The following is a 57,671-nucleotide window of genomic DNA, read 5'->3' as shown; positions in this document are numbered from 1 at the left end:
TTTTACTTGTTCTTTGGTGATGGCGACGGGAAAGACTTTTTCTCGCCAGTTGGCTTTTTCTATTCCGATAGGGGAGATTAAGACCTTACGGCTTGATAGCCAGCTGCCGGTTTCAACGACGAAATAACGTACAACCCATTCCTCGTCATCAAACAAGAAATCTGTCACTTCGCCTATATTGCCATCGGTGGCGGCAATGGTGTATCTCTCTAAGTCGTGCATGCTGCGTAACATAATTGATTGTCCTTTTGTCTTGTCTGACGGATTTGTCTTCCTATTAAACTAACCTTCCTGCCTTATGGTGTCAGTTCGCTGGCGTACAGACGCTAGATCGCTTGTTTTATTAAGATGAAAAGACGCTTGATTGCGCCATTCATCAGATGATTTTAAGGCGATTATGTTAAACACTTTTTCTTCTCTACTTGGACGACGATTTTCTCACTCGCTTTGGGACAGCACGATTCCTGTTCGAGAGGAGTTGTTTGGTTTAGAACGGCTTGAAGAACACGCAGAAAGTTTGGCCAAGGCTCAACAAGCATTTGGTTCTGAACCTTCTGTATTGCCTTTGCAGACGCGACTTGATGAAAACGCCACGGCCTTATTAGCGTCTTATCGTGAAAGTGCTGTTGAGTTGGAGCGAGGTGGAAGTGTGGTTCCCGCCGCGGAATGGCTGCTGGATAACTATCATTTAGTGGAAGAGCAAATTCGCGAGATCAGAGATGATTTGCCGGACAGTTATTATCGACAATTACCTAAGCTAGCCGATGGGCCTTTTGCAGGCTATCCGCGGGTATTTGGTTTAACCTGGGCGTTTGTAGCGCACACCGATAGCCATATAGATCCTGATGTTCTGGTGCGATTTATTCATGCTTATCAAAAAGTTCAACCGCTCACGATTGGCGAATTGTGGGCGGTGGCGATTACGCTGCGCATTGTATTAATTGAAAACTTGCGACGTTTGGCTGATCAAATTGCCGTCGGACGCGACGCTCGCCACGACGCCGATCATTTCACCGAGCGGCTTTTGGTGGCAGGTTGTGCTCATTCAGCGTTACAAGAAGACATCGCCTCCCGCTCACCGGAACCGCTATCAGAAGTGTTTGCTGCGCAATTGGCGAAGCGATTGCGTGACCAAGATCCGAAAACTACACCAGCATTAGATTGGCTAGAGCAGCGCCTACAACTGCAAGGTCTTTCGGTTGAAGAAGTGGTGCAACATGCCCAGCAACGCCAAGGCGCATCGAACGTCACTATTCGAAATGTAATCACCAGTATGCGGTTGATTTCTGACATTGATTGGTCGGAATTGTTTGAAAAAGTCAGTCTCGTCGATCAAGAGTTCTATCGATACAACTTGTTTGCCCAAATGGATTTCCCAACACGTAACTTGTATCGCAGCGCCGTGGAAGAACTGGCGCGAGGTTGTGATTATTCGGAAATAGACATTGCCCAGCGCGCCGTAGAAATGGCAAAAGACAGCTTAGCTTTATTAGAGTTGAAGAGTGTTGAATCAACACATGCAGAAGCGACAGAAACGTTAATGGAAGAAGCTAAGGTAGAGATAAACCGCTTCGGTGACCCAGGTTATTATTTGATTGAACAGGGCCGTTTAGCTTTCGAAAAATCCATCGCCTATAAACCCACCATGCGATTAAGAGTCCGGCGTTTTCATGTGCGCCTAGGCGTCGCGGGTTACAGTGGCACGATTGCCATTGTCGCCTTGGCTTTTCTTACCATGAGTATTTTCTTCGCGGGATTCATGGCGTTTCCTGCACAATCTTGGTTGCTATGGGCAGTAGTGGCCTTTATTCCCGCCACAGAAGTGGCGTTTGCCATCGTTAATCGTTTAGTGACCTGGCGCTTTGGTGCGGTGATGTTGCCGGGACTTGAACTAAAAGCGGGCGTGCCGACCTCGTTACGAACCTTAATCGCCGTGCCGACTTTGCTCACCTCAGAAGCGGATTTATTAGAACAAATTGAACGTCTAGAAGTGCATTATCTGAGCGGTATCGACGGTGATGTGAGTTTTGCTTTGTTAACTGACGGCAAAGATGCCGATCTAGAAGAATTAGAAAGCGACGCCTTATTGTTAGAAAGGGCGGCGTTGGAAATTGATCGGTTAAACCAGCGTTACGAAGAAGGTCCATCCGGCCCGCGTTTTATCTTGTTGCATCGCCGTAGATTATTTAATCCAAGCGAAAATGTGTGGATGGGCTGGGAGCGTAAACGCGGCAAGTTGCATGAGCTGAACCGATTATTACGCGGCGCGACGGACACCACGTTTATGGCCATTCAGGGCAAAGCGCCCAGTGTGCCGAGTGATGTTCGCTACGTGATTACTCTTGACGCCGACACTCGTTTACCACGAGAAGCGGCGTTGCGATTAATCGGTAAAATGGCGCATCCATTGAATCGTCCACGTTTGGATAAAGTCAAACAGCGAGTTGTTGCAGGCTACGGAATTCTTCAGCCTCGCGTCACACCGTCTTTGTCGGTGGGCACGGAAGGTTCTTTGTTCCAGCGTATATTTTCTGCCCCCGGCGGAATGGACCCTTATGCTGCGGCGATTTCCGATGTCTATCAAGATCTTTTCGGCGAAGGTTCTTTCACTGGCAAAGGCATTTACGATGTCGATATGTTCGAAGCCGCGCTGGCGGATCGTGTGCCGAATGACACCATGCTGAGCCACGATTTGTTCGAAGGCATTTTTGCGCGCGCAGGTTTGGTGTCGGACGTGGAAGTAGTGGAAGAGTTTCCAGCACGATACGATGCCGCTGCGAAACGTCAGCATCGTTGGATGCGAGGCGATTGGCAGTTGTTGCCGTGGATTATGAGCAAACCAACAGAGCAGGGCGTTTCCAGTTTGGGGCGTTGGAAGCTGCTCGACAATTTAAGGCGTTCGCTGGTGGCACCAACAACCTTGTTAGCCTTGGCGTTAAGTTGGTTGTTGTTTCCGTCGTCGGCGTTATTTTTTAGCGCTGTATTATTGGCTGTCATGGCTATACCGCCGTTGTTGCCGTGTCTTTTTTCAATGATTCCTCGTCGTTCTGGCGTGGATACCAGCAACCATTTTAGACTTTGGTTAGGGGATTTACGTCTTGCTTTGAGTCAAACTTTTTTGTCAATCGCCTTACTGCCTGATCAAAGCTGGCGCTCATTGGATGCGATCACACGCACCTTGTTGCGTTTGGGTGTGACCCATCGGCGTTGTTTGGAATGGGCAACCGCGGCGCAGAGTAACGCTAGTCCACGACTCAAGGTGGTGGGTTTTTATCAAAACATGGCCTGTGGCACCTTGCTTGCCTTAGCGGTTTGCTTGTTTGTCATCGTGGTGAATCCGGCAGTGTGGCAGCTGGTGTTGCCGTTTGCTTTGCTTTGGTCTCTTGCGCCTTTGGTGGCCGTGTTTGTTAGTCGATCACCGGAAGTCTTGCGACCTGATGAACTTGATGTCGGTGCAGTCACTTTACGCCTTACTGCACGCAAAACGTGGCGCTATTTTGAAACCTTTGTCACAGAAGAAGATAACTTTTTGCCTCCGGATAATTTCCAAGAAGACCCAGAACCTGTGGTGGCGCATCGAACTTCGCCGACCAATATTGGTTTGTATTTGTTGTCGTCTGTGGCAGCGCGGGACTTTGGTTGGACTGGGTTAATTGAAACGATTGAACGGCTTGAAAACACCTTTATCACTTTGCTTAAGCTGCCTAAATACAAAGGGCATTTGTTTAATTGGTATGGCACGCAAACTTTGCATACTTTATTACCTGAGTACATTTCTTCGGTAGACAGCGGCAATCTTGCTGGGCATTTGATTGCGCTGGCAAACAGTTGTGAGCAATGGCGCGAGGAATCTGTAGTTGGGCAATCTAATGGACAATCTCAAGACACTTTAATCGCTAAGCCAAACTTCACAGTGCGCTCGGGTTTTATGGACAACATTACGTTGGCTAGACAATCCTTAGTGGCTGAATCAAAACAAGCAATCCATTCTGTTAGTCCAGATTTGAGTGTTACTGCAACGGACAGCGAACATCCATTGTTGGCAACCTTGGATAATATCGAGAGTAGATTAAACAGCCGACAGACTATTGAGGCGTTAACGCCGATTTTAATTCGATTGACCGATAAAGCCGCGAAATTGGCTCGTGAGCGAACATTGGGTTCGGGCGAAGAGATTGCACAAGGGCGCCATGCTGATTTCATTTATTGGATTGAAGCCGCCAATAAAGTGATGGTTGAACAGCAGCGCGATACGCTTGAGCAGCGCAATTCTCCCGATTCTTTGCTGGCTAGATTAAATGCTCTGGCGAGCACAGCACGAAATATGGCACTAGATATGGACTTTGCATTTCTCATTGATCCTGAGCGCAAACTTTTGTCGATTGGTTATTCTCTTGCCGAAAACAGCCTCGATCCAAGTTGTTACGATTTATTGGCTTCGGAAGCACGATTGGCAAGTTTGTTTGCTATTGCCAAAGGCGATGTGGCAACCAAGCATTGGTTCCGTCTTGGTCGAGCGGCAACGCCCATGGGCAATGGCTCGGCGCTGATTTCTTGGTCGGGTTCCATGTTCGAATATTTGATGCCGTCGCTGATTATGCGAGCGCCAACGGGCAGTCTGCTTGAACAGACCAATCGGCTGATCGTTGAGCGTCAGCAGGAATACGGCAAACAGCTTGGCATTCCTTGGGGCGTGTCGGAATCTTCTTATAATGCCCGTGATATCGAGTTTACTTATCAATATTCCAACTTTGGTGTGCCGGGACTTGGTCTAAAACGCGGCTTAGCGGAAAATAGAGTCATCGCGCCTTACGCTACAGGGCTTGCAACCATGATTGATCCTCAGGCGGCGGTTGATAATTATGAGCGCTTAAACAGCATGGGCGCTTGTGGGCGTTATGGTTTTTACGAGGCGCTGGACTTTACGCCGACGCGTTTACCCGTTGAAAGCCATGTCGCCATTGTACGCAGTTTTATGGCCCATCATCAGGGCATGACCATTGTGGCCATCGCCAATACCTTGCTGGAAGGCGCATTTAGACAACGTTTTCATCAAGAACCGATGATTCAAGCGTGCGAACTCTTATTGCAAGAACGCATGCCAAGGGATGTTTGCATTAGTCATCCACGGGCAGAAGAAGTGAAAACCTTCGCGTCCACTTTAACGGTAATTGCGCCGATCGTTCGACGCCTAAGCCCAACAGCTGCAGGCTCGCCCATTACGCATTTGTTATCGAACGGTCGCTATGTGGTGATGTTGACCGCCACTGGCGCAGGCTACAGTCGTTGGCGCGACATTGCGGTGACCCGATGGCAGGAAGATACCACATGCGATCATTACGGCAGTTTCATTTTCTTACGTGATAAAAATACAGGTCAGCTTTGGTCGAGTTCTGCTCAGCCTTTGCAAGACGAAGGTCATTATCCGGCAGGTGTGTTTGAAGAAGATCATGCGGAATTTGTGCGTCATGATGGTGAGCTAACCACGACAATGGATGTGTTGGTTTCCGGTGAAGACGATGGCGAAGTACGTCGTATTTCCTTGAGTAACAATGGTCGAGCGGCTTATGACATTGAACTGACGTCCTATCTTGAATTGGTGCTAACGACGCCAGCAACAGACAACGCTCATCCGGCCTTTGCCAAGATGTTTGTGCAAACGGAATATGTCCCTGAATACAATGCGCTAATCGCGACTCGCCGTAAACGTGCTGCGCAGGAACCTTCTGTTTGGGCGGCGCATTTTGCCATTGTAGAAGGGGAAGTAACGGCCGATCCTCAATATGAAACCAACCGTGCCTTGTTTATTGGACGAGGTAATTCCATTGCCACCGCCGCGGCGTTTGATTGTGACGATTCGTCGGTTGAAAGTGTCGATCTGAACAATTCAATTGGGACCGTGCTAGATCCTATTTTCTCGTTACGCTATGCCGTTCATGTGCCAGCAGGCAGTGTGGTGAAAGTGGCGTTTTGGACAGTTGTGGCGTCTTCTCGTGAAGAATTAATGGATCTTATTGATCGACATCATGACCGCAGTGCTTATGACAGAGCGAAAACCTTGGCTTGGACGCAGGCGCAAGTGCAATTGCGTCATTTGGATATTAGCCCAACCGAGGCAGGCGATTTCCAACGACTTGCTGCGCCGATTATTTACGCCGATCCGCGTTTTCGTGTTTCAGCCGACTCCATTCATCGCGGCATGGCGGGTCAGTCTGTGCTTTGGCCGCATTCGATTAGTGGTGATTTGCCCATTGTGCTGTTGCGCATTGATGACGTCGAAGACATTGATCAAGTGAAGCAATTATTGCGCGCCCATGAATACTGGCGCATGAAGCGTCTGGCAGTGGATCTGGTGATCATCAATGAGCACGCGTGTTCTTATTTACAAGACTTGCAAATTGCCATTGAAACCGCAGTACGAAGTAGCCAATCACGGCCTCGACTAATCGATAAGTCTAACGGTGATCATGTGCAAGGCGCTGTGTATGTTTTGCGTGCAGACTTGGTGGATGTGCAGGTTCGTGATTTGCTGAAATCGGTTGCTCGGGTGGTGCTTATTGCTCGTCGAGGATCTATTGGTAAACATATTCATCGCTTGCCGCCAGCGTCGACTTGGCCGCCGAAGATTCGTTCGATGAATGAATCGACTGGTGGTAATGTCATTCCATTCAAGGCAAAGAATTCAACAGCCAGGGACAAGTTAGCAGCCCTGAAACAAGGGCTAGAGTTCTTCAATGGCTTGGGTGGTTTTGGTTTAGATGGTCGGGAATATACGGTGATTCTTGAAAACGGCGCCTCGACGCCTGCGCCTTGGATCAATGTCATTGCCAATGCGAGTTTTGACTTTCATGTGTCGGTCGAAGGCAGTGGTTATACGTGGGCGGAAAACAGCCGCGAGAACCAGCTAACGCCTTGGTGTAATGATCCCGTTTCTAATCCGTCTGGTGAAGCGATTTACGTGCGCGATGAAGACAGCTTGGAATTGTTTGGCGCCACGGCTCAGCCGCTTCGTTCTTTTAATCAAGCGAACAACAAAGCCAATCAAAGTGCATTTGTTGCTCATCATGGTCGTGGTTATAGCTGTTTTGAACATCAAGCGGATGGTTTGGCGCTGACCTTATTGCAATACGTACCTTTGGCAGATCCGATTAAAATTTCACGCTTAACTCTGCATAACCAAACGGGGCGACGTCGTCGATTCTCTGTTACGTCTTACGCCGAATGGGTGTTAGGCACAGCTCGAGGAACGTCTGCGCCATTTATTACCACGGATTTGGATTCTGCTGGTTCAAACGCCTTATTCGTTTGTAATCGCTGGAATGTGGCGTTTCCGGGGCGTGTTGCTTTTGCCGATATGGGCGGGATGCAGTCGACCTGGACGACAGATCGCACCGAGTTTCTGGGACGCAATGGTCGCATGAATGCACCAGCGGCTTTGCTTAGGGATTCGTCTTTGTCTGGCAGCATTGGCGCAGGACAGGATCCTTGTACTGCACAGCAATCTATCGTTGAGCTTGAACCGGATGAATCGGTGGAAGTGGTGATCTTGCTGGGGCAATGTGCTTCGGTCGGCAAAGCCCGCGATTTGATCGAGAAATATCGCCATGCGGATTTGGATCAAGTGCTGGCTGACGTGACACAGCATTGGGATACCTTGTTAGGCGCAGTTCAGGTGAAAACGCCTGATCGAGCGATGGATATCATGCTCAATGGTTGGCTGCTTTATCAGACGGTGGCGTGTCGAATGTGGGCGCGTTCAGCGTTTTATCAAGCCAGCGGCGCGTATGGTTTTCGAGATCAATTACAGGACGGTATGTCGATGACATTCCGCCGACCGGATATGACCAGAGCGCATATTTTGCGTGCGGCGAGTCGTCAGTTTGTCGAGGGCGATGTACAGCATTGGTGGTTGCCTCATACCGGGCAGGGTGTGCGTACGCATATTTCTGATGATAGAGTCTGGCTGGCGTATGCCACGGCGACCTACATTGAAACCTCGGGTGATGTGTCTATTTTGGAAGAAAAAGTCGCCTTTATCGAAGGGCCGCCTTTGCCTGCGGATCAGCATGATGCGTATTTTTATCCTACGGAATCGGATGAGTCTGCAACCTTGTTTGAGCATTGTGCTCGCGGTTTGGATCAATGTCTTGAACTGACGGGCGGAAATGGCCTGCCATTAATGGGCACGGGCGATTGGAACGATGGTATGAACCGTGTCGGGGAAGGCGGCCAAGGGGAAAGTGTTTGGTTAGGTTGGTTGCTGATTCGTACCATCAATTTATTCTCGCCCATGGCGCAAATTCGTGATGAAGACGAACGAGTACAAAACTGGGTAACTCATGCCAGTAAAGTAAGAGAAGCCATTGAAGAAAAAGCTTGGGACGGTGACTGGTATCGTCGGGCGAACTTCGATGACGGCAGTTGGTTAGGTTCTAAAGACAACGACGAATGCCAAATTGATTCTATTGTGCAATCTTGGGCGATATTGTCTGAAGCGGGCGAACCAGAACGCGCCGCGAAAGCCATGGAGTCAGTCGAGCAATATCTGATTCAACCCGAGTCAAAACTGGCGTTATTGTTTACGCCGCCATTTGATAAAACCAGCCATGATCCGGGTTATATCAAAGGCTATCCACCGGGCTTACGGGAAAACGGCGGTCAATACAGTCATGCCGCTATGTGGGCGATTTTAGCCTACGCTAAATTGGGGGATGGTAACAAAGCCAGCGACTTGTTTAATTTGCTCAACCCGATCAATCACGCACTGAATGCGGAAGACACCGAGCGTTATAAAGTCGAACCTTATGTGGTCGCGGCGGATGTATATTCGGTTGCGCCTCACACAGGCCGCGGCGGTTGGACTTGGTACACAGGCTCAGCGGGTTGGATGTATCGTGCAGGAATGGAAGGCATACTTGGTATTCATCGAGAAGGCAAGGAACTGACGATTCAGCCTTGTATTCCGTTAGGTTGGCCGGGATTTGAAGCCACCGTAAAAGTCGACGATACGGAATACTTTATAACCGTCGAGCAATCGGCTGATCGCGCTCATTTTTCAAAAACTGAAGACCCTATAGAAGACTCTTTAGTACGAAGTGGAATCCGAGCTGTGGTGGATGGCATGGATATTCAAATCACCAACAACATTGTGCGCGTACCACTGGATGGTGGAACACATAAGTTGAATATTTCATATTTGTAATTTTAATAAATAGAGCAGGTGGTTATATTTTCAGCCTTACAAAAAGGGAAGTCTTGCGTCGACTTCCCTTTTATTTTTGTTAGCAAATTCTAGTGTCGCTTTTTTAATACTCTGTGCTTTATGACTCTATGTTAGTAGAGCACTCAGCTGAATATTCTAAGGCTTTTTGATAAATATTTTCTGCCTTTTTAGACTGATTTTTCATATCACTAATATAAGATGCAATGACTTTTTTGGTAATTGGTCCCCATACCGGATTGGTATTAACATTGCTAATTATTTCAATAGTATGGCCAGCTTCAATAGCTTCTTTTCGGCCTGCAGCGTCTAGATTGTCTAGTGCTTTCCCCATGACTCGTGACCAATGTTCGCCACTATGTTTATCCATAATTTTCTTAAGATTATCAGGCAGGTTATTGTAGGCACGCTTATTCATTGTGGTTATAAATGAAAGAGTGTAAAGACCTATTTCTGTATGATGTGTTAACAGTTCATTTAGGCGGAAATCTTTCATTGCTTGCCATGGAAAGGCGACGCCTTGGATAACCCCCCGTTGTGCGGACTGGTAGGTATCAGGGGCTGGCATACCAACTGGATTTGCGTTCATTGAACTGAGTAAGTCTGCTACAACAGTTGTTGCTCTGCGTATGCGCATTCCTTCTAAGTCACTTGGTTCGAGAATTTGCTTTTCACTGGTGTGAAGATGTCCAGGCCCATGAACAAATAGGAATAAAGGATGGGTATCCGTGTATTCACTTGAAATAAGTTTATTGTCATAAAGCTTTTGAATAGCGCAGCTTGAGTTTTCAGCAGTGGTAATCAAGCCTGGCAGTTCGACCACTTGTGTAAGTGGAAATCTTCCAGCCATGTAGCCTTGAGCGGTAACTGTGATATCTGCTATACCATTTACTGTTGATGCATAGCTTTGTGCTGCTTTAGCAAGAGTTTGACTTGGGTATATTTCAATTTTTAACTGTTTATCTGAGTCATTTTCGATTGAGTCAGCCCAGTCTTGTATTACATTGCCAACACTTGAGTTAGCTGGCCAGAAGTGAGCTAGACGTAATGTGTAGGTTTGTGAAAATGCTAAAGTTGTCCACAGACTGCTTAAGCAAAGAGTCGAAATTATTAGTTTGTTTTTCATGTTTATTACCTCTTTATTATTGTTTTAGTGGTCTTACATTTTTCTAATTACAAAGACTAAGCAGCACTCTTAGTCTTTTTTAATGTGTTGGGCATTCATAGCAGTGCCACTATGAATTAGCTTAAAGCGAAATGGTTTAAGTCAGCTGTGATTCGATAATACGGCGAGCTCGATTCGGGGCAACGTCAACATGTATGTCTAACATCGTCCTATTTTTAAAGTTCTGCATATTTTTGTATTGCGCTTCAATGACCACTTTGTCTTCATCAAAAGTCAGTCTTGTTTGTTCAATGACTTTTTTCGCAGTCTCTTCTGGATCATGTTTTGGGTTGGTCGACATAGTCCATAGATAGTGACAAGTTGTCTCTGTTTCAGGCGTGATCCCATGGAAACCTTTCATGTGGAAGCCATCGCGGTTTGGGTTATCTAGAGAGTCTGAGCCCGCATCTACTGCCCCCGTCCAAATTTCTAAATGAGATATTTTGAAGAGAATTTCTTGCCAGCGATCGATTTTTCCTTTGAACGGATAGGCTGCGGTGTAAGTTGGAGGTGGAACTGAATCGGGCATATGACGGACAACACGAACCATTTTTTCGTCACTTTCAACTTTGGTTTCTGCAGTCATGTGCAATTTTGCATTACCGCCGATGGTATAGAGGTGAACATATCCCAGATGGCTAAGATCTAACAGGTTGTCGTGTATTAGCTGATAAGGTGCTTCGTAGTGATAGACATCGCCATCAAATAGATATTCTGGGTTGTTATGAACTGGATATTCTGGTGGTGTACAGGTTGGTTCTTGCGTATTTTCATCCCCAAACCAGATCCAAATAAGATGGTTTTGTTCGCAAATCGAATAAGTCGATACTAAGGCTTTGCGTGGAACTTTGTCTTGGCCCGGAACCTCAACGCACTTACCGTCGCCATTAAATAGCAACCCGTGGTAGCCACAACGAATGCCGTTATTTTCAATTGTGCCAAGTGACAAAGGCAAAGCGCGGTGACAGCATCTATCCTCAAGCGCAGAGACCTCTCCATCTGAAGTACGGAAAAAAACAATTTGATGATTGAGGATTGTGCGAGCTAAGGGCTTATCTTTCAATTCAGAACTCAAAGCAGCCACGTACCACATATTGAGTGGAAATAAGGACTTTGTTTCGACGTCAGTATTGATTAGTTCAGCTGCGCTCATATGTTGAACACTCATAAAACTCTCCTTCTTATATTTGTTTTGACTTGCTTTGATGTGGCACTAAAGATCGAGCACCAGAGTTTTGGTTAGTGACCTTGAACAACAAGGGGTAAATTTATCGTTCTTAGCGTGTTCTTCGCTGGATAAAAATTGATCCCTATGGTCAGGTGTGCCTGATATGACTCTTGTTAGGCAGGAGCCACATATGCCTTGTTCGCAGGACACATTAATTTCGATACCAGCGTCGTCTAACACTTCAAAAACTGAGTTATTCTCAGGAATGTGAAAGCGTGCGCCAGAACTCGCAATCTCAACTTCAAACGCTTGATTTGCTGCGTTTTCAGTTGGTACCGCAGTGAAATGTTCTTTATGTAATCTTGCTTCTAACCAACCCGTTTCTTTAGCAGCAGAAAAAACAAAATCCATAAAACCATTTGGTCCACATACATAGAGGTGAGTTTGGTTATTGGCATCGAGTAGCGCTTGGCGAAAAGATTTCGTTTCATCTCCATCGAAATAAAACGTGCTCTTATCTGCAAAGTCGCCTGAAATTATTTGTTGATAAAAAGCGGTTCTATCGCGGCTGCGAGTGAAATAATGTAAAGAAAAAGAACGATTTTGAAACTGTAAGTCTTCCGCCATGGATAGAATTGGAGTGATTCCAATTCCTCCTGCAACTAAAATATAAGATGGAGCGTCGTAATTTAGCTCGAAAAGGTTTCTAGGTTCCGAAATGCTAATCACATCTCCTTCCTTTATGTTTTCGTGTAAAGCTTTTGAGCCACCACGGGAGTTTGGATCTTTTAAAACCGCGATTTTATAGCTATTTGTTTTTTTTGAATCATTGTAGATGGAGTATTGTCGAGTGATGTCGCGACTAACTAGCACGTCTATATGAGCACCAGGAGCGGCTTCAGGAAGTTTTTTATCGTCTACATTCGTAAGTTCAAAACTAACGATACCGTTAGCCTCAATATTTTTTTTCTTAATAAGAACGTCAATCATTTCAAGCTGCCTTAGTTATTTTTAGTTGGCTCTTGCTATGTTTATAACGGCAATATAGTTGTGATGTCAACTAAATAAAGTTGCTATAGCAACCTTTTTTGGCCGGGTTTTATCATGAAATAATGAGTGGATTGTTATAGATTTATTTTTTTAGACGGCAGACGTTATCTAAATCATTCATCTATAACGTCTTTAATAAGTTGAGTTTGGGTGAAGTGAGGGGAGTATTGAGGCGATTATTTTGGGATGTTAGGGCGGAAATTATTTACTGTATTAACGCTATCATTTAAGCGGTTTAGGAACTTTACTAAGGTATCAATCTCTTTTTTTGTAAAGCCTTGTAGTAAGAGTTTTTCACGAGCAATGGCAACTTCGAAAACTTTATCGTGCAGAGCTCTTCCTTTGCTGGTCATCCAGATGATAAGTCGACGAGCGTCTTCGGGGTCAAGGCTAGAGTAAACGTATTGTTCTTGTTCTAGAAGTTTTAGAGATCGACTCACGCCAGACTTGTCTAAACCAATAACTTGGCACATACGATTAGCTGATATGCCATTCTCAACAGCAAGTAATGCAAGTAATCTCCATTCTACAATGCCTATACCAAAAAATTCCCGATAAATAGAAGATGCACCGCTTGATAGTTTATTTGCCAAAAAAGTAACAAGGGCAGGAACATAGTATTCTAAATTAAGGGCGGGGGTATCTTCGTGCTGGTCGTTAGACATACCTATAAGTACTCATTAGATGGATGAAATCATAGTTCATGGTTGTGATGAATAAATAATATAAAATTATCAGTCAACTCAATGTATTAGCTTATGGTATTAACGATTTGCTGCTTTGACAATAGATCATGGTTTTTAACTCTCGATCTCGTGTCTTTACTGTTACTGCAAGAGCGACTGGTTTGTTAGTTAGTATTGTTTATCTCAAGAGAATCTTGAGCAATTTAATATGCAATAAGATTAGGGGATATTGCCCCTAATCTTTATTTATTTTTCTCTGCTAGAAGCTACACAACAGGGCGTTCTTCGTATTGCGGGATATCATCGCAGATTTCATGCCATTCGGCTTTTGAACCAACAAAGATATGTGAAGACGGTTTGCCTTCTATTTTTGTGTCGAGTGTGCCAATGCGAAGACGAAGTAGCTCTGGCATGTGTGGGCGTCGGCTATAAAGTGGTGATGCGCATTGTTTGCAAAAGACACGGAAAACACCAGGTGTAGATTCGTATTCAGCCAGTAGTTCTTTGCCTTTTAACAAGGCGAAGGCGGTTGTTGGAATAGCTGCATTGGTAGCAAAAGCAGAGCCGTTGGCTTTACGACATTTTTGACAATGACACTGCATGATGTCGCCCAATTCACCTTTTATTTCGTATTGCACGCCATTACATAAACAGCTTCCCGATAACATGTTTTTCTCCTTAATTGAGGTTGGCCTTACCAGTTTTCAGTTAAACGCTTTGCTTTGGGCAGACGACTTTTGTGGCTTTTAGGTGATACATAGTTACTTCTGGGTGGCTAAAGAAACCCATTTCCCAAGGATTTTTCTGGATAAAGAGTTCTTGAATTTGTTGGAAAACTGGGTTGCTTTTGGGGATTTCATAAACATCACTTTTGATGATGCTGTAATTCCATTCGATAGCTTCTTCAAAAGTAAAGGTAGCACGACCATCGATAGCAAAGTAACACTGATTGTTGCGACTTAACAGCTTAGCCTTAAATGTGCTCGGGAAGGTAATAAAGAAAATATCATCGTCAACAGAGGATAAGAACGCCATAACAGTGGAATGTGGTTGCTGTTTGGCATAAGTCATCAAAACGCCAATTTTATTGTCGTTTTCACTGTCGTCAATCTCGGGCGCGACAGTAAGCGGGCTGTGTGGTAGATCGATAGCAGGGCGACTATCGCTTGGGTGTTCATAGTCATTCGCTTGGAAAGATTTAGCAATGCTAGCGCCATAGTAAACTTCGTACTCAAGGGCATTTACTTGTGCTTTTTTACCCGTTGTTGATGTAACTATGCCTTTGAACGACGAACGGTATACTTTTAAATCTGCGTCGTATTCCGATACGCCGGTACGATTGTCTAGATGTATGGTGACTTTTTGATTGGACTTGAGTTGATGACCATTGGGAAAGAAAAGCTCCAATGACGTGTCTGTAAGAATGTTTACACCGCAGATATAAACATCCATTTCGTTATCTTGGGAGCCGTAAGTGCCGGCTACGCCAAGTACTTGTTTACCAATGAGATCACTTAAAGCCAACTGCGTCATCGTGTTTTCCTTAATGCCTGCCAAAATGTGCTTGCTATTGATTAGTTACTTATGCAAAAAAGTGTATCAGAAAATACGTTCAGCGATCATAAATAAGCATGCCTAAATTGAATGAGCTGAGTACTGATTAATTTTAGTTTTTATTTCTTTCGATTCATCTTCCAGTGCTGCAATGAAGTCATCTAAAAACGGGTTAAAGGGGCGGTGTAAGGGCAAAAGTATATTGATGGTAAATGGGTAAGACACATTCAATGGACGAATTTGCAGACCATGATCAATAAAGTCCAATGCTGTTAGTGGATTGATGATGGCAATTCCCGCGCCTTTACTTACCAACTGACAGACAGACGCGGCAGTTGGTGTTTCTATCACGGTTTTACGATTGATTCCAAGCCGATATAGATCTTCATCCAATTTTATTCGATATGGATCGTTAGGCGATAAGTTAATAAAAGGCTGGCCTTCGAAATCACGGATATCAATGATGTCTTTTGCTAATAATGGATGATCATTTGGCAAAATACAGACTTCATCGATACTTAACAAAGGTTTAAGTATGGTGCCTGACGGTGAGTAGTTGTTTTCAGTCAACCCCAGGTCGTATTGTTGGTACGTTAAGCTTTGTTCTAAATATGGCGGCTCTTGCACAGAGATGGAGATACCGACATTTTGGTTTGTATCTAAAAACTTCAGACATGCACCCGGTAACAGAGACTGGGAAAAAGCTGGCAATGTTAGTACTGAGAGTCTTCCTATCTGATCTGTGCGTAAATCCTCAACGGTTGACCAAATTCGTTCTAAGCCAATATACGAACGTTTTACTTCTTCAAAAAGCGTGTAAGCGGCGTTACTGGGTTTGAGTCGGCCGCGCACTCGTTCAAATAGGCTGAACCCTAATACCTGTTCAAGTCTTGCCAGTTCTCGGCTAATGGTCGGTTGTGAGGTATGCAACATATCGGCTGCGCTGGTTACGCTTTCCGCTGTCATCAAAGCATTGAATATTTCAATTTGTCGGAATGTTAGTTTCATAAGTCATATCAGAAATGAATGGAATTCGAATAAATAGATATTATTTGTATTTTTGGACGGACGCTATGATTGATTCATCTTAAATAACTTAAAAAATTGATTCGAGTAATCTATAGGAGCACGGTTAAGTGACTATTTTTAATCCCAATACACTAGTAGAAATAACTCAGCAATTTGGTACACCTGCATGGGTGTACGATGCGGCAATCATTCGTCATCAGATCAGACAGTTAAGGGATTTTGATGTCATCCGTTTCGCGCAAAAAGCCTGCTCAAATACACATATTTTACGATTGATGCGAGAAGAAGGTGTAATGGTTGATGCTGTGTCTGCTGGAGAAATTGAAAGAAGTTTAGCGGCGGGCTACAGCAACAGCGACAATTCTGAAAGCATTGTTTTTACCGCAGATCTGATAGATCGCGAAATAATAGAATTGGTTATTCAACACGATATTCCTGTCAATATTGGCTCTATGGATATGTTGCATCGAATTGCAGAAGTCGCTCCTCATCATCCAGTTTGGATACGTGTGAATCCTGGGTTTGGCCATGGCCATAGTGAAAAAACCAATACTGGTGGACCAAATAGCAAACATGGTATTTCGCTAGAAGATTTGCCGCAGACCGTTGCTCTGATTCAACAATATGGTTTGGATTTAATTGGCATTCATATGCACATTGGTTCAGGTTCAGACTTTGTACATTTGTCTCAAGCCTGCCAAGCCATGGTCGAGGTGGTGAAGTTAGCCAATGTGGATATCCGAGCCATTTCTACTGGTGGTGGGCTTCCTGCGCCTTATACAGAAAATGACGTAGAATTAGATACCAATAGTTTTTTCCGATTGTGGGATGAGGCGCGTAAAGAGATAGAAAATCATTTAGGCCATGTTATTAAACTAGAAGTAGAACCGGGACGATTTTTAGTCGCAAACGCGGGCGTTTTGGTGGCGGAAATCCATTGTTTGAAATCAACGCAGCAGCACAATTTCATTCTAGTCGATGCTGGTTTTAATGACCTGTTAAGACCGAGTATGTATGGCAGCTATCACAAAATAGAAGTGATTCATCAAGCAACAAATCAGCGGCAAGCAAGCCCATTGTTTGATCCGCTTGAGTATGCGGTGGCTGGACCTTTGTGTGAGTCCGGTGATGTGTTTACACAAGATGCCAGTGGCGTGATTTGCCATCAAATACTGAATAATCCTAGGGTGGGCGATTTGCTGGTGTTTAATGATGTTGGTGCATATGGAGCTTCTATGTCTTCAAATTACAACAGTCGACCGCTGGCGCCTGAGTTTTTGATCGATGGAGGGCATCATCGCCTCATCAGAAAAAGACAAAACATAAGTGACTTGTTAGCGTTAGAAAGCGTGTAATTTGACTGAGATTCTTCAACGATAGAATGAGATTAAACAAGGAACTGAAGAGGAAGCAGATTGATTTCATTCTATTTTGCTGGTTACACTGAATAAACATTATTTATAAATTCTTTAAGGGGTTGCCAGTGAACCAGACATTTGAAGCGATATTTAAAGACAATGTTAAACGCATGCATTATCAAGTTGATGGACTGAGTTCAGATAAAAGCCATATTCAGGTGGTTATTTGGCCAACGTTTTCTGGATTGACAGATTTTGAAAAAGGTATTGCGGATCATATTGCGTCACTAGGGTTTTCAGCAACAGCGCTTGATTTGTATGGTATAGATCAGAATCCAGTAGAGATGGAGCAGAAGCGTGCCAAAATGGGGGCCTTGGTTGCAGAAGCCGACCCACTACACGAGTTACAAAATGAGCTAACACAATCAGCTTGTGATGCTATTCATGGTAAAACCATCGTCCATATTGGTTTTTGTCTAGGTGGTCGCTTGGCTTTGGAAGCAGGTCTGCATCTTGAAAACAGTGCTGGAGCAGTGAGTTTTCATGGTTTGATGAGTTTTTTCCGTGCTCAGTCGGAAGAAAAGGCTAATACGAAAACAAAAATTTTGGTTTTAAATGGTCACCAAGACCCGCTGGTTACAGAAGACGACGCTCAAGAAGCAAAACGTTATTGGACAAGTTTAGCGATGGATTTCCAGTTTGTTGACTTCAGTAATACCATGCACTCATTTATGTTACCGAGTGCGAATAATCCAGAGCATGGTAGTCAATACAATCCATTAGTGGCAAAACGTGGCTATAGCTATTTAGAAAGCTTTTTAGAAGAATTTATTTAAGTCAAAAGACAACATAAAAAAGCCTCGCTTAAAAAATTAGGCGAGGCTTTTTCGTTTTAACGCGCTGGTACTGGTCGATCCACTAAGGCTTCGCCATCACGGTTAAATAAGTAGCAATCTGCTTTTTTGATGCCTACTTTTACACTTTCACCATTGCGAGTTAGGTTAGAGCCGCTGACTTCAATGGTAAGTTTGCTGCCTTCAAATTGGCCGTATAGATAGGTAAGGCCACCTAAGTGCTCAGCCACATCAATATCAAGGTCAATAGTCAGATCGGCGTCTTGGATATTTTCTTTGATATGTTCAGGACGGATGCCGAGTTTTACGGTTTCGTTGACAGAGATCTTGGTTCCATCTACTTCCATCTCGATACGCTGATTTGCGATATCAATTACAGCTACGTCTTTATTGTCGATACTGACCACTTTACCTTCGAGGAAGTTCATTCTTGGTGAGCCAATAAAGCCCGCGACAAATTCGTTGGCAGGGTTGTGATAAAGCTCAAGCGGGGAGCCGACTTGTTCGACATTACCTGCACGTAGTACGACAATTTTATCAGCCAATGTCATGGCTTCGACCTGATCATGTGTCACGTAGACCATAGTAGCTTTTAGTTTGTTGTGCAGCTGCGCGATCTGAATGCGCATGTCGACACGAAGTTCGGCGTCCAGGTTGGAAAGTGGTTCATCAAACAGGAAGACTTCTGGTTGGCGAACAATCGCACGACCGATGGCAACGCGCTGACGTTGGCCACCCGACAGTTGTTTGGGTTTACGATCTAGCAGTTCATTAAGTTGTAGAATATTGGCAGCATTGCTGACTTGTGCTTTGATTTTCTCTGGCGCTACGCCATTCATACGTAAACCAAAACTCATGTTTTCTTCCACTGTCATATGTGGGTACAAGGCATAGGATTGGAATACCATAGCAACACCACGATCAGCTGGTGCCACGTTGTTCATATTCGTGCCATTGATCTCTAACTTGCCATCTGTAATGTCTTCAAGGCCTGCGATTAGGCGCAGTAGGGTGGATTTACCACAACCAGACGGGCCCACAAAGACCACAAATTCACCGTCTTGCAAATCTAAATTGACACCATGAATTGTCTCAATGTCATGAAACCGTTTGATGACGTTTGTTAGTTTTATCGTCGCCATAATGGACTTTCCTATGCTAGTTAGAGGCCATAGCCCCCATTCGGGTGGATACTTTCTTACAAGCGTCTTTGACCAATGTTTGAAAGTGTTGGAAACGCGTATCGTCTACACGAAATTTTGGAGCGGTAATACTGAGCGCGGCAATGGGTTCGTTTCTATGGTTTAAAATCACCGAAGCAGCGCATTGAATACCTTCTTCATGTTCTTCTAAATCCAAGGAAATTTTGCTTTCACGAATCTTGATAAGATCGTCTCTTAGCATCTCTTCGTTAATCAGCGTGGTGTCTGTGTGCTTGATAAAGCGCTGTTCTTTGATGGCTAGGGCTAATTGATCTTCATTGAGAAACGCCATCATGGCTTTGCCGACACCAGTACAATAAGCAGGGCCTTTTTTGCCGACTGCAGAAAATAAACGCAAACTTTTCTGGCTTTCTAATTTGTCGATGTAAATGACGTCGCCACGATCAAGAGCAGCAAGGTGAATGGTTTCACCGGTTTCATCCCACAAATGTTTCATCTGATCAGCTGCTATATCGCGCACATCAATTTTTGACCAAGCTTGGTGTGCTAATTCTAGTAATCCATAGCCAGGATGATAGAGCTGAGTTACTTCATCAAAGCGAACCAAGCTCTTTTCAGTTAATGACATCAAGGTACGATGTGCTGTGGCTTTCGGTAAGTCCGTTTTATCTACTAATTCTGCAAAGCGTAATGGCACAGGCGTCATGCAAACTTCTTGCAATAGGCTAAGTGCTTTGTCTAACGATGAGCCTCCGCTCTTAGTTTCTTGCTCTGTCATGGTTAGGTTTCCTTAATTTCTATTTTTATAATTTTCTAAGGTCGATTTAGCCTCTAAAAAAGCCTTAAAAAAATGTTCTAAATTGAGTATTGCAAAAAATGGAACTTTATTCCATTATTTTATTAGACGAGTTGTCGAAGGTAAATTCAGATAACAAGTAGAGCAATTTATAAATTAATAAAAATAAGAGGTATGTGCACCATGCAGAAGTTGCATAGCAAGCAGCAGCAATGGATGCCGGTTTTGTTCTTAGCGCCAGCAGTCATTTTGTTTGTGGTCTACGTTATCTTTCCTATTCTCCAGAGTATCTGGTTGAGCTTTTATGAATGGGATGGAATTGGTGAAAAAACCTTCGTAGGCTTTAGTAATTACATTGAACTTTTCGATGACTATCAGTTTTGGGTGGCGTTAAAAAATAACCTGTATTGGATGGTCTTCTTCATGTTAGCGCCGCCAATTGGGTTGGGTATTGCGTTATTTCTTAATCAAAAAATCATGGGCATACGTTTAGTTAAGTCTATGTTTTTCTTTCCTTTTGTTATTTCTCAAGTTGTCGTGGGTTTGGTTTTCTCTTGGTTCTATGACCCTTCTTTCGGACTTTTTAATAAGGCAATTGGCTTATTTGGAATGGAGCCTGTGGCGATCTTGTCCGATGAAAATTGGGTGACGTTCGGCATCATAGTCGCGGGGCTATGGCCGCAAATTGCTTACTGCATGATCTTGTACCTCACAGGCTTAAATAATCTCAACCCAGATCAAATCGAAGCAGCGCGTCTAGATGGCGCTCATGGCTGGAAAATGTTGCGTCATGTGATTTTACCTCAGCTACGTCCCGCCACTTTTATTGCTGTCGTGGTGACGGTGATTGGTGCGCTACGAAGCTTCGACCTTGTGGCAACCATGACCAGCGGTGGTCCATTTGGCTCATCCAGCGTTCTTGCTTACTTCATGTATGAGCAATCAATCTTTAACTATCGTGCTGGATACGGTGCTGCGATTGCGACTGTGTTGTTCTTGATTATGGATATTTATATCGCCTACTTTTTGTGGCGTATGCTGAAGAGTGAGAAAGCCTAATGTTTCCAACTCCTATAGAAAAAAGATCATTACCCTTTAACTTGAGCTACCGCGTTGCGGTTTGGATTGCTTTATTTCTTTGGTTGTTACCTTTGATTGCCGTCATGATGACATCTGCTCGTTCAATGGCAGATATTAATGGCGGTAATTATTGGGGAATTCCGACTGAGTGGATGTTCTTTGAAAACTACACCATGGTGTTTACACAAACGCCAATGCTGCGCTATTTGCTTAACTCGCTAATTATCACTTTACCAGCTGTGTTTGGCGCCGTTGCCTTGTCGACACTGGCGGGTTATGCCTTAGCTAAATATAAGTTTCGCGGTAATGTGGCGCTTTTTGCCGCTTTCATTGCCGGCAATTTTGTACCCTTTCAAATCCTGATGATTCCAGTGCGTGATTTGACTATCAGTATGGGGCTGTATGACACGGCGTCTGGTTTGATTCTTTTCCATATCGCTTTTCAAACCGGTTTTTGTACCTTGTTTATGCGTAACTTCATTGTTGGTTTACCTGATGAATTGATTGAAGCTGCGCGTGTGGAAGGCGTGAGCGAATGGCAAATTTTTTGGCATGTGGTGTTGCCATTGGTTCGTCCTGCTTTGGCAGCCTTATCTGTACTGATTTTCACCTTTATTTGGAACGATTACTTCTGGGCCTTGGTATTGGTACAAAGTGATGAAGTACGTCCGATTACCGCCGGTATCAGTGCACTGAAAGGTCAGTGGATGGCATCTTGGCAGCTTATTGCAGCTGGCTCTATCGTAGCGGCTCTGCCACCAGTTATTTTGTTCTTTGCCATGCAACGTCACTTTATTGCAGGCTTAACCTTAGGCGCTACAAAAGGATAATTGATCATGTCTGAAGTGAAGAATGTGTCTTTTTATCGACAAGACTTGCTAACAAAGGACTTGCTAGGAAAAGAGCAGCAAGGCAAAACCTTGGTGATTGCTTGCCCAAAGCAAGGCGCACCTGAGTTGTTGTATTTTGGTGATGCTTTGCCCAAAACGACAGATTTAGCCAGTGTCTATTTGTCACAGCAGGCAGCCATACCGCAAGCGATGATGGATAAACCAACGCCAATGTCGTTGATTCCTGAAGCCGGTCGCGGTTGGTTGCAAACGCCAGCGGTTGAAGCCATTGCAGAAGATCGCCCAGTCTGGGCTGCGTGTTGGTCTTTGGTTGCCGTGGATGAAAAGCAAAGCGGCTTTGTCATTCGTTTGGAGGACAAGGTTGCGCAATTGTCAGTGGCGTTGAACATTGGCTTGTTGTCTTCTGGTGTATTACGCCAACAGTTGACGCTGACCAACCAAGGTCAAGCGAATGTCACCGTCCAACGCTTGGCGTGTACTTTACCCGTTGCCAGTCAATTTACTGAACGAATGGGATTTTATGGCCGCTGGTGTCAGGAGTTTCAGCAAGAGCGCAGTGATTGGTACGCCACTTGGTTGCAAGAAAACCGCAATGGTCGCAATTCTCAAGCGAACTTTCCGGCCGTTATTGTGGGTGAACAAGGCTTTGGTGAGCAACAGGGTGAGCTTGTTGGTGCGCATCTAGCGTGGAGCGGCAATCACAGATTAAAAGCTGATTACACCGCGGAAGGTCATCGCTATTTGCAAGCCGAAGTTTTGTATTTGCCGGGGGAAATCGTGCTGGCTGCCAATGAATCAATCTCGACGCCAGAATTCTTAGCCGCACACAGTACTTCTGGTTTGAACACCATGAGTCAACAATTCCATCAAGAAGCGCGCCATCGCCTGAAATTAACCAAACCTCGTCCTGTGCACCTCAATACGTGGGAAGCGTTTTATTTTGACCACGATATGGCCAAGCTGAAAGCGCTTGCGAAAGCGGCTGCCGAAGTGGGTGTCGAGCGATATATCCTCGATGATGGTTGGTTCCGTGGTCGTCATCACGACAAAGCGGCATTGGGTGATTGGTTCGTTGATGAAACCAAATACCCAGATGGATTACTGCCATTGATTAGCTATGTGAGAAACGATCTTGGTATGGAATTTGGTCTGTGGTTTGAACCTGAAATGGTCAACCCAGATTCTGATTTGTTCCGTGCTCATCCTGATTGGGCATTGCAATTACCTCAGTACGAACCAGCGTTGGCGCGTAATCAATTGGTTTTAAATCTTGCCAAACCAGAAGCTTACCAATATATCCGTGAGCGTTTATTTGCTTTGTTTACCGAGTATCCGATTGATTATGTGAAATGGGATATGAACCGAGACTACACTCAGCCGAGTGGCGATATCGCACCGCAAGCCCATGCTCAAGTTGAGGCATTGTATCGTTTGTTGAGCGAGCTCAATCAGGCGTTTCCAGCAATGGAAATCGAAAGCTGCTCGTCTGGTGGCGCGCGAGTAGATTTTGGTATTTTGAATTTCACCAAACGCTTTTGGGCGTCTGATTGCAACGATGCTTTGGAGCGTCAAACTATTCAACGTGGCTTTAGCTATTTCTTACCGCCTGAAGTGATGGGCTCTCACATTGGTCCTGATAAGAGCCACACCACAAGCCGTATTCATGACGTAGCATTCCGAGTAGGCACAGCCATGTTGGGACATTTGGGCATTGAATGGAATTTGCTAGACGCCAATGCAGAGCAAAAAGTAACGATTGCTAATTGGCTCTCTTATTACAAACAGTACCGAAGCGTTTTGCATGAAGGCAATAACTGGCGCTTGCCAAGTGCCGATGGGCGAGCGCAAACCCAATGGGCGCTGAGCCAAGACAGAACGCAAGGCCTAGCTGTTTACTGTCAATTAACCATGCCAAAGCAAGCGCAAACTTTACCGATTCGCTTACCTAATTTATTACCAGATCAGCTCTATCGAGTGAACGTTCTGGAGCATAGCCCATTGCCAGGTCATCTAATGAAAGCCTTGCCTGCGTGGTGGAAAAAAGACCTTATTTTGAATGGTGCGAGTTTGAGTCAAGTTGGACTCAGATTACCTATATTTGACCCTGAATCTCTAGTATTGCTAGCGATTCAAGCCGTACCTTTGATGGAGAAACATTGAATGAGCGATAACAATAACAAAGATAAAAAACCATTACGCAGTCAGCAATGGTACGGCAAGTTGGATAAAGACGGCTTTATTCACCGTAGTTGGATGAAAAACCAAGGCTTGCCAGATCATAGTTTTGATGGTCGCCCAATTATTGGTATTTGTAACTCGTGGAGCGAACTGACACCGTGTAATTCACATCTGCGTGAATTGGCGGAATACGTGAAACGTGGTGTTTGGGAAGCGGGCGGCGTGCCGCTGGAGTTTCCTGTGATGTCTCTGGGCGAAACCCAAATGAAGCCGACGGCGATGCTGTTCCGTAATTTGATGAGCATGGACGTTGAAGAATCCATGCGCGCCTATGGCATGGACGGTGTTGTGTTATTGGGCGGTTGTGACAAAACTACGCCTGCACAACTAATGGGTGCGTGTTCGGTGGATTTACCGACCATTGTTGTGTCATCTGGCCCAATGCTAAACGGCAAATATCGCGGCAAAGACATAGGTTCTGGTACGGATGTATGGAGATTCAGTGAAGCGGTACGTGGCGGCAAAATGAGCCTTGATGCTTTCATGCGTGCTGAGTCGGGCATGTCTCGTTCTCGTGGAACTTGTATGACCATGGGAACGGCGTCGACTATGTCCTGTTTAATTGAAGCCTTGGGTATGTCGTTACCAGAAAACGGTACTTTGCCAGCAGTAGACGCGCGTCGTCAGGCACTGGCTCACATGACAGGCGCTCGCATTGTCGAAATGGTCAAAGAAGACTTAAAACCATCTGATATTTTGACTAAGACGGCTTTTGAAAACGCCATTCGTGCCAATGCGGCGATTGGTGGCTCAACCAATGCGGTGGTGCATTTGTTGGCGATTGCTGGTCGTGTCGGTGTGGATTTGACCCTAGAAGATTGGGATCGCATCGGTGCGGAAATTCCTTGTCTGGTAGATTTGATGCCTTCTGGCCGATTTCTTATGGAAGACTTTCATTACGCCGGCGGTTTCCCCGCGTTAATTCAGCGTTTGAGTCACCTGTTTGATATGAACGCCAACACGGTTTGTGGCGCTACTTTGGGTGACATTACCGAAGGTGCAGAGTGTTTCAACGAAGAAGTTATACGTCCCATCGATAAACCTTTGCGTGCAAAAGCGGGCATTGCGGTATTACGCGGTAACTTGTCGCCACTAGGCGCGATCATTAAACCGAGCGCAGCCACCCCCGCTTTGTTGCAACACACGGGTAAAGCCGTGGTGTTCGAAAACATCGAAGACTACAAAGCTCGCATTGATGCACCAGAGCTAGAAGTAGACAAAGATTCTATTCTGGTACTGAAAGGTTGCGGGCCAAAAGGTTATCCGGGTATGCCAGAAGTCGGCAACATGGCGTTGCCAAGCAAGTTGTTAGAACAAGGCATTACCGACATGGTTCGCATCAGTGATGCGCGTATGAGTGGCACGGCGTTTGGTACTGTGGTGCTGCATGTTGCGCCAGAATCGACTGTAGGTGGGCCATTGGCCTTGGTGCAAAACGGTGATGAAATTACCCTTGATGTAGAAGGTCGTGGTTTGCATTTGCATATTTCTGATGAAGAAATGGCAGCTCGTAAAGCTGCATGGCAACCTGAAGAAAGTGATTATCATCGGGGTTATGCCAAACTGTATATCGACCATGTAATGCAAGCCGATCAAGGTGCTGATTTGGATTTCCTTGTTGGCAACAGTGGGTCGAAAGTGAGCAGGGAGTCTCATTAATGACAAATAATAAAAACAAAACTGTCTTTCCTAGTTTGGCTGGACGTCACGCTCTTGTTAGTGGTGGCGCGTCTGGTATTGGTGAAGCCTTGGTTCGAGCGTTAGCTCAGCAAGGCTGTTTGGTGAGCTTTTTCGATATTGATCAAGCAGCAGGCGATAGCCTAGCAAAAGAGCTAAACGATCAAGGCTTGAAAGCGCATTTTAATTTGGTTGATTTGACTGAAATAGACACGCTTCAACAAGTAATTACTGAGCGTATGGCTGATTGGGGCGCGATTCGCATTCTGGTAAATAATGCCGCTAATGATCATCGTCATACGCTACAAGACATGACGTCAGAAGCGTTTGATAAATGTATGTCGGTCAATTTAAAACATCATTTCTTTGCCGCTCAGACCGTCGCGCCTGCCATGGCGGAAGCCGGTGGTGGTAGCATTATTAATATGAGTTCCAACTCTTGGATGTTGGGGCTGGCTGGGTATCCGGGTTATGTAACGGCAAAAGCGGGTATTTCAGGGTTAACCAAAGGCTTGGCTCGTGAGCTTGGCGTTCAGAAAATTCGTGTTAATACGGTATTGCCCGGCTGGGTTATGACGGAAAAACAAAAGCGCTTGTGGTTAACGCCAGAAGCTGAAGCCGAATTAATGACACAGCAAGCGCTGAAAGAAAAAATTGAACCAGAAGATGTGGCGGATTTGGTGCTGTTTTTGGGCGCTGATGACAGCCGTATGATCTCTGGACAAAGTTTGGTTGTGGATGGAGGGCGTTTGTAATGACCCAATTCAATCCTGTTTCACAACCTGCTGGTGGCCAAGCGAGCTTTATTGCCGTTGATTGGGGAACCACCAATTTACGTGCCTTTTTGATGAATCAGGATGGTCATATTCAAGCCCAGCGCGACAGTGACCGAGGCATGTTAAAGCTCGGCTCTGCTGAATTTGAAAGTGTATTATCTGATTTGTTGGGGGATTGGCTAACATCTGATCTGACCATTTATATGGCGGGTATGGTGGGTAGTCGAGGTGGTTGGCAAGAAGTGCCTTACCAACAATGTCCTATCAAGTTAGAAGATTTGTCCGAGCACCTTTTTTGGCTGACCACGTCGTTACCAAACAAGGTAGCGATCGTACCTGGCTTACGAGGTACGGGGGTGGCAGGTTTGCTTGATGTCATGCGTGGCGAAGAAACGCAATTACTGGGCGCGCTTGATTGGTTAGAAGAGCAAGGTCGTGCCGATGAGTCACCAATATTTTGCTTGCCGGGAACCCATTGTAAATGGGCGCAAATCACTGAAGGCAAGGTGACGCAGTTTTCTACTTCAATTACAGGTGAGCTTTTTGCGCGTTTGAATGACGAATCGAGTTTGGTAAAAGGCTTGCCTAAATCGGATCAGCTCAACGAAGAAGCTTTCAAAAAAGGCGTGCAAGCCAGTCTACAGGCGGGCGGTATCTTGCATCATTTATTTAGTGCTCGTAGCCGTTTTGTGTGTGGTGAACTGGCGGCAGATGAAGTGCGAGATTATTTGTCCGGTGTGGTGATTGGTCATGATGTGAATGACACGTTAGAAGCTTTAAAGGTGGTGTCGTTAGAAGTGCCAAAAAGTCCTGTACTGATCATAGGTAGCGAAGCGCTTAGCGAACGTTATGCTCTGGCTTTGTCTTCGCGAGATCTTACTTCTGAATTTTTAGCGGCTAACGAAGCCAGTATTCGTGGTTTAAAGCGCTTGGCGAATCGTCAGGCAGTGTCGGCAAATAACCCGACTACAGGAGCGTTATGATATGAAACATTCTTTTAATGCATTGATGCAAGAATTCCCGATGGTTGCCATTCTTCGTGGTATTAAACCTGATGAAGTAATTGAGCATGCTCAAGTGTTAATTGCTGCGGGCTTTCGCTTACTCGAAGTGCCACTTAACTCGCCTGATGCTTTTACTAGTATTCGTTCTCTTCAGGATAAGTTTGGAGAGCAAGTATTGATTGGCGCTGGTACGGTTTTGACCATGACGCAATTGACCGAATTGGTTGCCACTGGCGCAAAATTAATGGTTTGCCCACATACGGATGTCGAGTTGATTAAAGCTGCCAAAGTAGCTGGTTTATACGCTATGCCAGGTTTTTTTACCGCGAGTGAAGCGTTTGCAGCGTTACATGCTGGTGCAGATGCGGTGAAACTGTTTCCTGCTGAAGCTTTGCCTACGATCAATGTGGTTAAAGCCTTGGGCGCGGTGATTCCCGCCGAGACTTGGTTGTGCCCTGTTGGCGGTGTGACGCCAAACAATGTGGCTGATTATTTAAATGTTGGTGCTCGTGGCTTTGGTCTAGGTTCGGCTTTGTATAAAAAAGGTCAATCTGTAGAAATGACGAAAGCCAATGCGGAAGCCTTTATGGCTGCTTGGAAGGCCTATCAAAAATAGCTTTCTTTAAGTAGACAAGACAAGTTGGAGAATAAAAACAATGAAGCAAATTAGTACTCAACGCCATCAGTTAGCCGAAGGGCCATTTTGGAGTCAACAAGAACAAGCATTGTATTGGGTTGATATTCCAGCCTGCCAGGTATGGTGTTGGCATCAGGCATCTAATGAATACCAACATTGGACTTTGCCCAAAAAAGTATCAGCGGTGTTTACGACGCAAAGTGATCGTTTGTTGGTGGCGTTGGCGGATTCTGTTGCTTATTTAGATAAGACGACAGGTGAGTTAGAGCACCTATGTGATTTGGACACCGATATTCCTGGCAATCGTAGTAACGATGCTAAATGTGATCCAAACGGTGTGTTGTGGCTTGGCACTATGGATGATGCAGAAGAGAAAGCGTCGGGTCGGTTATGGAAGGTTACACCGGAAGGCAAAAAGACATTGATGCTGGAAGGGGTTGGTATTTCCAATACTTTGGCATGGGACGAGTCTCGTGGCCGCTTTTATTTTGGCGATTCCATGACACGAAAAGTGCATATTTTTCCGTACCCAGAATTTTATGACATCCGTAGCCAAAAACCATTTTTTGAGGTGAAAGAAGGCATCGGAGCTGATGGCTCTTGTATTGATTCGGAAGGCTGTATTTGGAACGCCAATTGGGATGGTGCTCGTGTTGTGCGATACAACCCAGAAGGCGAAGTGTTGCAGACGATTGAATTACCCTTCTCTAAGCCAACCAGCTGCGTGTTTGGTGGCCCTGATGGCAACACGCTATTTATTACATCCGCCAGCGTGGCGACCAGTGAAGACGACTTGGCTAAGCAGCCGCTTGCAGGTCACGTCGTTGCGATTGATTTAACAACAATAAATATTACTGGCGCGCCAAGCCAGCCATTTGCAGGAGCTTAAAATGAAATTAGGTGTGTGTTATTACCCAGAACATTGGCCAAAAAGTCGTTGGGTTGAAGATGCTCAACATATGCGACGCATTGGTATTCAGTATGTTCGAGTTGGCGAGTTTAGCTGGAGTACGATTGAGCCAACTCCGGGTGAACTGCATTGGGAGTGGCTGGATGAGTCGCTAGATATTTTGCATTCTGAGGGTTTAAAAGTCATTTTAGGTACGCCAACCGCGACACCACCAAAATGGTTGGTTGATCGTCATCCGTCTATGTTGGCAAAAGATGAAGCGGGGCGAGTACGAGGTTTTGGTTCTCGTCGTCATTATACTTTTGCGAGTTTGGAATATAGAGAAGAATGTCGTCGCATGGTGACCATGATGGCTGAACGCTATGGTCACCATCCAGCGGTGGCTTCCTGGCAGACAGACAATGAATATGGTTGTCATGATACGGTGTTAAGTTATGCCGAAGCTGATCTTGCTGCGTTTCGTCTTTGGTTGGCAGAAAAATACGGCACGGTAGAAGCGTTAAATAAAGCCTGGGGCAACGTGTTCTGGAGTATGGATTATCGCTCTTTCGAAGAAATCGAATTGCCGAATTTAACGGTTACCGAAGCCAATCCTTCTCACCGTTTGGACTTTCAGCGTTGCTGTTCAGATCAGGTGGTTGCTTTCAACAAACTACAAGTGGACATTTTGCGTGAGCATTCTGCTGGCCGTGATTTAGTGCATAACTATATGGGGTTCTTTACGGCATTTGATCACCACAAAGTCGGTCAAGATCTTGATGTGGCGAGCTGGGACAGTTATCCATTGGGGTCTTTAGACAAAGAGCCTCTTTATACTGAAGATGAAAAACATACTTATTTGCGAGTCGGTCATCCGGATGCAGGCGCATTTCATCATGATTTGTATCGCGGCTGCGGTAATGGTCGTTTATGGATTATGGAGCAGCAACCAGGACCTGTGAATTGGGCGCCACACAATCCAACGCCTGCCGATGGTGCGGTACGTTTATGGACGTGGGAAGCTTTTTCCCATGGCGCTGAATTGGTGTCGTATTTCCGCTGGCGTCAGGCGCCATTTGGTCAAGAGCAAATGCATGCTGGCTTGTTACGTCCTGATGCGCAAGAAGCTGAAGCGGCAAAAGAAGCGACCTTGGTGGCGCAAGAAGTGAAAGTCTTGGCTGAATCAATTGGCCTTGATGCAGATGAGTTAATGTCCCTGCCAAGTGCTGGAAAAGTAGCATTGATGTTTGATTATGACGCTTGTTGGTCTTTAGATATTCAGCCTCAGTCGCGTGCTTATCGTTACTTTTTCTGGTGTTACCGCATGTATGAAGCCATGCGCGAACTTGGCTTATCTGTGGACATTGTTCCAAGTAATGCGCCATTAGATATGTATGAATTATTGGTTTTACCTGCTCAAGCGCATATTACCCCTGAGCTGCAGAATCGATTGAATTCCTACCAAGGTGTTTTGCTCGCAGGGCCAAGAACAGGTAGTAAAACAGAAACCTACCAAATACCTGAGAACCTTGCTCCGGGTCCGTTGGCTAGCTTATTACCATTAACAGTAGAGCGTGTAGATGCGTTGCCTGAGCATACTCAGCCAGCTGTTTCTGGCCGTTGGGGCGCAGGTAAATTAAAGCATTGGCATGAACAAATTAAGACGGAATTACCTTGTTTGTTAAAAGATGATGGTGGTAATCCAGTGTTAATGGGAGAAGGCCGTCACTATTATCTTGGCTCTTGTATTGATAATACTCTGTTAAAAGCTAGCTTAGCTAAGTTGTCTGAAGTGGCGGGATTATCGACTTACTATTTGCCAAAAGGCGTTCGAGTGAGAGAACGAGGCAATGTGATTTTTGCATTTAATTACAGCTCAAATACGGTTGTTTTTGAGCCTCAGAATGCAGAACTTGTCATTGGTTCTAAGTGTTTAGGTGCAGCTGATGTTGCCATTTGGAAAAAACAATAAACAGTAAAAGTAGCTATTTAAATGGAACTTTGTTTCGTTTATTGATTAATTTTTTTGTTTGGTCAATACTGAAACTTGGTTCCAATTAATAAAAACAAAAAGAGGGCTTATTTACATGAAAAAAATACAATCCTTATTAGTAGGGGCAATGGCATTAGGTGCAATCTCTATCGCTAATGCTGGTACCTTGGTGATTAATTCTGATCAGGCAGATCCAGCACCAAAGAAAGCGTTCACTGAAATGGTGCAGAAGTTCGAAAGTGAAAACCCTGACATTACAGTAAAATACAACCTTTACGACAAAGAAGGTTATAAAACGGCTATTCGGAATTGGCTTTCTACTACGCCACCAGACATTGTTTTCTGGTATTCAGGCAATCGTATGAAAAGCTTTGTTGACCGTGATTTGTTTGAAGATGTTAGTGATATTTGGCAAAAACTCGGTTTGAAAGAAATTATGCCTGCAGCGACAGCGGCTTCTACATTGAACAATAAGCAATGGGGCATTCCCTACAGTTATTATCAATGGGGTATTTATTACCGTAAAGATATCTTTGACAAGTTAGGTTTGTCTGAACCTAAAACGTGGGACGAATTTCTTGCCGTCAACGCGAAGCTAAAAGCCAATGATGTTACTCCTATTACAATAGGCACCAAGTATTTATGGACTGCAGCGGGTTGGTTTGATTACTTGAATTTGCGTACCAATGGTTTGGATTTTCATATCGATTTGATGGATGGCAAAATTCCTTATACTGATCCTCGCGTTCGTAAAACCTTTGAACATTGGAAAGAGCTTATTGATAAAGGCTACTTCCTAGAAAACCATGCTTCTTATTCATGGCAAGAAGCACAGCCATTTATGTACAACGGCCAAGCAGCCATGTACTTGATTGGTAACTTTATTGTGCCAAACTTTCCTAAAGAACTTGACGGTAAGATGGGCTTCTTCCAATTCCCTATCATTGATCCAGCCATTCCTATTGCCGAAGATGCACCAATGGAAACAGTTCATATTCCAGCAAAAGCAAAAAACAAAGTTGATGCTCGGAAATTCTTGGAATTCATGGCTCGTGCTGATAATCAAACCATGCTAAATGATGTCTTGCTACAGATTCCACCTAATATTAAAGCGAAAGCACCGGATGACTTTTTCTTGAATAAAGGTGTAGCAATGTTGAACAATGCCGCTGGTACCGCTCAGTTTTATGATCGTGATACTGATCCAAGCATGGCTCAAGAAGGCATGAAGGGTTTCCAAGAGTTTATGGTAAAACCAGAGCGTCTTGATGCGATTTTGAAACGTTTAGAAGGTGTCAGAAAACGCGTTTTTAAATAAGCTTTAATTTGTTTTAATGCAGCGAAAAGCCAGTCAACTTTTTGAGGTTACTTCAGAAAGTTGACTGACTTTTTTGTTGCTGGACTTATTTATTGCTTAGCTATTCTGCTTACTTAGTCAGAGCAGAAACAATTTGGTGAGTGTTGTAATTCATCAATTTCAAGTAAGAGGAAGCAGGGCCATTTGTATCAGAAAGAGATTCTGGGTAAAGCTCGCCGCCCGGTTTTGCGCCTGTTGCATTCGCAATTTGTTTAACTAGACGTGCATCATTTGAATTTTCAATGAAGTAGGTTTTGATCTGCTCTTGTTTGATTTGGTCGATAAGGCTGGCGACATCCGCGGCGGTTGCTTCTGTTTCAGTCGACAAACCAAGTGGCGCTAGGAATTTCACCTTGTATTCTTTTGCATAATAACCAAAGGCATCATGGCTGGTTAATACTTGGCGTTTACTAACCGGAATGGTGTCAATTTCAGCGTGGATTTTCTTGTTTAATTGGGTTAGTTGCTGAGTGTATTTTTGAGCATTAGCTTGATAAGTTGACGCGTATTCTGGGTCAATGTTTTCTAGCGTTTTCTCGATATTGTTTACCCATACAATGACGTTTGGAATGCTGTTCCATACGTGTGGATCGGTCACTTCTTCCCCGTCTTCTACGAAGGTATGCGTGTTGATTCCTTCCGATACAACGGTCGTTGGCTTGTCAGAGCCTGACGCTTTGACAATTTTAGTAAACCAAGATTCTAAGCCTTCGCCGCTAATAAAAGTTGCAGAAGCGTTTTTGATGGTTTTTGCATCTTTCGGAGAAGGAGAGAACTCATGAGGATCACCATTGGCTGGAATTAGACTCGTCACATCAACCAAATCACCGCCTACTTGTTTTACTACATCGGCAAGAATACTAAAGCTGGCAACCACAGGAACAGGTTTTTCCGGTGACGCATGAGCAAGGGTTGTGCCCAGCGTTAAAGTGGAAAGTAGCGTTAACGCGAAAGGTATTTTATTCATTGTTGAATCTCCATTGGGGTTGAGTGTGTTTTTTGACGCAAATGCTTATAGAAGATACCAGCAGGGGCGAACAGCAAGGACAAGATATAAAGGCTTGTTGCCGTCAGTATGATGGTCGGTCCACAAGCAAAATTAAGTTGGAATGAAATGATTAGGCCGAGATAGCCAGATAAAGTCGCTGATAAAGTGGCAATGGCGATCATTTTCGGTAAGGTTTTTGCCCATAGTTGAGAGATAACCGCTGGCAACATCATCATGCCAACCGCCATTAAAGTGCCGAGGGTTTGAAATCCTGCGACTAAGTTCAGTACCACCATCAGCAGGAAAATTCCGTGGTAGATAACGCCTTTGCCGCCGACAGAACGTAAAAACCGTGGATCAAAGCATTCCACAACCAAGGGACGATAAATCAAGGTAAGTAGAATTAACGAGAAGCTGGCGATGCCCCCTATGAGATACAGAGCTTCAGCATCGATGGCTAAAATAGAGCCAAATAGCACGTGCAGTAAGTCAATGTTCGAGCCTTTAATGGAAATCAATAAAACGCCTAACGCCAAGGACGCAAGATAAAAACTGGCGAAGGAAGCGTCTTCTTTTAGATTGGTATTGCGACTGACGATGCCGGACAATATGGCCACGGTGAGTCCTGCAACTAAGGCGCCTAAGCCCATTATTGGTAAAGAAAGTGTCCCGGCTATCATAAAACCAATGGCGGCGCCGGGGAGCACAGCGTGGCTCATGGCGTCACCAATTAGGCTCATGCGGCGCAGCATAAGCAATACGCCAATTGGACCAGAGCTTAGACCCAGTGCAACCGATGCAATCAGAGCACGACGCATAAAGCCATAATCCTGAAAAGGTGCAATGGCGAGTTCGTAAAGGATCATGCGGATTCCTTAAATGGAGTAGAGATTTGGCTCTGCGGGTTGTCCCAGTAATGAATTAAGCTTTTTGCCCGTTGTTTGTTTTGTACCGATAGCGCTTGTCGAGTGTCGCCCCAATAAACGGCTTCGCGAGCCAGCAATAAGGTATTTGGAAAGTGTTGTTCTATTTGTTCTAAGTCATGAAGAATGGCAAGAACGGTACGACCCTCTTTGTTCCACTGAAGAATTAAAGCGAGTAGATCGTGGGTTGTTTGTTCGTCCACCGCATTGAACGGTTCATCTAAAATCACCACTCGGGCGTCTTGTAAAAGCAGTCGTGCAAACAAGGCACGCTGAAATTGCCCAGAGGAAAGAGAACCTATTTGACGCTTTTCCATGCCGGCTAAACCCACTTGTCGCAAGGCGTCTTTTGTCTCTTCTAAACAAGCGTTTGATAAGCCACGAAACGCTCCATTTTTTCGCCATGAACCTAAGCTCACTAAGTCTTCAAGATTTAGAGGGAAGTGGCGATCTATCTCAGCGGTTTGAGGAAGATAGGCAATGTCTTGCGGCGTTAGTTTTCCTTGGTTGATGTGGCCATTGGTTAGGGGGAGCTCTCCCATGATGGCTTTCACCAAAGTGGATTTTCCTGCTCCGTTCGCGCCAGCAATCGCCGTTAAGCTGCCGGCTTCAAATTTCCCGGTCAAATGGCAAACGGCATGTACTCTGCCATAGGAAACACACACGTCGTCTAGGATTAATGTGCTCATGGCAAGGCGACCGCCCAGATAATAAGCACCCAAAGGGCGAGAACTAAAAAACTGGTCAATACGAGTCTTTGTAAAGCCGATTGGCTTAATACACTTTTTTTAAGTCTCATGTTCTAAGTCTCATGGTTGTGCCTTTACTCACGATAGAGAAGTCCACGTAAGTGCTTGTTTATAGGGAGGTTGAGGCTTGCTTGAAAATATAGAAATGTTATATCATAACAAAACCGTTTCCAGTAGTATTTCTTATCTCATGGATGTCGCATTGTTGTGAATGTCCTCATTGTTTAAAAATTAAGGATTTAAATTTTTATGAAAACTTTTTTTCAGCCGCTTCGCTGGGCAACGCAATTACTGCTGCTGTCCGCTGTGGTTTCTACTAGTGTGGCGGTGGCGCAACCGACACAATCCAATACCTTGTCCATCAGTGCTGCTTTTGAGTTCACCAGCTTAGATCCATCAAAAAGTGGTTTTGTTTATAGTCGTATGCAGGTCTTAGAAACCTTGGTTGATGTGGATGAAAACGGTTTATTGCTTCCTGCCTTGGCTAAAAGATGGCAGGTGAGTAAGGATGCCAAAACCTGGACATTTGATTTGCGTGATAACGTGCATTTTCACGATGGCAGTTTGATGAACGCCGATGCGGTTGTTAACAGCTTGACCATTGCACAATCTAAACATGGCGCTTTAAAAAATGCCCCAATTGATAGCATTCGTGCCGAAGGGAATAACAAAGTAAAAATTACCCTGTCCCATCCTTACACGTTATTGGGTGCAGTGTTGGCGAACTACGCCAATGGTATTTTGTCTCCGAATGCTTACGGCAAAGACGGCGATGTGCTTGCGTTGTCGGCAACAGGTCCTTATCAGCTATATCAGTTTTCGCCGCCACATAAATTGGTTGTTGAAAAGTTTGATGATTATTGGGGTAAGAAAGCCAGCATTCCTTATGCAAGTTACTTAACAGGTCACCGTGCGGAAAGTCGCGTTTTGCAGGCTCGAAGCGGTCAAGCCGATATTGTGTTTGGTTTGGATCCTGCCAGCTTGCCTTCGTTAAAGCGTTTGCCTAGCTTGGAAGTTCACTCTAATCCTATCCCAAGAACCATAGTGTTGAAGTTAAACAGTGGCCATCCTTTTATGAAGGATGTTAAAGCGCGTAAAGCACTAAGCTTAGCGATCAACCGCCAAGGTATTGCGAAAGGGATTTTACGCATTCCAGGCTCAGAAGCGGACCAACTTTTGCCTGCTTCTATGTCTAACTGGCACTTGAGTAATGTAGCCAGTAAAACGGAAGCTGAGGCGGGAACGCCGGAATCTCTGTTTGCGTCTTTAGGTTGGAAGAAAAACTCAAAAGGCTTACTGGAAAGAGACGGTGAGCAATTTCATTTGACCATCATTACTTACGCGGATAGACCAGAACTGACCACTGTGGCGACGGCGATTCAAGCGCAATGGCAAGCTATTGGTATCGAGACAAAAGTCGAAGTGACCAATTCTAGTGCCATCCCAATGGGTCACCAAGATGGTTCGTTAGAAGTGGCGTTGATTGCGCGTAACTATGGTTTTATTGCCGATCCATTAGGTGTGATGTTGTCTGATTTTGGCTCCAATGGCGGCGGTGATTGGGGGGCAATGAATTGGAATAATGAAAAATTAAGTGCAGGTTTGATGACATTGGAAGAAACGTCTGATCCTGTGACATACAAAAAAATTGCTCAGCGCAGCGCTCAGATTATCTTCGACGAACGCCCAATGATCCCAGTGTCTTCTTATGTTCAGCAGACGTCGGTTAATAAGCGAGTGAAAGGTTTTCATTTTGATCCTTTTGAACGTAGCTACTTTTTGAATGACATGGAGTTCGTAAAATAATGAAGGTAATGCTTTTAAAAAGGGCACTTCAGTTGATTACTGTGGTGTGGGGAGTAGGCACCCTAACTTTTATCTTGATGCGTTCTTTACCTGGAGATATGGCGTATCGAATTGCTGCTAGTCGATACGGTCAGGACAATGTTGACTCTCATGCCGCTGCTTTGGTGCGCGAAGAATTGAAGTTAGATCAAGGGGCTTTAACTGCTTATTGGCATTGGTTGACGGATCTTCTGCAATTCAAATTAGGCGATTCGTTAGTAAGTGGTTTGCCGGTGATGGACACTGTTCAACACATGCTTGGGCATTCGCTGTTGTTGGCTTTTACTGGACTTATGCTGTCTGTAATGATGGCCGTACCATTGGGTTTACTGAGTGCATGGCGCGGTAATCATTTAGATTCTGTGCTGATGGGATTGTCCAGTGTGATTCGTGCTATGCCGGTGTTTGTCTTGGGCGTGTTGTTTATCTTGCTGTTTGCTCTTCATTGGAACTGGTTTCCGGTTGCGGGATTTGGCACGCCAGCGCATTTGGTTTTGCCAGCTATTACCTTGGCGTTGAGCTTAGCGGCGGTATCCAACCGAGTGGTAAGAGATTCAGCTAAGCGAACTTTTCAGGCTGCGTTTTATCAATTTTCTAGAGTGAAGGGGTTATCTGCTTGGCAAACGTTTCGACAGCATGGTGTGCGCAATATTGCGGTGCCAGTTGTAGCGTTTTTCGGCATTCAGTTAGTCAGTATGATCGAAGGGATTGTGATGATTGAGTCGTTATTTTCGTGGCCAGGAATTGGACATGGTTTGGCTCATGCTATTTTTGCTCGTGATATTCCTGTTATCCAAGGTGCGGCTTTGGTGATGGGGATTCTGTTCGTACTGTTGAATACCTTGGTGGATGTTATCTGTTTGTGGATTGATCCAAGAGGAGCGAAAACACTATGAAGATGAATAAATCTCAATGGGTTGGTCTGTCTATTTTATTGGCATTACTGGCGTTCTCGTTATTGGTGGTTGGGTTTTCGCCTTACAGCATTTCTCAACAAGATTTAAATGCCATTATGGAGTCACCTTCTGCGACACACTGGCTTGGTACGGATCATTTTGGTCGAAGTATGCTGACGCGTATGGCCCATGCGGTGGGCTTGTCTTTTGTCTTAAGTGTGTTGTGTGTGCTGACGTCATCTTTCGTCGGTACGGCCTTTGGTGTGTGGGCTGTGTGGGGTGGAAAAAAGGTCGATCATGTCATGGGTGTGATGGTCAATATTTTGCTTGCTTTGCCAGGTTTGGTCGTTGTGTTGTTGTTTGCTGCAATTGCACCAGGCTCTTTTTTGGTCTTGTACTTGGCGATTTCTCTGGTGCAATGGGTGGAATATTTTCGTGTGGTTCGCGCCGTTACTCAAGGCGTGATTCAAAGCCCAGCAAGACAGTCTTCCGAGATGATGGGTTTTGGTCGTTGGTATCAATTTAAGCGTCATATTTGGCCTGCCATTTCCCCTTCGGTTTTCACGTTAGCGGCTTTTGGTGGCGCTAATGCTATTTTGACTATGTCGTCACTTGGCTTCGTTTATGTGGGCATTCAGCCGCCTTTGGCTGAGTTGGGTTTGATGACGGTTGAGTTATTCCCTTATTACAGCGAAGCACCTTGGTTGTTAGCGCAACCTTTGATTGTCATCGCTTTGATGGTATTTTCATTTCATTTATTGGCAGGGAAACGAGCATGAGTGTATTGCTAAAATTAACCAATGTAGCGGTTTATGTGGGCGACACTTGTTTGCTAGAGCCAATTTCTTTGGAATTAAAGCAAGGTGAGCCACTTACCATTTTGGGCCAGACCGGTTCTGGTAAGAGCTTATTAGCCCAAGCAATTATGGGATTATTACCTGAAGAGTTAAGTATCACAGGTCAGATTGATGTTTTTGGCAAATCGATGAGTATTAAAGAACGTCAGGCGCTGTGGGGCAAAGAGTTAGTGATGCTTCCTCAGGAGCCTTGGCACTCCCTTGATCCTTTAATGAAGAGTGTTGATCAGGTAAAAGAGGTGTATCAATTTGTACGTGAGAAGAGTAGCCAAGAGTCTCTTACGATTGCTGAAGATGATTTACGTCATGTTGGCTTGGCAGGTAGCGGACATAAACGACCAGATGAACTGTCTGGCGGTATGGCACAACGCCTTGCGATTACCGCCGCTACAGCAGGTGGTGCGCATGTTATCTTGGCGGATGAACCAACTAAAGGACTGGATGTATCACGTCGTGATGGCATTGTGCAGTTGCTTCAAGCTCGTTCGAATTTGGGCAGCTTACTGACGATTACCCACGACGTAGCAGTTGCTCGTCAGTTGGGTGGTTTGCTATTAGTGATGAAAAAAGGTCGCTTGGTTGAGCAAGGTGAGGCGACTCAAGTACTTGATTATCCAAAAGACGATTATACGCGCGAGTTGATAGCTGCCGATCCTAGTGCTTGGTCTGACATGGCTCCAACGTCTAGACAAGACCGCGCCGAGAGTATTCTTGTTGCAGACAAGCTAACGTTAGAACGAGGTGGACGAGTCTTGTTTGATGGACTGTCTTTTACTATCAAGCAAGGTGAGGTGGTTGGCATTGTCGGTGATAGTGGTTGTGGTAAATCGTCGCTTGGGGATGCCTTGCTGAATCTGTTGTCGATTTCTGCTGGTAGCATTGTTCGTTTGAACCAGGCCGCCAAGCCGCACCAATGGTTAAAACTGTATCAAGATCCGCCGTCGGCGTTTTCGTCAAGTGTGTCTCTCGGTCAGTTACTTGATGATTTGATACTTTTGCACGGTCTTGATAAAGCTCGTATTGCACCGTTAATGGCTCGTTTGAGATTGCCGCAAGGGATTCTCGAGCGTAATTGCCTAGCGGTTTCTGGTGGTGAATTACAACGCTTTGCTATATTGCGGGCCTTGTTATTGGATCCAGTGTTTTTATTCGCTGATGAGCCGACTTCTCGGCTTGATCCAATCACTGCCAAAGAGGTGACGGCCTTATTGGTAGAATTGGCTAGTGAAGCGGGTTGTGCAGTTTTACTTGTTAGTCATGACCCAGCGCTAGTTCGGAAAACCTGCCATCAAATTATAACCTTATAGTATGCAGAAAAAGTGCTAATGACATTGAGTGGAGTATTCTTGGCACTCTTGCTCAATGTTATTAGATTGGATCAGTTCATGATTTAAACATGTAAATGAGTGATTTGAATCCACCTTGAGGTTTCACTTTACCTTAGTCTATGGTCTAATTTTTTCTAACTTAACATCGTATTGGGAAAAATTATGTTGTTCAAAACTTCACTCTCTGTTGCCTTGGTTAGTGTTACCGCTCTTTTCACTTCAACTGGTGCCTTGGCATTTGACGATTATTGCACGCCAAAGTTAGATGCTTACTTGAGCAACGTTCAAAAGACAGTTGATTCTAAATATGTTTCAGAGCGTCAAAAAGACGTTGCACAAAAGGTTTTAGATAAGGTTAAAGCCAGCCGTAATGACACTAAGGATTGTGTATTGATTGATAAGTTACTTCCATAATTTTCTTGGGAGGTTTTGGTTAGCAGATCCCTGGTTTTCTGTTATGTTTTATCAGGCAGGGCAATACATTAATGAGTGTTGTTAAATGCCTTTTAAAATGTGGCGAGTTTAGGGGAAATGGATGGATCAATTAGAGGCTGCTTTAAAGGTGGCCAGATCTCTTTTAGGAATGTCTTGTGCTGGATTGCTTTTTCAAGATGGCACAATTGTTTTTTCTGGTGAAGTCGATAGCCTTCATCAGAAAAATTTTTCAGTCAAGTTATCTCGCTTTAATACTTTTCCTTCCTCTCAATACTCCGATATAAAAAACACACCTTCGGCACATGTTTTGTTTTCTGACTTACCCAATATTGCTAGTTGTATTGTCGAGCCTTTAAGTATTTATGGTGCTCGATTTATTGCCTTAAGCGATACTCCTTGTTTGCTCAATAATGAGTTGTTGGAAGAATATATTGATTCTTTAGTAGGCCTTTTTTCAGCCTTAATGGCCTCATTTTCAACGCAATTATCTTCGTTGTCGTATGTAGATGGAAGCCCCATATCAATTGATGATGGTACAACTGCACAAAAACGAACGTTGAAGACGTTAAAGAACTTGCATGAAGTGACGGCTAATTCAGATTTGTCGTTAGATGAAAAGCTGCAAAAAATTCTAAAAGTTGGTGTGGACCAATTTGCCTTACCTTTTGGGCTTATCAGTTTAATTGATGGTGATCTTTATCAAGTTGAATACAGTCATACGCCAAATGGAGAAGTACTTCCTGGAGCACAGTTTGAATTAGGTAATACTTACTGTGTACATACCCTTAGCAGTGATTTACCGACATCCTATTTTCATACAGCCATCAGCGAGATAAAAGAACATCCCTGTTATCAAAATTTTGGTTTAGAAGCCTATATCGGCATTGTCATTAATGTCGCAGGTAAGCGCTGGGGTACGCTTAATTTTTCCAGTCCAATCCCTAAATGTCAGCCTTTTGGTGAGGACGATTATGAAGTGATGAAATTGCTTGCTCAGTGGGTTGGTAATGAAATGACTCGTTTTCATGATAAAGCCATGCAAACCCAATACGAAAATGAATTGCGCGAGCAAAAGATATTTTTCAAGTCTCTTTTTGATAATGCGCCTGAAGCGATTATTCATGTTGGAGCGAACCGTGAAATTAAGATGCTGAATCCTGCATTTACTGAGCTTTTTGGCTATAGCCTTGATGAGTTATACGGTAAAACAACCCAAGTGCTCTACGCTGAGGAAAGTGAGTTTATAAGGAAGGGCGAATTACATAATGTAGATATGCAAGATGTTTTAAATCGCTATCTTGTTAGTTATAAAAGCAAGCAAGGTAAGGTTTTTCATGCCGAAACGATAGGCAGCATTATTCGAAATGCCGATGATAGTTTGGGTGGATATATCGCGCATATTCGTGATGTGACTGAGCGTTTAGCGGTTGAGCAAAAGATGATAGATACCAACTTGCGATTATCTATCGCTGCTGATGCGGCAGGAATTGGTGTTTGGGAGTTCGATTTACAAGACAGCACTCTACAGTGGGATGATTGGATGTACCGTCTCTATGGTTTTGCTGAGGATGAGCGTACTTCACCACTTCAAGTTTGGGACGATTGTGTTTATACAGAAGATAAAAATAGATTGGCAGAAGTATTTTCTAGTTTAGAAAAGAGTGGTGCGTATTTTACGACTAAAGAAGATGCTTCGCATATTTCTAAAGAATTAGATTTTGATTTCAGAATTAAACGTAAAGACGGGCAGGTACGTTATTTGAAATCTAATGGTGCCATTGTATTTAATAAAAAAGGCCATGCATCACATCTTATTGGTGTGAACATGGACATTACCTCACGAAAAGAAACTGAGGTGCTTTTACGTAATGCGAGTGATCAAGCGGTTGCAGCCAGCAAAGCTAAAAGTGACTTCTTAGCCACCATGAGTCATGAAATTAGAACACCATTGAATGGTGTGTTAGGTATGGCTGAATTGCTTTCAGGTACAAAACTGAACCCAGAGCAAACCACACAGTTAACTGTGCTAAAAGAATCTGGTGAAGGGCTTTTAGGTTTGATAAATGATTTATTGGATTTTTCTAAAATAGAAGCCGGCCATATTTCAATTGAGCGTGTAGATTTTAATCTGGAAAAAGCGATTTATGATGTTATTCGTTTGCTAATGATGAGAGCGGACGAAAAAGGCATTGATTTATTGATTGAATATGATGAGGTTTGCCCTAGATTTTTGGTGGGAGACGTTTTCCGTATTAAACAAATATTAACCAATTTAATCAGTAATGCGATTAAATTTACCAGTATCGGTCATGTATTGGTCTCAGTTAAAGGGATTGTTGACAAGCATGGAATGGTTTCTATCACTATCAGTGTTGCTGATACTGGAGTGGGCATTGCAGATAAGGTTCAGCCGCATTTGTTTACAGCCTTTGTGCAAGCTGATAGTTCAACGACTCGTAAGTTTGGAGGTACAGGCTTGGGGTTGGCGATAACTAAGCAGCTAATAGGCCTGATGAATGGCAATATCTCTTTATCAAGTAAGCTGAACATAGGGTCTACTTTTACCGTGACATTTGCGTTGCCAGAAAGTCATGCAATGTCTTATATTGAAACTGTAGTTGATGAGAATTTATTACTTGGTAAGAAAACCTTAGTTATAGATGATAATGAAACGAATTTAACCATCCTTAAAAACCAGCTCAGGTCCTGTGATATTTATGCGGATGCAGAAATAAGCCCTGTCGATGCTTTATCTCGAATCGAGCAGTCAATTAATGACGGTTCGCCATATCAGATTATTGTTTTAGATTATTTGATGCCTGAGTTAGATGGTTTAATGCTATCTAAGCTCATTCGAGAAGTGAGTGGATCTTTATATCAACCTATCATTTTAATGACGTCTTCAGCAGGGCGTTTATCTCAGGATGAGCTTTCTACCGCTGGCGTTAATATGAGTATTGTTAAACCAATGAGTGCTTTGGCACTAAAGAAAGGCCTAGTTTCTGCACTGTCTTCTAATTTATTAGGTCATCAGCTTTCTTACGTAGAGGTGAATGACGAGGACGAAGTGAAGGATAACCTGAATGGCGAGAAAAAAGGTCTTATTTTGGTTGTAGAAGATATGAAAGCTAATTTAGCCGTGGCGCAGGGTATTCTAACTAGAATGGGCTTTGATGTTATTGCAGCTGAAAACGGTAGAGTTGGTATAGAAATGTGGACATCCCATCAGCCGGATCTAATTTTTATGGACTTGCATATGCCTGTAATGGATGGGCTGTCAGCTATGCGCGCTATTAGGCAGGCTGAAAAAAGCAGTGGTAATCGACGTGTTCCAATGATTGCATTGACTGCTGATATTATGCCAGAAACATTATCAGAAGTATTTCGTGCTGGTGGCGATGGCTTAGTGCCAAAGCCTTTTAAGCAAAAGGAGTTTATAAGTATGCTAGATGAGTGGTTACCAAGTGGTCATCAATCACCGGATGAGGCTTTAAATAAGCATCAGTCTACAAATTCTATTTTTGATGTTAAATCAGATGTTATTATTGATGAATCTGTTTTGAATGAATTAAAAGTATTGTTGGGGAATGATTTTACTTTATTGATTGATGCATTTTTTGATGATGCACAGAACATCATGGTTTCATTTGATAAGATGTTGAGTAAAGAAGATGAAGCCGACTACGCATTAATCTCTCGTCTTGCCCATAGTTTGAAATCTGTTAGTCAAAATGTTGGTGCAATGACCATGTCTTCAATGGCTGCGCAACTTGAGCAAGAAAGCCGTCAGGGTGATGCGCCGGATCTAGAGGCTAAACTGCAAGAGATTCTATCAATGTATCAGAATGTGAAAAATAAACTTCAGGGTATGCTGTAATGCCAATGAAAGTGTTAGTGGTTGATGATACCAACACGGACCGTTTGTTGCTGAAGCTTCACTTGTCAAAGCTAGGTTATAGAACGATAGAAGCCAGTAATGGGCAGGAAGCCATAGAGCTGTTTATGGCTCATTCACAGGATTTGGATCTTATTTTAATGGATGTCCAAATGCCCTATATCAATGGCTTTGATGCCGTTAGATCTATTCGTAAAATACAAGAGCAACAAAATCAAGAGTGGTTGCCAGTTATCTTTTTAAGCGCTAGTGCAGAAGATGATGATATAGAAGGGGCTATTTTAGCCGGCGGCGATGATTATCTTATGAAGCCAATCAGCCAAAAAGTTCTGTCGGCAAAAATGTTGGCTATGCAACGCATTGCAGATATGAGGCGTCGCCTTGTTGATTCAAATCTTGCTCTTGAGCAGTTAGCATCAACCGATCATCTAACTGGTGTTGCTAATCGTCGTTCTTTTGAGCTTATGCTAGACAGAGAGATGTCTTTTACTCGTCGTTATGGTGTACCTATGGCATTAGCCATGTTTGATCTTGATAAATTTAAAGTCGTCAATGATACTTTTGGGCATGATGCTGGGGATGCTGTTTTGGCTGAAGTGTCAAAGCGAATCAAAATAGCCCTAAGAGACAGTGATATTATTGGCCGTTTGGGAGGAGAAGAGTTCGGTATTATTCTACATAATGTTAAAGAAGAAGATGTTTTCAAGGTATTTGATCGTTATCGTAAGATCGTTGCCGAGCATCCGGTGGTGCATGAAGGTGCTGAAATCCCTATTACAGCCAGTATCGGTGTGACTATGTATGCAGGTAAACTAGAAGATAAAGTTGCACTATTGAAACGAGCAGATCAATCATTATATGAAGCGAAAGATACAGGCCGAAATAAAGTGATTTACCATCCACTGTAGTGCTGTGAACAAAACTGAAACTTAGTAGCGCAAAAACCACACATAAAAAAGCCGAAAATCGATTTGATTTTCGGTTTTTTTGTTTCATTCTATCCGCAGAAAATTATTAATTACGCAACAGCGGAATTTTGGTTTGCGGTAATTTTTTGATTCACCGTTGCCAATAAAGCTTGGATGGAAGCAGACACAATATCGTTATCAATGGCGACACCGTTGTAACGGTCACCGTCAATATTAGCTTGAACATAGGCAATGGCTTGTGAGTCGCTGCCGACTGTCAAGGCGTGTTCTTGATATTGGATGATATCAACACGCATATTGAAATGTTTACCTAGAGCTTCGCTGAAAGCAGACAACGCACCATTACCGTTACCGGCAATCTTGACGCCAGAGTTGTTACTAATAAGTTCGGCATGAACTGTATCAACATCGTCTTTTGCAAGATCGTATTTGCCCAACTTGTATGGTGTAGTGCCCGTCATAAAGCTACTTTCAAACAAGTTTCTCATTGATTCGGCATCTACAACGCCGCCATCTTTCTCTGCAAACCGTTGAACGATTGGGCTGAATTCTACTTGCAACCAGCGTGGCAAAGCCAAACCGTATTCTTGTTCAAGAGTATAAGCGACACCGCCTTTACCTGATTGGCTGTTCACACGAATGACTTCTTGATAGCTGCGGCCGACATCGCGAGGGTCGATTGGCAAGTACGCCACATCCCAAGGTTTGTCGTCTGTCTGGTTAGCCAAACATTTCTTAATCGCATCTTGATGAGAGCCAGAGAAGGCGGTGAACACCAATTCGCCTGCGTATGGATGACGCGGGTGAACTTGTAACAAGGTGCAAGCTTGAACAACACTTATGATGCGGTCCATATCGCCCAACGCCAACTCTGGATCAATACCTTGGCTGTAAATGTTCATAGCCATAGTGACTACGTCCATGTTGCCTGTACGCTCGCCGTTACCTAGCAATGTGCCTTCGATACGGTCTGCGCCAGCCATAACGCCTAATTCTGCTGCCGCCACACCACAACCGCGGTCATTGTGCGTGTGTAGACTTACAATCATGCTGTCGCGCTGTTTAACATTGCGGCAGAAGTATTCAATTTGGTCTGCATAACGGTTAGGAGTAGAAACTTCTACGGTTGCAGGCAAGTTGATAATAATTTTGTTGTTTGGAGTTGGTTGCCACACATCGGTAACGGCATTGACAACTTCTATGGCGTAGTCGATTTCTGTGCCAGTAAAGCTTTCTGGTGAGTATTGGAATACCCACTCTGTTTCTGGATGTTTCGCCGCGTGTTCTTTTACGCATTTAGCGCCATTGACCGCGATTTGCTTGATGCCTTCCATGTCCATGCGGAATACTTGCTCACGTTGTGTTGTAGACGTTGAGTTGTAAACGTGAACGATGGCTTTTTTGGCACCTTTTAATGATTCATAAGTACGCTCAATCAATTCTGGGCGCGCTTGAGTCAATACTTGAACGTAAACATCGTCTGGCACTTGGTCTTCTTCAATCAACCAGCGAACAAAGTCAAAATCCAATTGTGAAGCCGCAGGGAAACCGACTTCGATTTCTTTAAAGCCAACATCAACTAGTAGAGCGAAAAATTGTTTCTTTTGTTCCACTGTCATTGGCTCTACCAATGCTTGGTTGCCATCGCGTAGGTCAACGCTAGACCAAATAGGCGCTTTGGTGATTGTTTTGTCAGGCCAAGTACGATTTTCGATGGCGACTGGCTTGAATGGCGTATATTTTTTATGGTCAAAAGCTGTGTGGTCAAAAGATGTCATAATCTTTCCCTTCTTTATGTAATTGAGCTGGTAAGCTCAGATTGTTATTTGGTTCACTTGGTTAAGTGATTTTCTATGTTTCTATCATAACTAATTTTTTTGAGTAAAAGATTGCGTTTTTTAATGGAAATATCAATCTAAATAGCATTATATTGCGTAATGTTTCTTATAATTAGCAGTATGGAGCTATTAATATGGGTTTTGATAAGATTGATTTGAATATTTTGCGAGAATTACAGCAAGATTCTAGCTTAACCAATCAAGAGTTGGCAGATCGTGTTGGGCTTTCTGCATCACCTTGCTTGCGACGAGTAAAGGCATTAGAAGAAAGTGGTGTAATAGATCGTAGTGTCACCTTGTTGAATCAGAGTAAGTTAGGCCTGAAACTTACTGCATTTATCCAGATTAGTATGGATCGTCATACGCCAGATCGCTTTGAGGTATTTGAGAAAACGCTAGAATCTTTTCCTGAGGTAAAATCCTGCAACTTGGTGACGGGGCAATCGGCTGATTATTTGATAGAAGTGGTGGTAGAAGACATGGATCGCTATCAGGAGTTTCTACTGGGAAGATTGACGCGTATTCCTGGTGTGACTGGTGTACATTCGAGCTTCTTGTTGCGCAGAATTATAAATCGAACCTCTTTACCGCTAGATCATTTGATTTAGAGGCTTATTTCCTTATTTAGCATTGATATTTTAGCTTTTGACCAAATTAATGGGCGTTATACTTGTTACAGTAAAAAAGTCCCTAGTAGAGAAGTAGTATGAGTGATTTGACAATTAAGCGTCGAGTGATGATTCCCGTGAGGGCGGGCGACGTGATGGCAGAATTTATTTCCTTCAACGGAGATGATTCTGGCAAAGAACATATAGGGATATTTTTCGAAGGAACAAAAGCAAAAGATGACAACAGCATTCCATTGGTTCGCTTGCATTCAGAATGTTTGACTGGTGATGTCTTTGGTTCTGGCCGTTGTGATTGTGGCGAGCAGCTTGATGAAGCGATTGATCGAATTAATGAAGAAGGTGGTTACATTCTTTATTTACGTCAAGAGGGTCGTGGCATTGGTTTGTACGCAAAACTAGAAGCCTATGCTTTGCAAGACCAAGGTTATGACACTTACCAAGCCAATGAGATGTTGCATCTACCAGACGATGGTCGTGATTTCGGTATTGCCGCAGAAATGTTGCAAGCGCTTGGGGTTTCCAAAGTTCGTTTGTTAACAAATAATCCTGATAAAGCGCAGCAGTTAATAGAGCACGGTATTGATGTTGCGGAATTAGTTCCGACCAAAGTGCATGTGAATCAGCATAACCGTTCCTATTTAGAAACTAAGGCTAAGCGTAAACAGCATACTTTGAAGTTCGACTAAGAGTAATGTACAAATTTTGTACTTTAGATAGAATTGCATAAAGATAGAAACAATAAAGGCGCTAGTGAAGCGCCTTTATTGTTTCTATAGTGCTGAACCAGCCTTATTTTTTACTAGGAGCTGGTTTTTTCTTTTTCTTCTTACTGCTTGGTGAGCGAGCTTTTGTTTTTGCTTCAAGTCCTTCAATGCGACCAAATTTAATGTTGGCTTGCATGAAGCGTTGAATCTTTTCAATCATCGGCAAATCGTTAATATCGATCAACGAAATGCAATCGCCTGGCTCACCTTCGCGTGAAGCACGTCCAGCACGATGGATGTAAGAGTCAGCTTTACGTGGAAGACGAAGGTTGATTACTGTGTTTATTTCTGGAAGGTCGATACCACGTGAGGCGACGTCGGTTGCCACCAATACTTGCAAACGGCCACGCTTCATCTGCTTCATGTGTTCGCTGCGGTCGCCTTGCTTCATTTCGCCGTGCAAACCGTCACACATCAAGCCCATTTTACGGATACGTTGAACCCATATGTCAACATGCTCGCGGTTAGAAACAAACAACACCGCTTGCTGAACGCGCTCTTGCGTTAATAGATGTTGTAGTACGGCTTCTTTGTGCTCTTCGCTGTCTACACGGTAAGCTATTTGGCGAATTTGGCTTGGCACTGTGCGGGACGATTCGCCTAGGCGAATTTGCTGCGTCTCGCTATTTAATAGGGCGCTAGCAAAACGTCCCATTTTTTCGCCTTCTAGCGTTGCAGAGAACATCAAAGTTTGGTGTTCTTTAGGTAGTTCTTTTGCAATGTGGTTAATGGCGCTTACAAAGCCCATGTCTAGCATACGGTCGGCTTCGTCGATAACGAAATAAGACACATCTGTTAGATCAAGCCATTGTTTTTCGTCTAATTCAACCAATCTACCTGGTGTTGCAACCAGAATGTCACATGGTTCACTTAATTGTTGTTGCTGCATCCCATATGGCGTGCCACCAATGATAAGGTGAGATTGAATACGAGTATGCTTTGTTAGCTGTTCTACAACATTGAAAATTTGGCGCGCTAGCTCGCGACTTGGCGCCAAGATCAATACTTTTGGTGCAGTGGTAGATTGCTCATCACGGTCAAGAATATGCTGAATAGCTGGCGCGCAAAAGGCGATGGTTTTCCCTGTACCAGTTGGGGCTGTTGCAAGTAAGTCTGAACCATCTAAGGCGATTGGTATAGCTTGTTCTTGGATTTCTGTTGGGGCTTCAAAGCCAAGATCACTAATGGCTTGTTCTATAGTGAAATCCAAATCTAATTCAGCAAATGACATGTAAACTCTCTGTAGCAGGATAAGTGGTACGACCAACTATGAATGTCATAAATTAACTATGAATGTCATAAATTAACTATGAAAATCATAATGAATTTGGGCGTATGGCCACTATAATGGACTGTATTGTCTGGCATGATACCTTGTTTTATGAGGATTCGAAATCTAAACCTCAGATGATGGCTTGATAAGTTAGACCCTTTGTACGCTTTGCTCTAAAATACTAACAAATATTTATAAGAAGACACGTTATGCTGCTATCAGATGAATTGGTCACCACCCAAACAATGACATGGGTAAAAGAGTTTATTGTGGCGTTAAATGTTTGTCCTTTTGCTAAACGTGAAGTGGAACGAGACAGCGTACGTTGCGTGGTGTTGCGATCCAAAAAGATGGATGTGGCGCTAGAAGAGTTGATGGCAGAGGTTCAGTGGCTGGATGAGCATCCAGAAACAGAAACGACGTTACTGATTTTTCCAACCTTATTTAATGATTTCCATCGTTATTTAGACTTTGTAGAAACCGCTGAAAATCTTATGTTTGATCAAGGTTGCGAAGGGGTTTATCAATTGGCGACTTTTCATCCTGATTATTGTTTTTCAGGTACAGAGCCAGATGATGTATCTAATTACACCAACCGTTCTCCTTATCCGATGCTGCACCTTTTAAGAGAGGCTAGTGTTGATAAGGCGATTGAATTCTATGGTGATACAGCTGAGATACCGAATCAAAATATTGAAAAAATGGAAGAGCTTGGGAAGTCCAAGTTAGATACTATATTTGCTGGTTGTATGAAAGCAGATAATGGTTAACTTGTGACTTAAAAATATCTGTATTGCGCTTATGAATGAAGTGCGTATAGTGCGAAAAAAATTGCTTGCCGGAGAACTCATGGCTACACAAATTGGGCGCTTAAATACATTAAGAGTCGTTAAAGAAAAAGATTTTGGTGTGTATTTAGACGCCGACCAATTAGGCGAAATTTTGCTTCCTAAGCGTTACGTGCCAAAAGGCGTGACGGTAGACGATGAAGTAGAAGTGTTCGTTTATTTGGATTCAGATGATAAATTAATTTCAACCACTGAATTTCCTAAGGCACAAGTTGGAGAATTTGCTGCGTTAACTGCAATAGCAGTAAACCAAGTTGGAGCGTTCTTTGATTGGGGGTTACCTAAAGACTTATTGGTGCCTTTTAGTCAGCAGAAAAACCGTGTAGAGGAAGGTGAAACGCATTTGCTTTTCATCTACCTAGATCAAGCGACAAACCGTATTGTTGCAACCACCAAAGTAGATGCTTTGTTGAACCGCGAAGAAGCACCTTATCGTGTAGGCGATAAGGTTTCTATTATTATCGGCGATAAAACCAATATTGGCTTTAAGTGTGTTATTGATAATCGCTTTTGGGGGGTTCTGTTTTTCGAAGATGCTTTTAGACAGCTTCGTAAGGGTGAAAAAACGGTTGGTTTTATCAAGCAGATGCGTGAAGACGGCAAGATTGATTTGAGCTTGCAAGAAGTTGGTTACAAGAAAGTACGCAATATATTAGATGATATTCTGGATTACTTAGATGCTCATGGTGGTGAGTCTCCATTGACAGACAAGGCATCACCAGAAGCTATTTATGCAGTGTTTAAAGTAAGTAAGGCAACCTATAAAAAAGCATTAGGTGCGCTTTATAAAGAGAAGAAAATTCTGCTTACTAAAGAAAAGATCTCTAAAATTTAGCTTTGATTGATCGATGAAAAAGCTGCTAAGGAAGACTTAGCAGCTTTTTTTTGACCTCTTCTCTCTGCTCTGCATAGGCAACGCCATCAAAAAGTAAACGCTGTACAGGCAATTCAATAGGGCTGTTATCAAGTAAAAAGCCTGAAATAAAGCTGTTTTCAGTTTGGCGCTGTAATCTAATATCTTCGTGCATAGAAGATCTATTTAAACGAGTGAGCTGGGCAATAGTGTGCACTCTGTTTTTGAGGTTTTCTTGGGTAAGGTGTTGGCTCTCTTGCGCATAACTAAATTTTGGATGGGTAAAAACACTCGATAATTCAGACAGTGTTGCGTCGATTAGCGGCTTAAATTCATCATTAAGAATATCGCCATTATGTATGTTGAAAATAGCAGTAATCGGATTAATTACCGCATTGACTGCGAGCTTCTCGATCATTCTTTGGTGAATATTCGTTACTGTCATATTTTCAATAGGGAAATCTTTCGCGGGAGAGGTAATGCGCCATTGGCCAAAGTAGGAGTCGCCTAAGCCTGTGTGTTTAATGTGATTTGCTTCTATTTTCAAAACACCTTCGCTGGTTGTTCCTGCCCACAGGTTTTGGGTGTCTAATAAAATGTTTTGAAGATCTTCCTGGGCCCCAATTCCATTGCATAGGCAGGCAATATTTGCATCATTTGTTACGTGGTTTGCAATTTGCGAGAAAGCATTTTTTAGATCAAACGACTTTGTGCATAGCAGTACTTTATCGTATTGAGCTGTCAACTCTTCCGCTTTGAAACTTTTTATTTTATGCGTAGAGACACTGACTTGTTGTTGTCCCTCTTCATCAGTAAGAGATTCTAGGGTGATCTTTTTACCGGGGTTCTCCGATCGATACACTAGATGGACTTTATTGCCGAGTTTTTCTAGCTTACAAGCCCAAAATAGGCCGATAGCGCCAGCGCCGATGATTAACCAAGGCGTGTTCTTCATAATAGGTTTCCATTAGGTGTTTTATTTCAATCCCTGTTATTATCACCCCAAAATACATTATTGAAAATGCAAAGGAGTAGAAAATGCCATCATTTGACGTAGTATCTGAGTTAGATTGGCACGAAGTCACTAACGCAGTCGATCAGGCAAACAGAGAGATTACAACGCGTTATGACTTTAAAGGCGTAAAAGCGCACTACGAAATTAAAGACAAAAAAAGCGTTGTTATGGAGGCTGAGGCTGAGCCTCAACTTCGCCAGATGTCTGATATTTTAAATCAAAAATTGGTTGGCCGTGGCATTGATTTAAAAAGTTTGGAAAAAGAAGATGTCGTTAAAGGGAATATGCGCGCTTCTCAAGCGGTTAAAATGAAAGAAGGTCTTGAAACAGACGAAGCGAAAAAAATCGTTAAAATGATCAAAGATAGCAAAGCGAAAGTTCAAGCGCAGATTCAGGGTGACCAACTTCGTGTAACAGGTAAAAAACGAGACGACCTTCAAGAGGTGATGGCATTGTTGCGCGGTGCTGATTTAGCACAGCCAGTTCAATTTACCAATTTCAGAGACTAAATATATTTGCGGAGCCGCCATTCATTGTTAGTTGGTGGCTCTCTTATTTCTTTATTGAGTTTTCATTAAAAGCCAGCTTACTACCCACAATAACCCAGCCTTCTTTTTCTAATTTTTCTTTTTGTCTTAAATATCCATCTGTGTTTTCTGCGAAACTAATGCGACGCTGGGCATTTATGACTCTATGCCACGGCAGCTTAGTGTCTTTAGGTAGGTTTTTCATTAAACTGCCAACTTGCCTTGCATGGCCTGGAAACCCTGCTAGTTTTGCAAGTTCTCCGTAAGCAATGCATTCGCCCTTGGGTATTTCACTTAAAATATGAAACACCTGAGATTTAAATCTATCTATCGGTTGATTCGCCACATTTAGCCCTTAAATAAATAGTTACACTTAAAACAAAGAAGGTAAATATGAGATTTGCACTTTTGCTTTTCATACTCATTCCCGTTATTGAACTATCAGTATTAATAAAGGTTGGTAGTCAAATTGGTGCACTAGCAACGGTTGGCTTGGTTTTCTTAACGGCTATTTTAGGCGTGACTTTAATACGTAAGCAAGGGCTAGAAACGTCACTTAAAGCGCAGGAGAAAATGCGTCGAGGTGAGTTGCCTGCCTCTGAAGTTGCTGAAGGTATCATGCTAATCTTTGCAGGCTTGTGCTTGTTAATGCCTGGTTTTGTAACAGATATTATTGGTGGCTTACTATTGATTTCGCCATTACGTAAATTATTTGCGGCAGGTCTTTTGGTTAACTTTGTTGCATCTATGGTCAAAAAAGGGTCTAAATGGGCTCCTTATAGTGGTTATGACGCTCAACCTCAAGGTGAAACGATTGATGGCGAGTACTCAAAAGAACCTAAAGATGACAATGACTTAATAGATAAAAAATAATTTATTTTCAGGGTTGAAATTGGCTTGTATAGCCGTATATAGAACCTTGTTAAAGATTCCTACTATGTATCAGTAGGGTTATCCAGCCAGGGGAGTCCTGGTATCGTTTTTAATTGGAGAGATTGATCAATGAATATTCGTCCTTTGCACGATCGTGTCGTTGTTCGACGTAAAGAAGAAGAAACAACAACTGCATCTGGTATCGTCCTTCCCGGATCTGCTAAAGAAAAGCCTACTCAAGGCGAGGTTTTGGCTGTTGGCACTGGCCGTATTCAATCAAATGGCGATGTGCAAGCTTTGGCCGTTAAAGTTGGTGATACTGTGTTGTTTGGCCAATACTCCGGTCAAACCGTTAAAATCGAAGGTGATGAACTGCTTATCATGAAGGAAGACGAAATTTACGGCATTGTTGAAGCCTAAGTCACCCTGCAGATCTATTACGATTCATAGCATTTAAACAGTTAAGGTATAAGAAAATGGCAGCTAAAGAAGTTAAATTTGGAGATAGCGCTCGTCAGCAAATGCTGAAGGGTGTAAACGTTCTTGCAGATGCAGTAAAAGTAACCTTGGGGCCAAAAGGTCGTAATGTTATTATTGAGAAATCTTATGGTGCACCGCTTGTTACTAAAGATGGTGTGACTGTAGCGAAAGAAATTGAGCTTGAAAACAAGTTTGAGAACATGGGCGCACAAATGGTGAAAGAAGTTGCTTCTCAAGCCAATGATGTTGCTGGTGACGGTACAACAACAGCAACCGTTCTTGCGCAAGCAATTGTTGCTGAAGGTCTTAAAGCTGTTGCTGCGGGTCGTAACCCAATGGATCTTAAGCGCGGTATCGACCAAGCTGCTGCGGCCGTTGTAAAAGAGATTGCGGCGCAATCTACACCTTGTACTGATACTCGTGCTATCGAGCAAGTTGGTACTATCTCTGCTAACTCTGATTCCTCAGTTGGTAGAATCATTGCAGAAGCTATGGAGCGTGTTGGTAAAGAAGGTGTTATCACAGTAGAAGAAGGTTCAGGTTTTGAAGATGAGCTGGCTGTGGTTGAAGGTATGCAATTTGATCGTGGCTACCTATCTCCTTACTTCATCAACAACCAAGAGACTATGAGTGCGGAACTTGAAAACCCATTCATCCTTCTTGTTGATAAGAAAATCTCTAATATCCGTGATTTGCTACCAGTATTGGAAGGCGTTGCAAAAGCTTCTCGTCCATTATTGATTATTGCTGAAGACGTTGAAGGTGAAGCCTTGGCAACTTTGGTTGTAAACACTATGCGCGGCATCGTAAAAGTAGCTGCAGCTAAAGCGCCAGGCTTTGGTGATCGTCGTAAAGCAATGCTTGAAGATATCGCCGTACTTTCTGGTGCTACTGTTATTTCTGAAGAGGTGGGCTTGAGTCTAGAAACAGCGACTCTTGATCAGCTAGGTACAGCAAAACGTGTTACTTTGACAAAAGAAAGCACAACGATTGTAGATGGTGCTGGTAATGCAGCAAACATCACCAGTCGTGTTGAGCAAATTCGTGCTGAGATTGCTAACTCTTCTTCTGACTATGACAAAGAAAAACTTCAAGAGCGTGTTGCTAAATTGGCTGGTGGCGTTGCTGTTATCAAAATTGGCGCAGCAACTGAGTTGGCAATGAAAGAGAAGAAAGCGCGTGTAGATGACGCTCTTCATGCAACTCGTGCTGCTGTTGAAGAAGGTGTTGTTGCTGGTGGTGGTGTTGCTCTAGTTCGCGCTCTTACTAAAATTGTTGATCTTAAAGGTGAGAACGAAGATCAAAGCGTAGGCATCACTCTTGCTCTACGTGCGATGGAAGCGCCAATGCGTCAAATCGTAATCAACGCAGGTGCTGAAGCCTCTGTTGTTGTAGATAAGGTGAAGAAAGGCGAAGGTAACTTTGGTTACAACGCTGCAACTGGCGAGTATGGCGATATGTTGGAAATGGGTATCCTAGATCCAGCTAAAGTAACTCGTTCTGCACTTCAAGCAGCAGCATCTGTGGCGGGTCTTATGATCACTACTGAAGCAATGATTGCTGATTTGCCAAAAGACGACGCTGGCATGCCTGATATGGGTGGCATGGGCGGAATGGGTGGTATGGGCGGGATGATGTGATCCTTCTCTAACCCATTGATATAAAAGAAAACCTCGCTATTTTGCGGGGTTTTTTTTTATAATTAATTGTTGTGCTGATGTGGGCATCATTAATGTTTGTTTTTAGGGTTGTTTAAATGGATTCGTTATCACAAAAGATGTTGTTAGAGTTAGTCGAATCTAGATGATTTGGGGTTGAGTATCAGCCAATTGTGGAATTGAAAACAGGTGATTTTTTTGCCTATGAGGCGCTTTCAAGGTTTAGGTCTCTGAGCGGCGAGTTAATAAGGCCTGATTATGTGTATGCTGCACTGCATGACAACCCATTGCTATTATTTCAGGTGGAGCTTGCTCAAAAAAAGATACAGCTGGAGTGTCTTTCTAATTCGGAGAGAGTGTTTGTTAATTTAGATCAGGATGCGTTTTATGCCTGCGGACAGAATGCAGAAGATAACCCCTTTGTTGAACTTATACAGGCAGCAGGGCGAGATCGTGTTGTGGTTGAATTAATAGAAAATTCTGAAATAAGTGATGCGTTAATGAGTCTATCTATGATTGAGCTGTTTAATGGATTGGGTATTCGGACGGCATTAGATGATTTATGCAACCCAAAATCTATGTTATCTGTTGCTGTATTGCAGTTAGTTGAATGGGTTAAATTGGATAAATGTGTGCTAGAAAAGAGATTAGATGCTAATTTTATGGTGTTTGTATCAAAGATAATTGATTTCGCTCATGCTACGGGGAAGCAAGTTATCCTTGAAGGGGTCGAAGTAGAGGAAGACTTAGCTTTTGCTCGACGTATAGGTGTAGATTATGTGCAGGGGTTTTATTTTCGAAGTGGTTTTTTGAGTCATTAGGTGTAAAAAATGTATTGCTTTGATGTTTTTTATCTCTCTCTTGCATTAAGTGCAAACCATTGATTCTAAAGCTATTGATAAATGATCACCTGTGTAAGATACTTGTTTAGATATTTATGTCCATAATTTGTAAATAAAGGGAAGCTTATGCTCAGAAAAACCCTCGTTAGTATTGCTGTGTCAGGCGCGCTATATGTGTCCAGCAGTTACGCACTGGAACTGGGTGAGTTGACCTCTCAATCAAATTTGGGCGAACCTTATCGCGGAAAAATCGAACTTTCTGATGTAGGGTCTTTAACAAACAACGACATATTAATTCGTCTAGGCAGTGAAAGTGAATTTCGTCAAGCTGGCTTTGCTCAGACAAGAGTTTTATCACAGTTGAAATTTGATGTTGTTCGTGAAGGTGGTAATCTCGTTGTGGCTGTGTCATCTGACCAACCATTACGAGTAGATGAGTTACATTTTATATTGGCTGCTCGTTGGCCTAGCGGTCAGGTTGTTCGAGAATATCAGACACCATTAAATCAATCCGCATTGGTTAAAAAATCTCAAAAAGAAGTCGTTCAATCCACTCCTGTTGCATCTGTTACGTCGGCATCAAATCAATCAGTTTTTCGTCAAGCTACTATTGATGCGGAAAAAATGTCCCCAAAAGGTCAGTTGAATGTAGTCAAAGGGAATACCCTTTGGTCTATCGCT

The 57,671-nt window shown here is 43.6% G+C and carries 46 protein-coding genes and 1 pseudogene (2 of these 47 cut by a window edge); 30 read left to right on the top strand and 17 right to left on the bottom strand.

Going from position 1 to position 57,671, the window contains the following annotated elements:
- A protein-coding gene (locus tag TY87_RS15305) for a PRC-barrel domain-containing protein (RefSeq protein WP_100187732.1) crosses the window boundary here: on the bottom strand, positions 1 to 234 show its start. Its footprint begins 594 nt before the window's first position; 234 of the gene's 828 nt are visible here — the first part of the coding sequence; the start codon lies at positions 232 to 234; the stop codon falls past the left edge of the window.
- A gap of 163 nt (positions 235 to 397) precedes the next feature.
- Here TY87_RS15305 and TY87_RS15300 point away from each other — a divergent pair, with 163 nt between their 5' ends.
- Positions 398 to 9,202: a glycoside hydrolase family 94 protein gene (locus TY87_RS15300; RefSeq protein WP_100187731.1), complete on the top strand. Its 8,805-nt coding sequence runs from the start codon at positions 398 to 400 to the stop codon at positions 9,200 to 9,202.
- A 118-nt stretch (positions 9,203 to 9,320) separates the two neighbouring features.
- Here the strand turns inward: TY87_RS15300 and TY87_RS15295 are convergent, their stop codons facing one another.
- The 7 genes from TY87_RS15295 to TY87_RS15265 all read right to left on the bottom strand — a co-directional run bounded on the left by TY87_RS15295 (position 9,321) and on the right by TY87_RS15265 (position 15,851).
- On the bottom strand, positions 9,321 to 10,346 hold the full coding sequence (locus TY87_RS15295) for a TRAP transporter substrate-binding protein (RefSeq protein WP_100187730.1): 1,026 nt from the start codon (positions 10,344 to 10,346) through the stop codon (positions 9,321 to 9,323).
- 136 nt (positions 10,347 to 10,482) lie between these two features.
- Positions 10,483 to 11,553 carry an aromatic ring-hydroxylating oxygenase subunit alpha gene (locus tag TY87_RS15290; RefSeq protein ID WP_198432107.1) on the bottom strand — a complete coding sequence of 357 codons (1,071 nt, stop codon included), beginning with the start codon at positions 11,551 to 11,553 and terminating at the stop codon, positions 10,483 to 10,485.
- 45 nt (positions 11,554 to 11,598) lie between these two features.
- The gene (locus TY87_RS15285) at positions 11,599 to 12,543 is read right to left on the bottom strand and encodes a PDR/VanB family oxidoreductase (RefSeq protein WP_100187729.1); all 945 of its coding nucleotides are present in this window, start codon (positions 12,541 to 12,543) and stop codon (positions 11,599 to 11,601) included.
- Positions 12,544 to 12,779: 236 nt separating this feature from the next.
- Positions 12,780 to 13,268: a MarR family winged helix-turn-helix transcriptional regulator gene (locus TY87_RS15280; RefSeq protein ID WP_072839241.1), complete on the bottom strand. Its 489-nt coding sequence runs from the start codon at positions 13,266 to 13,268 to the stop codon at positions 12,780 to 12,782.
- 287 nt (positions 13,269 to 13,555) lie between these two features.
- Entirely contained in the window at positions 13,556 to 13,957 is a 402-nt protein-coding gene (locus tag TY87_RS15275) for a GFA family protein (RefSeq protein ID WP_072839240.1), read from the bottom strand.
- Positions 13,958 to 13,997: 40 nt separating this feature from the next.
- Entirely contained in the window at positions 13,998 to 14,822 is an 825-nt protein-coding gene (locus tag TY87_RS15270; RefSeq protein WP_072839239.1) for a pyridoxamine 5'-phosphate oxidase family protein, read from the bottom strand.
- Between the two features lie 102 nt (positions 14,823 to 14,924).
- A complete protein-coding gene (locus TY87_RS15265; RefSeq protein ID WP_100187728.1) occupies positions 14,925 to 15,851 on the bottom strand; it encodes a LysR family transcriptional regulator in 927 nt (308 codons plus the stop codon).
- Positions 15,852 to 15,979: 128 nt separating this feature from the next.
- Between TY87_RS15265 and lysA the strand changes: the two genes are divergently transcribed.
- Positions 15,980 to 17,227, top strand: coding sequence for a diaminopimelate decarboxylase (gene lysA, locus TY87_RS15260; RefSeq protein WP_100187727.1), 1,248 nt, complete (start codon positions 15,980 to 15,982; stop codon positions 17,225 to 17,227).
- 128 nt (positions 17,228 to 17,355) lie between these two features.
- Positions 17,356 to 18,066 (top strand): dienelactone hydrolase family protein, encoded by a 711-nt coding sequence (locus TY87_RS15255; protein WP_072839237.1) that lies wholly within the window; start codon positions 17,356 to 17,358, stop codon positions 18,064 to 18,066.
- A gap of 56 nt (positions 18,067 to 18,122) precedes the next feature.
- Here the strand turns inward: TY87_RS15255 and TY87_RS15250 are convergent, their stop codons facing one another.
- The gene (locus TY87_RS15250; protein WP_100187726.1) at positions 18,123 to 19,226 is read right to left on the bottom strand and encodes an ABC transporter ATP-binding protein; all 1,104 of its coding nucleotides are present in this window, start codon (positions 19,224 to 19,226) and stop codon (positions 18,123 to 18,125) included.
- A gap of 16 nt (positions 19,227 to 19,242) precedes the next feature.
- Entirely contained in the window at positions 19,243 to 20,025 is a 783-nt protein-coding gene (locus TY87_RS15245) for an IclR family transcriptional regulator (RefSeq protein WP_100187725.1), read from the bottom strand.
- Positions 20,026 to 20,226: 201 nt separating this feature from the next.
- Here TY87_RS15245 and TY87_RS15240 point away from each other — a divergent pair, with 201 nt between their 5' ends.
- From TY87_RS15240 to TY87_RS15195, 10 genes are all read left to right on the top strand, one after another.
- Positions 20,227 to 21,102 (top strand): carbohydrate ABC transporter permease, encoded by an 876-nt coding sequence (locus tag TY87_RS15240; protein WP_072839234.1) that lies wholly within the window; start codon positions 20,227 to 20,229, stop codon positions 21,100 to 21,102.
- Positions 21,102 to 21,953, top strand: a complete 852-nt coding sequence (locus tag TY87_RS15235; RefSeq protein WP_100187724.1) for a carbohydrate ABC transporter permease — start codon at positions 21,102 to 21,104, stop codon at positions 21,951 to 21,953. Before TY87_RS15240 ends, TY87_RS15235 begins: the two co-directional genes overlap by 1 nt.
- A gap of 6 nt (positions 21,954 to 21,959) precedes the next feature.
- Complete coding sequence (locus tag TY87_RS15230; RefSeq protein ID WP_100187723.1) at positions 21,960 to 24,134, top strand: alpha-galactosidase; 2,175 nt, start codon at positions 21,960 to 21,962, stop codon at positions 24,132 to 24,134.
- Positions 24,135 to 25,871 (top strand): IlvD/Edd family dehydratase, encoded by a 1,737-nt coding sequence (locus TY87_RS15225; RefSeq protein ID WP_100187722.1) that lies wholly within the window; start codon positions 24,135 to 24,137, stop codon positions 25,869 to 25,871.
- Positions 25,871 to 26,644, top strand: coding sequence for an SDR family NAD(P)-dependent oxidoreductase (locus tag TY87_RS15220; RefSeq protein WP_100187721.1), 774 nt, complete (start codon positions 25,871 to 25,873; stop codon positions 26,642 to 26,644). The genes TY87_RS15225 and TY87_RS15220 overlap by 1 nt, the downstream gene beginning before the upstream one ends.
- Positions 26,644 to 27,648: a 2-dehydro-3-deoxygalactonokinase gene (locus tag TY87_RS15215; protein ID WP_100187720.1), complete on the top strand. Its 1,005-nt coding sequence runs from the start codon at positions 26,644 to 26,646 to the stop codon at positions 27,646 to 27,648. The genes TY87_RS15220 and TY87_RS15215 overlap by 1 nt, the downstream gene beginning before the upstream one ends.
- 1 nt (position 27,649) lies before the next feature.
- Entirely contained in the window at positions 27,650 to 28,285 is a 636-nt protein-coding gene (locus TY87_RS15210) for a 2-dehydro-3-deoxy-6-phosphogalactonate aldolase (RefSeq protein WP_100187719.1), read from the top strand.
- Between the two features lie 40 nt (positions 28,286 to 28,325).
- A complete protein-coding gene (locus TY87_RS15205; protein WP_100187718.1) occupies positions 28,326 to 29,195 on the top strand; it encodes an SMP-30/gluconolactonase/LRE family protein in 870 nt (289 codons plus the stop codon).
- A 1-nt stretch (position 29,196) separates the two neighbouring features.
- The gene (locus TY87_RS15200; protein ID WP_100187717.1) at positions 29,197 to 31,167 is read left to right on the top strand and encodes a beta-galactosidase; all 1,971 of its coding nucleotides are present in this window, start codon (positions 29,197 to 29,199) and stop codon (positions 31,165 to 31,167) included.
- A gap of 115 nt (positions 31,168 to 31,282) precedes the next feature.
- Complete coding sequence (locus TY87_RS15195; RefSeq protein ID WP_100187716.1) at positions 31,283 to 32,506, top strand: ABC transporter substrate-binding protein; 1,224 nt, start codon at positions 31,283 to 31,285, stop codon at positions 32,504 to 32,506.
- A 109-nt stretch (positions 32,507 to 32,615) separates the two neighbouring features.
- Here TY87_RS15195 and TY87_RS15190 read toward each other — a convergent pair whose 3' ends face one another.
- Genes TY87_RS15190 through TY87_RS15180 form a run of 3 tightly spaced genes read right to left on the bottom strand, consistent with a single transcriptional unit; the run spans position 32,616 to position 35,145 of the window.
- Positions 32,616 to 33,512 (bottom strand): metal ABC transporter solute-binding protein, Zn/Mn family, encoded by an 897-nt coding sequence (locus tag TY87_RS15190; protein ID WP_100187715.1) that lies wholly within the window; start codon positions 33,510 to 33,512, stop codon positions 32,616 to 32,618.
- On the bottom strand, positions 33,509 to 34,399 hold the full coding sequence (locus TY87_RS15185; RefSeq protein ID WP_100187714.1) for a metal ABC transporter permease: 891 nt from the start codon (positions 34,397 to 34,399) through the stop codon (positions 33,509 to 33,511). Before TY87_RS15185 ends, TY87_RS15190 begins: the two co-directional genes overlap by 4 nt.
- Positions 34,396 to 35,145, bottom strand: coding sequence for a metal ABC transporter ATP-binding protein (locus TY87_RS15180; protein WP_100187743.1), 750 nt, complete (start codon positions 35,143 to 35,145; stop codon positions 34,396 to 34,398). Before TY87_RS15180 ends, TY87_RS15185 begins: the two co-directional genes overlap by 4 nt.
- Positions 35,146 to 35,454: 309 nt before the next feature.
- Here TY87_RS15180 and TY87_RS15175 point away from each other — a divergent pair, with 309 nt between their 5' ends.
- From TY87_RS15175 to TY87_RS15145, 7 genes are all read left to right on the top strand, one after another.
- Positions 35,455 to 37,011, top strand: a complete 1,557-nt coding sequence (locus TY87_RS15175) for an ABC transporter substrate-binding protein (protein ID WP_100187713.1) — start codon at positions 35,455 to 35,457, stop codon at positions 37,009 to 37,011.
- A complete protein-coding gene (locus TY87_RS15170) occupies positions 37,011 to 37,946 on the top strand; it encodes an ABC transporter permease (RefSeq protein WP_100187712.1) in 936 nt (311 codons plus the stop codon). Before TY87_RS15175 ends, TY87_RS15170 begins: the two co-directional genes overlap by 1 nt.
- Complete coding sequence (locus tag TY87_RS15165; RefSeq protein ID WP_100187711.1) at positions 37,943 to 38,725, top strand: ABC transporter permease; 783 nt, start codon at positions 37,943 to 37,945, stop codon at positions 38,723 to 38,725. Before TY87_RS15170 ends, TY87_RS15165 begins: the two co-directional genes overlap by 4 nt.
- Positions 38,722 to 40,110, top strand: a complete 1,389-nt coding sequence (locus tag TY87_RS15160; RefSeq protein ID WP_100187710.1) for an ABC transporter ATP-binding protein — start codon at positions 38,722 to 38,724, stop codon at positions 40,108 to 40,110. Before TY87_RS15165 ends, TY87_RS15160 begins: the two co-directional genes overlap by 4 nt.
- 183 nt (positions 40,111 to 40,293) lie before the next feature.
- Positions 40,294 to 40,545 (top strand): hypothetical protein, encoded by a 252-nt coding sequence (locus tag TY87_RS15155; protein ID WP_232617152.1) that lies wholly within the window; start codon positions 40,294 to 40,296, stop codon positions 40,543 to 40,545.
- A 121-nt stretch (positions 40,546 to 40,666) separates the two neighbouring features.
- Positions 40,667 to 44,443 (top strand): response regulator, encoded by a 3,777-nt coding sequence (locus TY87_RS15150; protein WP_100187708.1) that lies wholly within the window; start codon positions 40,667 to 40,669, stop codon positions 44,441 to 44,443.
- Positions 44,443 to 45,369 carry a GGDEF domain-containing response regulator gene (locus tag TY87_RS15145; RefSeq protein ID WP_100187707.1) on the top strand — a complete coding sequence of 309 codons (927 nt, stop codon included), beginning with the start codon at positions 44,443 to 44,445 and terminating at the stop codon, positions 45,367 to 45,369. Before TY87_RS15150 ends, TY87_RS15145 begins: the two co-directional genes overlap by 1 nt.
- Before the next feature lie 110 nt (positions 45,370 to 45,479).
- On the opposite strand, the gene leuA is transcribed toward TY87_RS15145, so the two are convergent.
- On the bottom strand, positions 45,480 to 47,168 hold the full coding sequence (gene leuA, locus TY87_RS15140) for a 2-isopropylmalate synthase (protein ID WP_100187706.1): 1,689 nt from the start codon (positions 47,166 to 47,168) through the stop codon (positions 45,480 to 45,482).
- 194 nt (positions 47,169 to 47,362) lie between these two features.
- Here leuA and TY87_RS15135 point away from each other — a divergent pair, with 194 nt between their 5' ends.
- Together TY87_RS15135 and ribA are read left to right on the top strand one after the other, a co-directional pair.
- Positions 47,363 to 47,836, top strand: a complete 474-nt coding sequence (locus TY87_RS15135; RefSeq protein WP_100187705.1) for an Lrp/AsnC family transcriptional regulator — start codon at positions 47,363 to 47,365, stop codon at positions 47,834 to 47,836.
- A gap of 98 nt (positions 47,837 to 47,934) precedes the next feature.
- Complete coding sequence (gene ribA, locus TY87_RS15130) at positions 47,935 to 48,543, top strand: GTP cyclohydrolase II (RefSeq protein WP_100187704.1); 609 nt, start codon at positions 47,935 to 47,937, stop codon at positions 48,541 to 48,543.
- A gap of 103 nt (positions 48,544 to 48,646) precedes the next feature.
- Here the strand turns inward: ribA and TY87_RS15125 are convergent, their stop codons facing one another.
- On the bottom strand, positions 48,647 to 49,852 hold the full coding sequence (locus TY87_RS15125; protein WP_100187703.1) for a DEAD/DEAH box helicase: 1,206 nt from the start codon (positions 49,850 to 49,852) through the stop codon (positions 48,647 to 48,649).
- A gap of 251 nt (positions 49,853 to 50,103) precedes the next feature.
- On the opposite strand from TY87_RS15125, the gene TY87_RS15120 reads away from it, so the two are divergent.
- Positions 50,104 to 50,664, top strand: a complete 561-nt coding sequence (locus TY87_RS15120; protein WP_100187702.1) for a DUF1415 domain-containing protein — start codon at positions 50,104 to 50,106, stop codon at positions 50,662 to 50,664.
- A gap of 79 nt (positions 50,665 to 50,743) precedes the next feature.
- The gene (locus TY87_RS15115; protein WP_072839270.1) at positions 50,744 to 51,577 is read left to right on the top strand and encodes a CvfB family protein; all 834 of its coding nucleotides are present in this window, start codon (positions 50,744 to 50,746) and stop codon (positions 51,575 to 51,577) included.
- Between the two features lie 25 nt (positions 51,578 to 51,602).
- Here the strand turns inward: TY87_RS15115 and TY87_RS15110 are convergent, their stop codons facing one another.
- Positions 51,603 to 52,550: a ketopantoate reductase family protein gene (locus tag TY87_RS15110; protein ID WP_100187701.1), complete on the bottom strand. Its 948-nt coding sequence runs from the start codon at positions 52,548 to 52,550 to the stop codon at positions 51,603 to 51,605.
- 83 nt (positions 52,551 to 52,633) lie between these two features.
- Here TY87_RS15110 and TY87_RS15105 point away from each other — a divergent pair, with 83 nt between their 5' ends.
- Positions 52,634 to 53,119 (top strand): YajQ family cyclic di-GMP-binding protein, encoded by a 486-nt coding sequence (locus TY87_RS15105; protein WP_072839214.1) that lies wholly within the window; start codon positions 52,634 to 52,636, stop codon positions 53,117 to 53,119.
- 43 nt (positions 53,120 to 53,162) lie between these two features.
- On the opposite strand, the gene TY87_RS15100 is transcribed toward TY87_RS15105, so the two are convergent.
- Positions 53,163 to 53,483: an MGMT family protein gene (locus tag TY87_RS15100; protein ID WP_100187700.1), complete on the bottom strand. Its 321-nt coding sequence runs from the start codon at positions 53,481 to 53,483 to the stop codon at positions 53,163 to 53,165.
- A 47-nt stretch (positions 53,484 to 53,530) separates the two neighbouring features.
- On the opposite strand from TY87_RS15100, the gene TY87_RS15095 reads away from it, so the two are divergent.
- The 5 genes and pseudogenes from TY87_RS15095 to TY87_RS15075 form a co-directional block, all read left to right on the top strand.
- Complete coding sequence (locus TY87_RS15095; RefSeq protein ID WP_100187699.1) at positions 53,531 to 54,010, top strand: FxsA family protein; 480 nt, start codon at positions 53,531 to 53,533, stop codon at positions 54,008 to 54,010.
- A gap of 129 nt (positions 54,011 to 54,139) precedes the next feature.
- On the top strand, positions 54,140 to 54,430 hold the full coding sequence (locus TY87_RS15090) for a co-chaperone GroES (protein WP_012069737.1): 291 nt from the start codon (positions 54,140 to 54,142) through the stop codon (positions 54,428 to 54,430).
- A 56-nt stretch (positions 54,431 to 54,486) separates the two neighbouring features.
- On the top strand, positions 54,487 to 56,130 hold the full coding sequence (gene groL / locus TY87_RS15085) for a chaperonin GroEL (protein WP_072839212.1): 1,644 nt from the start codon (positions 54,487 to 54,489) through the stop codon (positions 56,128 to 56,130).
- Positions 56,131 to 56,312: 182 nt separating this feature from the next.
- Positions 56,313 to 56,969: pseudogene (locus tag TY87_RS15080) on the top strand (EAL domain-containing protein); the annotation flags it as partial.
- A gap of 147 nt (positions 56,970 to 57,116) precedes the next feature.
- Positions 57,117 to 57,671, top strand: the start of a protein-coding gene (locus tag TY87_RS15075) for a motility hub landmark protein FimV (RefSeq protein ID WP_100187698.1). Its footprint extends 1,659 nt past the window's final position; 555 of the gene's 2,214 nt are visible here — the first part of the coding sequence; the start codon lies at positions 57,117 to 57,119; the stop codon falls past the right edge of the window.

Origin of the sequence: Marinomonas sp. BSi20584 (genome assembly GCF_002792415.1) — a bacterium.
Classification (GTDB): Bacteria; Pseudomonadota; Gammaproteobacteria; order Pseudomonadales; family Marinomonadaceae; genus Marinomonas; species Marinomonas polaris.
Note: the sequence above shows the minus strand (reverse complement) of the source record. Positions and strands in the feature narration are given on the sequence as shown.

Bases quoted from the DNA above. Each gene is read 5' to 3' on its own strand.
- TY87_RS15095 (WP_100187699.1), top strand. From the start codon at position 53,531: ATGAGATTTGCACTTTTGCTTTTCATACTCATTCCCGTTATTGAACTA.
- ribA (WP_100187704.1), top strand. From the start codon at position 47,935: ATGAGTGATTTGACAATTAAGCGTCGAGTGATGATTCCCGTGAGGGCG.
- TY87_RS15300 (WP_100187731.1), top strand. From the start codon at position 398: ATGTTAAACACTTTTTCTTCTCTACTTGGACGACGATTTTCTCACTCG.
- TY87_RS15185 (WP_100187714.1), bottom strand. From the start codon at position 34,399: ATGATCCTTTACGAACTCGCCATTGCACCTTTTCAGGATTATGGCTTT.
- TY87_RS15290 (WP_198432107.1), bottom strand. From the start codon at position 11,553: ATGAGTGTTCAACATATGAGCGCAGCTGAACTAATCAATACTGACGTC.
- TY87_RS15180 (WP_100187743.1), bottom strand. From the start codon at position 35,145: ATGAGCACATTAATCCTAGACGACGTGTGTGTTTCCTATGGCAGAGTA.
- TY87_RS15110 (WP_100187701.1), bottom strand. From the start codon at position 52,550: ATGAAGAACACGCCTTGGTTAATCATCGGCGCTGGCGCTATCGGCCTA.
- TY87_RS15165 (WP_100187711.1), top strand. From the start codon at position 37,943: ATGAAGATGAATAAATCTCAATGGGTTGGTCTGTCTATTTTATTGGCA.
- TY87_RS15175 (WP_100187713.1), top strand. From the start codon at position 35,455: ATGAAAACTTTTTTTCAGCCGCTTCGCTGGGCAACGCAATTACTGCTG.
- TY87_RS15105 (WP_072839214.1), top strand. From the start codon at position 52,634: ATGCCATCATTTGACGTAGTATCTGAGTTAGATTGGCACGAAGTCACT.
- TY87_RS15210 (WP_100187719.1), top strand. From the start codon at position 27,650: ATGAAACATTCTTTTAATGCATTGATGCAAGAATTCCCGATGGTTGCC.
- TY87_RS15275 (WP_072839240.1), bottom strand. From the start codon at position 13,957: ATGTTATCGGGAAGCTGTTTATGTAATGGCGTGCAATACGAAATAAAA.
- TY87_RS15195 (WP_100187716.1), top strand. From the start codon at position 31,283: ATGAAAAAAATACAATCCTTATTAGTAGGGGCAATGGCATTAGGTGCA.
- TY87_RS15160 (WP_100187710.1), top strand. From the start codon at position 38,722: ATGAGTGTATTGCTAAAATTAACCAATGTAGCGGTTTATGTGGGCGAC.
- TY87_RS15280 (WP_072839241.1), bottom strand. From the start codon at position 13,268: ATGTCTAACGACCAGCACGAAGATACCCCCGCCCTTAATTTAGAATAC.
- TY87_RS15155 (WP_232617152.1), top strand. From the start codon at position 40,294: ATGTTGTTCAAAACTTCACTCTCTGTTGCCTTGGTTAGTGTTACCGCT.
- TY87_RS15205 (WP_100187718.1), top strand. From the start codon at position 28,326: ATGAAGCAAATTAGTACTCAACGCCATCAGTTAGCCGAAGGGCCATTT.
- TY87_RS15090 (WP_012069737.1), top strand. From the start codon at position 54,140: ATGAATATTCGTCCTTTGCACGATCGTGTCGTTGTTCGACGTAAAGAA.
- TY87_RS15200 (WP_100187717.1), top strand. From the start codon at position 29,197: ATGAAATTAGGTGTGTGTTATTACCCAGAACATTGGCCAAAAAGTCGT.
- TY87_RS15215 (WP_100187720.1), top strand. From the start codon at position 26,644: ATGACCCAATTCAATCCTGTTTCACAACCTGCTGGTGGCCAAGCGAGC.
- TY87_RS15145 (WP_100187707.1), top strand. From the start codon at position 44,443: ATGCCAATGAAAGTGTTAGTGGTTGATGATACCAACACGGACCGTTTG.
- TY87_RS15230 (WP_100187723.1), top strand. From the start codon at position 21,960: ATGTCTGAAGTGAAGAATGTGTCTTTTTATCGACAAGACTTGCTAACA.
- TY87_RS15285 (WP_100187729.1), bottom strand. From the start codon at position 12,543: ATGATTGACGTTCTTATTAAGAAAAAAAATATTGAGGCTAACGGTATC.
- TY87_RS15265 (WP_100187728.1), bottom strand. From the start codon at position 15,851: ATGAAACTAACATTCCGACAAATTGAAATATTCAATGCTTTGATGACA.
- groL (WP_072839212.1), top strand. From the start codon at position 54,487: ATGGCAGCTAAAGAAGTTAAATTTGGAGATAGCGCTCGTCAGCAAATG.
- TY87_RS15295 (WP_100187730.1), bottom strand. From the start codon at position 10,346: ATGAAAAACAAACTAATAATTTCGACTCTTTGCTTAAGCAGTCTGTGG.
- TY87_RS15245 (WP_100187725.1), bottom strand. From the start codon at position 20,025: ATGACAGAGCAAGAAACTAAGAGCGGAGGCTCATCGTTAGACAAAGCA.
- TY87_RS15115 (WP_072839270.1), top strand. From the start codon at position 50,744: ATGGCTACACAAATTGGGCGCTTAAATACATTAAGAGTCGTTAAAGAA.
- TY87_RS15190 (WP_100187715.1), bottom strand. From the start codon at position 33,512: ATGAATAAAATACCTTTCGCGTTAACGCTACTTTCCACTTTAACGCTG.
- TY87_RS15120 (WP_100187702.1), top strand. From the start codon at position 50,104: ATGCTGCTATCAGATGAATTGGTCACCACCCAAACAATGACATGGGTA.
- TY87_RS15250 (WP_100187726.1), bottom strand. From the start codon at position 19,226: ATGGCGACGATAAAACTAACAAACGTCATCAAACGGTTTCATGACATT.
- TY87_RS15170 (WP_100187712.1), top strand. From the start codon at position 37,011: ATGAAGGTAATGCTTTTAAAAAGGGCACTTCAGTTGATTACTGTGGTG.
- TY87_RS15125 (WP_100187703.1), bottom strand. From the start codon at position 49,852: ATGTCATTTGCTGAATTAGATTTGGATTTCACTATAGAACAAGCCATT.
- TY87_RS15225 (WP_100187722.1), top strand. From the start codon at position 24,135: ATGAGCGATAACAATAACAAAGATAAAAAACCATTACGCAGTCAGCAA.
- TY87_RS15135 (WP_100187705.1), top strand. From the start codon at position 47,363: ATGGGTTTTGATAAGATTGATTTGAATATTTTGCGAGAATTACAGCAA.
- TY87_RS15220 (WP_100187721.1), top strand. From the start codon at position 25,871: ATGACAAATAATAAAAACAAAACTGTCTTTCCTAGTTTGGCTGGACGT.
- TY87_RS15235 (WP_100187724.1), top strand. From the start codon at position 21,102: ATGTTTCCAACTCCTATAGAAAAAAGATCATTACCCTTTAACTTGAGC.
- leuA (WP_100187706.1), bottom strand. From the start codon at position 47,168: ATGACATCTTTTGACCACACAGCTTTTGACCATAAAAAATATACGCCA.
- TY87_RS15150 (WP_100187708.1), top strand. From the start codon at position 40,667: ATGGATCAATTAGAGGCTGCTTTAAAGGTGGCCAGATCTCTTTTAGGA.
- TY87_RS15240 (WP_072839234.1), top strand. From the start codon at position 20,227: ATGCAGAAGTTGCATAGCAAGCAGCAGCAATGGATGCCGGTTTTGTTC.
- TY87_RS15270 (WP_072839239.1), bottom strand. From the start codon at position 14,822: ATGACGCAGTTGGCTTTAAGTGATCTCATTGGTAAACAAGTACTTGGC.